We start from the raw sequence: 53,569 nt of genomic DNA, 5'->3' as shown, positions 1-53,569 counted from the left end.
AACAGCAAGATTCAAGCCAGAAAGGACGGACTGTTTTTAAAGGACTTGGAGGAAGGGTTCTGTGTCTGCTGACGCCGGTGTCGGTCACGCGTGTCATTCGCAGACACCGCTGTCAGTCGTCAGGGCAGCAGGGTCACGGGCAGGATCAAAGGCAGGTTGGATCTGGCGTCAATCTTGAGGAAGTAACGCCCCCCGGAAATCGCGGGCAAGACCAGAGGAATGCTGCTTGCTCCCACTGCCCCAGCATCGAAATGCCACTCTGCGCAGCGCTGCCCCAGCAGGTTGTAAAGGGAAACCGAGGAGACTTGTGCACTGCGGCTTGCCAGGTGCAGTATCAATCGTCCGCCTGTGTTCGCGTCCACCCAGGCATCCACGGCACTATGTGAGTCATTCGACCTGGCCTTGGGAAGAATCGCGGTGACCGGTTCCCAGTCGGCAAGCCGGAAGGCGACCGGGTAATGGTTGCCATTGTCCGAGCCCAGAAACAGCCCGAGCATCGCTCCCCCGATGTGGACGAATTTCGGGGGAATGCTGGTGGCCGAGTAATCGTAAGGCCCCAGATAAAACTCTGACAGTTGCAGTTCCCCCGCTTCCATGCGGTACCTGAGCAAAAGGGGCTGACTGGTGGAAAATCGGATCAAGTCTGGCCCGACCATTTTCGCGACCGTGAGCGTCGTATCAAGTGGTATAAAAGCCACCTCATGATTCAATCCAGCATCAAAGACGCTCAAGCTCCCGCTCTGATCCGAAAACTCGTCACCCGCAAACACACAGAACAACTGCTCATCAAGCCATTGCGCGGCCATTGTGCCATTGGACTCAACATCCGTCGCAACAAGCTGAGCATCCATTTCTACTCCGGACAGCCGGTCCTGGCGTACAACAAGAACAGAGTCTCCGCTGGTTCGGCCCGCAAAGACCAGATTCTGACCATCCGAGTGAAGTTGGCGTACTTCCATCCCGAATGTGTTGTCAACTGCCCAATCAAACTCGGCATCATCTCCGATGAATGCAGATTTGATACCACCCCGCAGGAAAAATCCTCCTTCCACACTCTGAAGCAGATAGCGTGATTGGTCATCTACCAGCAATGTATCGAGATACACATCCAGCGTCAGCGCATCCATCAACACCAGACGATTCCCCAGATACCGTGCGGAATCCACATGTGCGTCGCTCACTCCATGAACGACAAGCAATCGGGAATCCGAAGCGACCATCGTGCGGTATGGCCCCAGAGCCAGACTGTCTTCCAGGGTGAACAGCACCTGCTCGGCCACGGGCAATAGATCATTGTTCGTATAGTCCGCCAGGATCCGATACACACTGATGGCATTGATGAATGGTCCCATAATTCCAGCCAAGTCAACTTCCATTTGATAGAAACTGCTGTGGAACCCTGAGCAGCCGAAGTTCAACTTTGCCACATGATTCTGTATTACTTGGTCAGTAATGAGCACAAGACCTTCGGGAGACACAACTGATCCATACGCATCATCGAAGAACGGAGGAGTATTGTCATTGAACGTCGCCCACCACGCCAGCATGTTTCCGTCACCCAGCTCGAGCGGTTCGCAGAAGTAACCGGGGGGCGTGTTGGTGTGCAGAGGCACGAACCAGTCGAACCGTGAGCTGTCGATCGGGGCCTGGGCCAGAATGTGTTGGGGCCAAAGGAAACTCAGCAGGACAAGCACAAGCAGGCGCGCGAGCTTCCCGGCATGGGCCCCTGTTCGGGAATTGGTGTTGGGGTGGCCTGTCAGCATGGCGCAAAAGCTAGACCGTGGCAGTCTGGAGCGCAAGCGAGAAGTGTCCCGGCAAATCGGCGATCCTGCCGTTGTCTCGGTCATGCGAACGCTGCAAATCATGCGGGCTGGACTCAGGAGGACAGGTCTGGTTGTTTCAGGTATGGGCTTCCGAGGCAGCGCGACCCATGCCGGGCGACGGTCTGGCGCCGTGAGCAAGTGGGGCATGGGAACACGACGGCCCGCCAGCGGTGCTGGCGGGCCGAGTTGTGCATGAAAGGGTCCGGGGACCCGGGGATAGGCTATTTGTCACACTTGCTGTAACCACAGAGCACGCAAGAATCGCAGCCGTTCTCCTGCTTGAGGCCGCGGTCGTTGCACTCGGGGCAGATCCGGTAGCGGGTGCCGGGATCGTTGACCACCACGCTGGACTCGGTGGCCATGGCGACGGGGGCCTTCTCGGGCTGACCGCCCAGGATGCCCACTTCCAGAAAGAACTGCTCGATCACGTCGGCCACTTCGGCGTAGAAGGACTGCACGAACTTGCCATCCTTGAAGAACCCGCCGTTGGGGTCGTGGATGCCGCGCAGCTCCTCGAGGATGAAGGCCGGGTCGGCCGTCTTGCGAAAGATCACGCTGATCAGGCGGGTCAGCACGGCGTACTCGGGGCTGCGGGTCAGGTCCTTGCTGTTGAAGAAGATCTCCAGCGGGCGCTTGCGGCCGTTCTGGGTGACCCAGCCCAGGGTCACGTAGACATTGTGCTGCACGAAGGCGCTGCGCAGGCGATAGACCCGGGCATCCACCACGTCGGGACGCTCGAGAATGACTTCGGTATTCACGGGCGCCGGTGCCGGCACCGCGGGTGCAGCTGCAGCGGGCGCCGTGGTGGCGGCAGGCGCTTCCGGGGGCATCTCTTCCAGGGTGAAGGTGGAGTTGTCGAGACGGATCACGCGTTCACCTCCTCGAAGAGCCCGCCCTGGAGCACGTGCTCCACGCTCAGGCCATTGAATTTCAGGTAGTGGTAGGGAGTGCTCAGGGTGCCGTCCGGCAGGCGCAGGATCTCGTCGCCGGCCACCAGCTGCTCGCTGTCGCCGACCCGCAGGCGGAACTGACGCTGGCGGAAGCGCTGGAATTCGGTGGGCTTGCCATCCAGACTGAGAATGGGTACCCGGCTGCCGTCGCGATACACCGTGACTCCCTTCAGGCCCATGCGCCAGGCATCGAGATAGATGTCGCTGATCACTTCGGGCTGTACGTCCTCGGGCAGGTTGAGAGTGCTGCTGATGCTGTGGTCGATGTAACGCTGGATCACGCTCTGGATGCGCACCCGGCGGGTGGGGTCCACATGGTGGGCCGTGCGGAAGAAGAAGGCCGGCAGTACCTGCTCGAGTTTGTCGGCACGGGCCACTTCCTCGTTCTTGCCCATCATGTCAATCCAGGCACTGATCGTGGAATGGAAGACCTTGAACTTCTGGTTGTCCAGGCTTTCCGTGCGCCGTGTGTAATGTGTGGCGAAGACCGGTTCGACGCCGCCGCTCACACCGATGTAGTTCTTCTTGCCCGCGCGGAAACTGAGCACGATGTTCGAGATGGTTCCGGTGGGTGCGATGCTCATGATGGCGATGTTGCGCAGCCCGTTCTTCGCCAGCTCGGCCTGGGTCTGGGGCGTGAGCGCCTGCTGGGCGAAGGGACAGTCGAGGTAACGGCGTGCGTCAAACACGGGGCTGGCGCCCTTCTCGGCGGCCAGTCCACTGCTGGTGGAATAGGCCACGTTGGTGATGAAGGCACTCAGGCGGCCGATGAGCTCGATGGCTTCTTCGCTGTCGTAGGGCATGCCCAGCTGGTACAGCATGTCGGCGATGCCCATGATGCCCAGCCCCAGCCGACGTGTTTCACTGGCGGCGGCCCGTTGCTTGCCCAGCGCGTTGAGGCGCTCGTTCCAGCTGACCACGTTGTCCAGGAAGCGCACCAGGATGCCGGTGGTGGAAGCCAGCTGGTCCCAGTCCACGGCGGCCCGGTCGGTATACGGATCCTTGACGAAACGCGAGAGGTTCAGGCTGCCCAGATTGCAGGCTCCGCCGTCTTCCAGCGGCACCTCGGCGCAGGGATTGGTGCTGATGATCGGCCGCCCCACATAGTTGCTGGGGCTGAAGCGGCTCATGGTGGTCCAGAAGATCAGTCCGGGTTCGGCCGTGCGGTAGTTGCCTTCCACGAAGACGTCCCAGATCTCGCGGGCCTTCACCAGGCGCCGGGTTTCACCCGAGGCCTTGTTGGCGAAATAGAGCAGGAAGTCGCCGCTCTGGCGGATGGCATACTCGAAGTCGGCGTCCTCGGCGCGTGCACGCAGCAGGACGTCGCCGTAGACATCCCGGCGGGCCGGATCGCTCAGGCTGGCTTCGTCCAGACTGCCGCTGCAGTGCTGGGCTGTCCATTCGCGCAGGTCGCGCAGGCTGGTGAGGTGAGCCGCCAGCTCATAGTTCTCGAGGGGGCGCGAGGGAATGCCCACGCTGTAATGCACATCGCCGTCCTGGGGCGCACTGAGCTTGCGCTCGAGACCCTGCTTGCGGTAGACGAGCCAGTCGCTCTCGCCGTAACGCTTCTGCTCCTCCACGGCGGCCATGAACTCGTCACAGGCCTTGATGGAAATGTTGGCGAAGCGCACCTGGGTGTTCTCGGCGACCTGCTTCTCCACTTCCTTGAGCTGGGGCTCGCTGAAGCGGCCGCTCCAGCGGCACTGTTCGACGATCTGCCGCGTGACCCAGTTGGGGTCCTTCTTGACCCGGATGAAATCGAGGATGTCGGGATGCTTGACATCAATGGTGAGCATCAGGGCACCACGACGGCCACTCTGGCCGATGAGGCCGGTGGTCATCGAGAACAGTTCCATGAAGGACACCGCACCCGTGCTGCAATCGGCCGCATTGTGCACCACGGCGTTGCGCGGGCGCAGGGGAGTCACGTCCACTCCGATGCCGCCCCCATAACTGTAGGTGCGCGCGCACTGGAAGGCCGTCTGGTAGATGCTGTCGATGGAATCTTCATCGATGCGTGAGACGAAGCAGTTGGCCAGGGTCTTCAGGCGGAAGAGATCGCCCGCGCCGGCCAGCACGCGGCCGCCCGGAATGAAACGCCCTTCGTGCAGTTCGGTGTAGAAGCGCTCGCCCCATTCGTTCATCGCGGGGCGATTGCTCTCGATGGCGGCCACGAAGGAGGCGACCCGGCGGAAGACGTCTTCGGGTGAGTGCTCGAGGGGATTGCCTTCCAGATCCTTCACGTAGTACTTGCGTGAATACACGCTGATGGCCAGCTCGTTGCCACCGAGGTAGTCCTCGTGGACGGGCAGCCGCCCCGCGGCCTGCTCGTCGGCAATGTGACGGTAAACGGCCTCGTAGTCCCGGGACCGGTCTTCACCGATGGCGCTTCTCATCTTGCCCTGCAGCGAGAACATGCCCAGCATGTCTCCTCCCGCGGGCTCCTGTTCCCACAATTCCCTGGACGGGGCGGGTGTCTTCACCTGTACAACTCCCCTTGCTTGTCGGGAAGGCCCCGGTCCCGTCAGCGTGCGACGGGGGACTTCCGATCGATACGATTGAGTTTCCCACAAAGGAACAACCAGCCAGGGACATTACCTGACGGCGGTCCGGATTGGATTCGATAATTGTGCGAAGCGGCCCAGGACATGAACGGCAAGGAGTGCCGTCACGCGGTGATGGATTCCGTCAGTCAGCGAAGCGGGCCGAAGCTGGCCGGACGCTTGCCGGGGGTTCGTTCAGGCTGGCCTGGCAAGCCGTTCCGCGCAAGCCACAAGATATGCCACAAACCGGCTTCAATGATACTACATGTTGTGTCCGGTGGCAACACGCCGAGCCGCCGGAAACCTGAAAAAAGCCCTTGTTACCTAACCGGATCAGCTAGCCACCGATGGGAGCTTCGGCGGGCTGTCTGCAGAAGTATGCACCCCGGAATTCAAGACCAATTAGAAATTATTTAGCAGGGGATAATTATCCAGACCGGCGTGTCAGGGACCGCCAGAGCTGGCTGGATCGCGGGGGAAATCAACCAGAGTCAGGGAGTACTCAGCGGACCGGCCGATTCCAGCGCGCAGGAGGCGTCGTAGAGGGGGCGCAGACTGCCGGCTTCCGGTCGAAGTTCCAGCACCTGGCGGGTGCCATCCAGAGCGTAGAAGCGGCCGTCGACGGACGAGCCGCAGAAACTCTGCAGTGGAGACAGGCGCGCCAGATCCTGCACTTCCACCGATGTGCCCACGCGCGTCAGCAGGATCAGCCAGCTGTTGCCGGCTTCCTGGCGCAGGGCCAGCAGATCGCCTGCGGACACATTGACCCGGGTGGGGCTGGTGAATGACACCGGGCTGAAACACAGCGAGGCGTACAACCCGGTGGGCAACAGCCACTCCTGGATCCGGGTCGCGCTGTCGCGATTGAGCCGGATCAGGGTGCGGTTGTCATCCAGCAGATAGAGCGAACCGTCCGGCGACGCTGCCAGAGACTGGGGGAAGGCCAGCGAGACGATGTCCCCGATGCGTTCGGTACCTCCGCCCCAGGGGCGCAGGCGCACCAGCTCATGGCTGGACTGGTCCACCCCGTAGACCCTGTCTTCACTGGCCACCGCGATCGAGACGATCTGCCGATCCTGGTAGCCAAAATCATCGCAGCCCTGCGATTCGGGCGTGAGCGCCAACAGGCTCTGCGACGACGTGGCGATGGTCCAGAGCCGCAGGTCCTCGCGGTGCTGCTCGGCGCAGCCCGTCAGCAGCAACACGCCCAGCAGCAGAGCACCCAAGGTGCGAGCCTCAGTCCAGTGCGACACGGTGCGACCTTCCTTCGACCTCAAGCTTCAGCCCGCTCCATTCCGGGCGCACCAGACACAGCACACGACAGGACTCGTTTCCGGGCACGGCCAGACATCCCAGCAGTTTCGCGGGCGCGCCATCCTCCTCGGATTTCAGCCCCTCGTCTCCAGGCATGACGGGCAGAACAAGGCAGCGCAGTTGCCAGCCCACCTTGCCGCGGCTGTCCATCCGGGCAATCACTTCCTGCCCCGGATAACAGCCCTTGGTGAACGATATCAGGCCAGCCAGCGGCGTGTACAGGGGATTCACGGAGAACTCGCTGCGCCAGAGCGGCAGTTCGCCTCCGTCCAGGAGCGCGCTCGCCCAGACACGGGAATCCAGAGGGCTGGCGGATTCCGTGCGCGCGGGCAAAGGTCCACGCACCAGAGACAGGGATGGCCCCAGCCTGAAGCTGTCGGCATCGCCCGGCAGGTCCGCACCCGTACTCCAGACCAGCCAGGCGGGACCGGTGGTGTCCTCCTCCAGCTGCAGATCTTCCATGAAGATCATCGAGTCGATGCGGGCCCTCACCGCGGCCAGGCGTTCTGGCGTGCAGGCGATCAGCGCTCCCTGCGGGTCCAGCCTCAGGGAGAGCCGGTCCAGCACCTGGCCATCCCGCTCCAGCAAAAGCTGGGGTTCACCCGGCGCAGCCGCGTCCACGGGCAGTGGGCGCACGTCGCTGGCGCACAGTCGCTGCAGCAGGTCGCGAGCCTCTTCGGGGGCTCCGCGCAGGCGCAGGAGTGGCGCGTGTGCCAGGGGAAGAATCGCACTGGAACCCGTGGTCCAGGGCTGACAATTCGCGGGTAGCAAAGGGAGATTCAGATCGGGCAGGGACATCTCACTGGGTCCAGAGCGGATGAGGACGCAGGCCCAGGCCCACCCGGTCGCGCAGCTCGCGCCACTGCTCGGGGCTGAAGGGGGCGTCGATGCAGGCCAGCAATCGCTCGGCGTGATCGCTCGTGGGGGCGTCATCTTCAATCGTCCAGGCGGCCAGGGCGATCTTCGCCCGCTCTTCCAGGTCGACGTTGGCCGGGCCGACGTAGAGATCCGCCAGCGCCTCGCCCGCACGCACCCGGTCACCCGGCTTGCGGTGCAGCGTGATGCCCGCCAAGGCATCCACCGAGTCCTCGCGGCGCTGGCGTCCGGCTCCCAGTGCCACGGCGGTCTGGCCAATCAGGCGCGCATCCAGGCCCGTGATCCAGCCCGCACGCGGGGCGGTGAGTGTGATGCCCGATTGAGGGCGCGGCGCGTGGTGCAGGTGCTGCAGCCAGTCGGTCTCACCGCCCTGGGCGGCCACCGTATCCACGAAAACCTGAAAGGCTCGGCCGCTGTCCACGGCCTCGCGCAGCATCAGAAGCCCTTCTTCGGCGGTCTGGCAGCGGCCCAGAGTCATCAGGCCGGCCACGCCCAGGGCGTAGGTCACGTCCATCAGGTCGGCGGGACCGTGGCCCTGCAGGCACTCGACACACTCCACCAGCTCGTTCCAGTTGCCCACCTGGCGCCCGAGAGGCACATCCATGGCCGTGATCAGCGCGGTGGCAGGCTTGCCCCCCGCACGGCAGATGGCCACCAGAGCTTCCGCCAGCTCGCGGGCTTTGGGCATGCTCTGGAAGATCGCCCCGCTGCCGCACTTGACATCCAGCACGAGGCAGTTGAGTCCTTCGGCCAGTTTCTTGGAGAGAATGGACCCGCAGATCAGCGGCACGCTCTCGACCGTGGCGGTCACGTCGCGCAGGGCGTAGAAGATGCGGTCGGCGGGCACCAGATCTTCGGTCTGGCGCAGGATGCAGAGGCCCGTGCGGCGCAGGATTTCTTCCATCTGGGCCTGGGGTTGGCCCAGTTCGATGCCGGGCAGCGACTCCAGCTTGTCCACCGTGCCGCCCGTGTGTCCCAGGCCGCGGCCCGTGATGGTGGGCACGGTCAGCCCGCAGGCGGCCCAGAGTGGGCCCAGCACGAAGGTCACCTTGTCGCCCACGCCCCCCGTGCTGTGCTTGTCGATCACGGGCCGGTCACTGAAGCTCATGTCCAGCACTCGCCCGGAATTGAGCATGGCCTCGGTCAGGGTCCAGGTTTCTTCAGGGGTCATGCCCTTGAAGTAGATCGCCATGAACCAGGCGCTCAACTGCGCCGGTTCGACGCTGCCGTCGAGCGCGCCCGCGACCATGAAGCGAATCTCTTCGGCCGTGTTCTCGTGTCCGCCTTGCTTGCGCTGGATGACCTGATATGCGCTCACGGGCGTCCACCCACGATGGCCACGCTGGCACTGGCACCCAGCCGATCGGCACCCGACTCGATCATGCGCACGGCATCTTCGAAGGTGCGTACTCCGCCGGAGGCCTTGACCCCCATGCCGGCACCCACCACGCGCCGCATCAGGGCCACGTGTTCGGCCCGCGCACCCGCACTGCTGAAACCGGTGGAGGTCTTCACGAAGTCGGCTCCGGCCCGGCGGCAGGCCAGGCAGGCACGCACGATCTGTTCTTCGTCGAGCAGACAGGTTTCAAGGATCACCTTGGTCAGCACCTTGCGGCCGGCGGTTTCCACCACACCGCGGATGTCGTCCTCCACGGCGGTCCAGTCGCCGCTCTTGATCCAGCCGACGTTGATCACCATGTCCACCTCGGTGGCACCGTCGCGCACCGCCTGACGGGTTTCGGCCACCTTGACCCGCGGACTGGAGGCCCCCAGCGGGAAGCCGATCACGGTGCAGGTGCGCACGTCGCTGCCTTCGAGCAGGCGCGCGCAGAGCGGCACCCAGCAGGGGTTGACGCACACGCTGGCGAAGCGGTGGGTGCGGGCTTCCTTGCAGAGCTGCTCCACGGATGTGCGACAGGCATCGGCCTTGAGCAGAGTGTGGTCGATCAGGCGCGAGATTTCTGAACGCACCTGGCCGATCAGGCCGATGGTGCATGAGACACGGTCGGCCCCGCAGGCGATCGCGCCATCCGGGGAATAGCCACAGGCCGAGCCCGCCATCGCCGGCAGGTCGGGCTGGGCCCAGCTGGCCCGCTCGGGCATGGCCGGTGTGCCGGCGGCCGGGTCGACCGTGGACGGGGCCTTGGCACCCAGCATTTCCTGGATGATCCGCTCGAGCTGTTCGTCCTGTGCCATGCAGTTCCTCGCTGTTCCATGGGACCCGCGCGGGTCCGGACCACGCTATTCCGTGTGCCAGTCGTCCACCACGCCCACGATCACCGCCTGCACGGGGATCCGGGGATTGTCGAGCAGCAGCCGGGCGCCGCCGCCTTCCTTGTTGATCAGCACCTTGTCGCCCTGTCCGGCGTCCACCGTATCCAGGGCGATGTAGGGGTCGCCCAGCAGGCTGCCGTCGAGATCCGTGTCGGTCACCAGCAACAGCTTGTACCCCACGAACTCCGGGTTCTTGAGCGTGCTCACCACGGAGCCGGTGACGGTGGCGATCTTCACGCGCCGGTCGGCAGCGCCGCGCGCAGCTCGTTCACCAGCGCACTGGCCGCCTCCCGCGTGGGAGCTTCGGCGAAGATGCGCAGGATGGGTTCGGTATTGCTGCGCCTGACCTGAACCCAGCTGCGGCCATCGGGCTGGAGGAACTTGAGGCCATCGGTCTCGTCCATGGGGCGATCGGCGAAGCGTTCGCGCAGGGCGTTGACCGCGGCCTCACCGTCCAGAGTGCCCAGTTCGACCTTTTCCTTCACCATCTGATAGGTGGGCAGTTCCTCGCGCAGGGCCCGCAGGCCGATGCCGTTCTCGAGCATGTACTGCAGCACCAGCGCCAGACCCACGGGTGCATCACGCCCCAGGTGCAGGTCGGGCAGAATCACTCCGCCGTTGCCCTCGCCGCCGATCACGGCACCGCTCTTGCGCATTTCAATGCTGACATTGATCTCGCCCACGCGTGTACGATGCAGGGGCACGCCGGCTTCGGCGCAGACATCGTCCATGATCGCGCTGCTGGACACATTGACCGCCACGGGGCCCTTGCGATGGGCCAGCACGAAGCGGGCGCAGAGCGCCAGAGTCTGCTCTTCGCCCAGGGGCACGCCTTTGGCATCCACGAGGGCCAGGCGGTCGGCGTCGGGGTCCACGGCAAAGCCCAGATCGAAGCCGCCTTCGGCCACCACGCGGCTCAGTTCGGTGATGTTCTCGGGCGTGGGTTCCGCCTCGCGGAAGAAACGCCCGCTGCCGTCGCAGCCGATCTTGACCACATCGCAGCCCAGCTCCTGCAGCAAGTGTGGCAGCATGGCGCTGCCGGCGCCGTTGACGCAGTCCAGGGCGACCCGGAAGTTGCGCTTGCGCAGGGCGGGCACGTCCAGCAGATCCAGCGCCAGAATCCGGTTCACATGGATCTCGAGCGCGTCCTCGCGCAGGCTCAGGCTGCCCATGCGCGACCAGTCGGCGTAGCTCGGGCCTTTCTCGGCCAGTTCCAGATGGCGTGCGGCCTGGGCCGGATCCAGAAAGAGTCCGTCACGATGGAAGAACTTGAGCGCGTTCCACTGGATCGGGTTGTGGCTGGCCGTGATGCAGATGCCGCCGTCGGCGCCCAGTTCCTCGACCATGATCGCCACGGTGGGAGTGGGCACCACGCCCACGTCCACGATCGTGCAGCCGGTGGCCATCAGGCCGGCAATCACGGCCTGGCGCACCATCTCCCCCGTGGGCCGGGTATCACGCCCGAGCACCACGGTTCCGCCTTCGCAGTAGTTGCCGAATGCGGCCGCGAAGCGTGCGCACTGCTCGGGATCAAGTCCGTCGCCCACCACCCCGCGGATTCCGGAGATGGATTTCATCAATTGGCTCATGGTGCCTCCTTGGGCCGGCTTCGGAGGGAATGCCGGCTGAAAACATGCCGGGGCCGCGTCGCCATCCGCAGGGCGGGCGACGCGGCCCCGTTGGGGACCCAAGGGCCTTCAGCCCTGGGGTGTGTCACCGGATTCCGCGTCCGACTCGTCGGGAGAGCCGTTGGCGGCGGCACGCGCGCGCTGGGTCTCGTCCACGAAGTTCAGCCGCAGATCCTGCAGGGTCTGGGTGATGAAGCGATGCAGGGGGCCACTCAGGTTTCCCCGGGTTTTCTCTTCGATCATGGCCAGCAGGTCGATGTAGAGCGATGCTTCTTCGAGGTTGCTCTGGATGCCGCCCTCGGGACGGCTGATCTTGCCCAGGGCCATCATGGTCATTTGCTGATACTGGAAGACCAGCCCCTGGAACAGTTGGTCGTTGCGGTCGTTGTGTTCCATCAATCCAGTTCCTGTGTATACAAGGTGATGCTGTCGGCTCCGGTGGTGCAGCGCAGTTCGCGTCGGTGTTCGCGCAGCATTTCCTGAAGCCTTCCGTCGACGAAGCGGCTGAGGGCACGGTCGCGATCCCAGGCCTGCTCGCCCGCCAGCTCCAGCCGGGGCCAGCCCTGCTCGAGTCGGATCGTGAGCGTGTGGCTGCCGCGCCCCTCGATGCAGCCGATCATGGCTTCCAGCAGGCGGTCGAAGAGCCAGCTGGCATCGCCGAAGTCCAGTGGTGCCAGAGCTTCGGGCGGGACTTCCACCCGGGAATCGACCTGATGCTTGAGCACACCATCGGCCCAGTAGAACTCAAGTTCCTGGTTGATGATCCGCTCCCAGGCCAGCGAGCGCCCCTCGGTGCGCGAATGCAGCTTGCGGTAGCGTTCGCCGCAGCAGCGCACCAGCGCGGTCAGGTTGTCCAGCTGGCGTTCCATCTTTTCCAGGTCGCGGCTCTCGCCCGATTTCATCTGAAGCAACTGGATCAGCCCGCCCAGCGCATTCAGTGGGTTGTTCAGATTGTGCACGAAGCCCGCCGCCAGCCGTCCGAAACTTGCCTGCTGTTCCAGCATGCGCTGCTGCAGCGGGGCTTCACAGAGCAGCAGCAGCCCCTCGCCGGGCGCGATTTCCACCCGGCGGGCCGGCAGTTCGGGATTGCTGAGGATGGCTTCGCGGTCGAGGCCTTCCTGCTGGAACCAGGTGTCCAGGCGTCGGGCGGCGTCATTCTGCGCACAGTACCCCTGCCCGTTCCAGCTGAAGACGGGGTCGGTATACAATGGATGCTGATCGGGGGAAACCCGGGTGTCCGGCATCGGAACTCTCAGGCCTTGTCGGATCTGTCGCCACCCTGAAGGGTGCGAAACTGTTTGATCTGGTCGCGCAATTCGGCGGCGTGCTCGTAGTCCTCGGCTTCCACCGCCTTGCCCAGTTCCCGTTCCAGATGACTGATGCGCTCTTCAAGGGAGATCATCCGGGGATAGCCATCGTGCCCGGCCGCCTGCATCACGTCGTCGTTCATGTAGATCGGCAGACGCAACTTGAGTGCCAGCGGGATCGCATCGGAGGGGCGGGTATCCAGGGTGACCACTTCCCCATCGGGTTTGATCAGGTCGATCTCGGCGAAGAAGGTGTCGTCCTTGAGCTGGGAAATCAGCACGCGGCTCACCACTCCACCCAGCTTCTCGATCAGGGTCTGGATCAGGTCGAAGGTCATCGGTCGCGGATACTGCGAGTGCCGCATGTTGAAGGTGATGGTCTGCGCCTCGCCGGGACCGATGTAGATCGGCAACCACCGATCCGCGTCCTTCTGGCGCAGGATCACCATGTAGCTCTTGCTGCTGGGGTTGAACGTGACTTCGTTGATCTCGACTTCCAACACGGGGGACCTCGGCTCGGGTGGTGACAGGAGCCCGAAAATAGCGCATGCTGCCAAGCCATCCAAGGTGGGCGGTGCCGCCGACCATGCACGGCTCATTGCCTGTCGGGTCGAATCGCGGGAGATGAAAAAAGGCGACCACCGCGCGGTGGTCGCCCCTCCTTTCCCTCACCACGGAATCCCGCCAGGCGGGGTGGTGATTCGACTATCGGATTTGGTCCGCACGCGGACCCAGGCAGATTTATCGTACCGGCACGCCGGTTCATTGCTGACGAAATTGTCTGGCCCGAAGAATTAACAATCAAACATCAGAAGAGCAAGAAATTTCCACGAAACAGCAATCCGCGCCAAGGAATGAATCCAGGGCGCGGATCGTTGTGAAATGGCTTCAACAGTGACTTGAGGCTTTGCCCCCGCCTACTGGATTCCGTAGATATCGCTGAGGCGATCCGCGACGAAGCCCATCACCTCCGAATCCGAATAGAAGCCGGATCGCAGCTTGTCGCTCACTTCCTGCATCAGTTCGGGGCGGTAGCCGGTGGGGTCCGCGGGTGCCTGCTGGCCGACCTCGCGCGCGGCGACCCGTGCCATCGGGCTGGAGCTGAGACTGTCGCCCAGAGCATCCAGAACCTCGGGACGGGAATACCAGTCACTGGAGATCCTTGCCTGAGCTTCGGCAATCTTTTCCGGGCGCACATCGGGGAGCCGCGCGGCTTCTTCCCGCAGGCTGCCCATCAGACGCCCCAGGTCCCGGGCGGTGCTGCTGATTTCCACCTGCTCTCCCTGATGGCTATTTCCAATGGAATCAAGCTGTTTGCTGTTCTGATAGCGGGTTTCGATCTGGGCCCGCTGGATCCGTTGCTGGATCGTGTTCGAGGCGCCGTCCTGGATCTGCATCTGAGAACCTCCTGATGATGACCGGTTCATTGCAAGGGCAATGCCAGTTCAACGGTGCAAGCGAATCAACCGTAAACATCCAGTCGCAACCCTTTGCGGCTGTCCGCCGCTGGCTCGGGAGTCCGCTCGTCGGTCTCCTGGGGCGCCGTTCTGGACGTTGGATCCGGGGCATTGCCCGGTGAAGCGGGGCGAGCGGCCAGATCGGGGCGGTAGGCCCTGAGCTGCATGCTGGCACCCAGCTGCGACGAGGGCGCGATCATGCCAGGAACCCGGCACGGGGCGCGGCCACCGCGGTCTGCTCAGGGGACTCGCTGGCATGCTGCTGCACCACCTGGCCCCAGGTTTCCCGCAGGTCCTGCAGAATGTTGACCACCACATCCAGATGATCGGCCTGATTGTTGAAGTTGGCCTCGGTCATCCGATGCATCATGAATTCATAGAGGCGCTCGAGGCTGCGGGCGATTTCCTGCCCCTTCTCCATGTCCAGCGACTTGCGCAGCTCGGCAATGGCGCGCAGGGCGCGATCCATGTGCTGGCCTTTCTGCTGGAAATCCTTGTCATTCATGGATTTCTGCGCGTCCAGCAGGGAGCCGATCGCCACATCGTACACCATCAGCAGCAGCTTGCCACGGTCAGCCGTATGAACGCTGGTGTGATTGTACTGGCGGGCTCGGGTGTCCGTTGCCATCGGATGTCCTTTCAGGCAGGCTTCCGGCACTGCGCCGGAAGGCGGTGTCAGAGAGATGAAAGCTGACTGCTCAGATAGTTTCCCTGGGACTGGTAGCGGCTGATGGCCTCTTCCATGGCCAGGTACTGTCGTTCGTACTTGGCCCGGATCTGGGTCAATCGGCGCTGCTGGTCCCGAATGGTGTCGTCGTATCGTTCGATCGTCGTTTCCAGCCGGTCGGTCTGGTACTGGAGATTGCCGTAGTCTTCATTGGTGATGGTGTCCAGCACGCGAGTGAAGCTGGCGGAGATGCCCGGCGACATGCTGAGGGTGGAATTGATGGTGCCGCCCCCATCTCCGGGATCGTTGAACAGCAGTCGCAGACCGGAGAAGGGTCCATCCTCGGCCCCCACGATGAACTGACCTTCCAGAGTGGCAGCGACTCCGTTGAACGTCGCCGATGTGGGCTGCCCACTGGCATTGTAGACCACACTGATCGCCACATCACCGGTTTCCGTCCGTTCCTCGCGCGTGAAGAATGAGACCGCATTGCTCGTGGATGTGCTGGTGAAGGAGAACAACCGGCCCACATCGTCGAAATGCTCGTCGAGGGCCGCATCCAGCTTGTCGTTGTTGATCGACAGCCGTCCGGAGGTGCCACTGGTCAGCCCCAGCTGGCTCATGTTGGTGAAGGTATTGCTCGAGTCGCCCGTGATGCTGCGATTGGTCAGTGCCTGCAGACTGCGCTTCATCTGCTGCAGTGAGGCGTCTCCGAAGAGCAGACCACGGGTTTCGGTGGCGGCGTCGTAACTGCTCAGCTGGGTGATCTGATCCTGGATCGAGTTGTAGGCATTCACGAAGCCCACGATCTTGCCCTTCACCGTGGCCGTGTCCTCATTGACCGTCAGTGTCACGGGTTCGGTGGTCGTGGTGGTCTTGAGGGTGAATGTCACACCGTCGATCACATCGCTCACGGTATTGCTCTGGCTTTCGATCCAGCTGCCGGACGGGAAGCCGTTGACCCGGATCCGGGCATTCACTCCACTGGTCACATCACTGTAGGCCGCGGTGTCCCATTGTGAGCCATCACCGAGTGTCGTCGCGGCATCGTCCATGGCGAGCACGGACCCCGTGCCCGTGTTGGTGCTGCTCATGACCAGGTGATAAGCCGTGGCACTGCCCGAGCCATCGTTGATCAGAGTCGCCTTGACTCCAGGGTTGTTGCTGTCCCGGTTGATCAGGTCCTTCAGCGAGGCAAGAGTGGTTCCATCGGGCACACTCAGGGTGATGGTCTGCATGTCCCCACCGGTTCCGTAGGTGTACACGAAGTTCTGCGCGCCTCCGGAGGTGTTCACGGCCGTGCTGTTGATGTCGGCGAAGCCGCCATGGATCATGCGCGAGCTGGTGGCCAGCTGGTCCACTTCAATGGAATAGTTGCCCGTGACCGCTCCCGTGGTCGCGGTGGCGGTGAGGATATCCGAATTGGACGAGCTGACCGCCTTGCTGAGGAAGTCTTCCGTGTCCTTGTAGCCGTCCAGCAGGGACTGGAAGCTGGTGAACTTGTCATTCAGCCCGCGCCAGGCCGCCATCTGCTGGCGACTCTGCTCCTGGCTGTTCTGCAGCATCGTGACGCGCTGGCCCTCGATCTGCATCAGGGAGTCCACGGTGGCGCGCCAGTCGATGCCGGTTGCGACGCCGCTGATGGCTGATGTGGATGAGGTGGACATGGATTCTCCTCGGTCTTTCCGGACCGCTGTCAACGCGGGCCGACGTCACTGGAATGCAAGTACCGTGACAACTGCGGATTCAGGATCCTGTCAGTCCAGGCATACTTGGAACATGCTGTTTATTCTGGCGTTGACCAGACAGAAAGCTGTGCGCAGCGCCCCTTCCTGTGTGAAGGGCAGGCAATTCGGACCTACCTGCCCCATCGGACGATGCAAAGAATTCCCCTTCAGGCGACGGTATCCAGTTCCCCACCCCGCTCCCGGGTGCCCTGCGGTGCCTTGTGCGGTTTGTCGCCCTGGTCCTGCTGCCTGAAGGAATGCTGTTCCTGATTCCGCCGCTTCTGGCGCTCCTTGAAGCGTTTCCAGCGTTCCGGTGGAGCCGGTGTCGGGGGTGTGATCTGCATCGGGACCTCCTTGGTGGACCCCGTTGAGACACGGGTCCGCCAATCCATCGGCAGGTCCGTGGGAAACTGGAGCGATTCAGGAGGGTGAAAGGCCGGGGGGTGGCACGGCTGGAAGAATCTGCCGCCCTTGGTCAGAGTCAGGCGATGGTGGGAGGGGTACAAAAACACATGCCGCCCGAAGGCGGCATGTGTCAGGATTCGATCGGGTCTCTCAGACGCTGAAGCTCTCGCCGCAGCCGCAGGTACGCGTGGCGTTGGGATTGTTGAAGACGAACCCCTTGCCATTCAGTCCCCCGGACCAGTCCAGGGTGGTACCGTTCAGATAGAGGTAGGACTTGGGGTCGACGAACAGCCTGACGCCATCGTTCTCGAAGATCTTGTCGTTGTCGGAGGGTGCCGCCACAAAGTCCAGTACGTAGGACATGCCGCTGCAACCACCGCCTTTGACTCCCACCCGCAAGCCGGTCGCGCCAGCTTCTTCGGCCATCAGGCGTTTCACCTGGGCCACTGCGGATGTGCTGATCTCGATCATGGTCCCCTCCACTCTTCCAGAAGACGGGTGGAGAACCGGAACGGGACTAGTTGTCCTCGTCCTGGCCGTCCTCGTCTTCGCCATTCGCTGCAGCCTGGCGGGCAGCCTGACGGGCAACGCGCTCGGCTTCTTCGGCGGCTTCGATGGCGGCGATTTCCGCTTCGATGGCCGCCTTGACTTCGGCTTCCATGTCCATCACGATCAGCTTGATCACGGCATGCATGCTGCCGTAGAGCTTCACGTGGACATCGTGCGTACCCAGAGTCTTCACCGGACGTTCCAGAACGATGTTCCGGCGTTCGATATCGAAGCCCGCCTCGTGAACCAGGTCGGCGATCTGGTGGTTGGTCACGCTGCCGTAGAGACGGCCTTCGTTGCCCACCTTGACCTTGGCGACATAGCTTCCGGCTTCGAGGCGCGCCTTGAGGGCTTCGGCCTTGGCCATTTCACGTTCGGCCGCACTCAACAGCTGGCGCTTCTCGTCCTCGAAACGCTTCAGGCTGCCACGATCGGCCAGATAGGCCAGACCCTGGGGCATGAGGTAATTGCGTGCGTATCCGGGCTTCACGGAGACAATGTCTCCCACCTTGCCCAGGTGTTCGATTTCACTGCGAAGGATGATTTTCATCGGACCGCTCTTCCTTAGCTGGGGTTGTCCGCCACGTAGGGCAGCAGCGCCAGGTGGCGGGCCCGCTTGATTGCCCGGGCCAGCATGCGCTGGTACTTGGAACTGGTTCCGGAGACACGGCGCGGAATGATCTTGCCGCCCTCGGTCAGGAAGCGGATCAGACGCTTCTCATCCATGTAATCGATGTACTTGACGCCGGATTCCTTGAACCGGCAGATCCGCTTCTTGTACGAATAGCTTGCCATGTCCTATTCCTCCGAGCTTGCGTTTTCGTCCGAACGACGTCCGCCGGGGCCACCGGGGCGCGCGGGTCGCGTGGGACGCGTGCTGGCGTTGCGCTGCTCCATCTCCTTCTTGTAGATCTCCTGAGTGATCTGCTTGAACTTGATGTCCCGTTCGGTCATCACCACCACCAGGTGGCGGAAGATGTCCTCGGAGAGTGCGAACCAGCGATTCAGAGGGCTGACGGCGGCACCGGGCATCTTCACTTCCGTGTAGACGTAGTAGCCGTACTGGCGCTTGCCAATGGAATAGGCCAGGCGCTTCTTCCCCATCCGGTCGATGCGGCCGACATCGCCACCGTTGTTCTTGATGAACTCGGTGAACTTGCCGACCACCCCGTTGATCCGTTCTTCGTCGTAGTTGGGTTCGACGATGAACGTGATCTCGTAATTGCTCAACATGCGTGCTCCTCGTGGACTGTGCCCGCCGTCATGAATCCGCCAGGGGCCGATTCGGAGAATGCGGGAAAGAGCTGGTTCCGTCCGGACCCTCCGGCGGAAGCCTGTCAGTGTAGAAAATCAGTTCCGATCGCGCAACGCCCCACCCGAATCTCCCGGGAGACTACAGGAGGGGGGCGATCACCAGGCTGACGATCGACATCAGCTTGATCAGGATGTTGAGGCTGGGACCGGCGGTATCCTTGAAGGGATCGCCCACCGTGTCACCCGTGACGGCGGCCTTGTGGGCCTCGCTGCCCTTGCCTCCGAAATGCCCGCCCTCGATGTGCTTCTTGGCGTTGTCCCAGGCGCCGCCCGCGTTGGACATGAACATGGCCAGCAGCACGCCGGTCACGGTGACCCCCGCCAGCACGCCGCCCAGCATTTCCTTCTCGTGCAGCACCAGACCGAAGAAGAGCGGAGTCAGCACGGCCAGCAGGCCCGGCATCACCATTTCCTTGATCGCGGCCTTGGTGGAAATGTCCACGCAGGTGGCGTAGTCGGCCTTGCCCGTGCCTTCCAGCAGCCCGGGAATCTCGCGGAACTGGCGACGCACTTCCTCGATCATCGCGTTGGCCGCCCGGCCCACGGCGTTCATGGCCATGGAACTGAAGAGGAAGGGCAGCATGCCGCCGATCAGCAGTCCGGCCATGACCTTGGGCTGCAGGATGTCGATGCTGTCGATGTGCGCCGTCTGCTTGAAGGCTGCGAACAGGGCCAGAGCGGTCAGCGCGGCCGAACCGATGGCGAAACCTTTGCCGATGGCGGCGGTGGTGTTGCCCACCGCATCCAGCTTGTCGGTACGCTCGCGCACGTCTGCAGGCAGGTGAGCCATTTCGGCGATGCCGCCGGCGTTGTCGGCGATGGGACCGTAGGCGTCCACGGCCAGCTGGATGCCCGTGGTGGCCAGCATGCCCAGCGCCGCGATGGCGATGCCGTAGAGCCCGGCGAACTGATAGGACAGGACGATGGCACCGGCCAGCACGATGATCGGCAGAGCCGTGGACATCATGCCCAGCCCCAGACCCGCGATGATGTTGGTGGCAGAACCGGTCTGGCTGGCCTTGGCGATGCCCTGGGCGAAACTCTTGTTCTCGGCCGTGTACAGCTCGGTGAGCATGCCGATGGCGATGCCCGCGGCCAGGCCGGCGATGGTGGCCAGGAAGATGCCCATGGCCCCGATGTTCTCGATGCCGCCGGAGCTGAAGGTGAAGGTCACGCTGTTCTGCACGATGAACCAGGTGGCCACCAGCATCAGACCCGCAGCGCCGAAGGTGCCGAAGTTGAGCGCGGTCTGGGGATTGCCGCCTTCCTTGGTGCGCACGAAGAAGGTACCGGCGATCGAGAGCACGATGCCCACGGCGGCCAGCAGCAGAGGCAGCTGGACCAGGGTCATCACGTCCTGCGATCCAGCGGCTCCCATGGTGATGGCTTCGGAACCCAGAACCATGGTACCGACGATGGCACCCACGTAGGACTCGAAGAGGTCAGCGCCCATACCGGCCACGTCACCCACATTGTCGCCCACGTTGTCGGCGATCACGGCCGGGTTGCGGGGATCGTCTTCGGGAATGCCCGCTTCCACCTTGCCCACCAGATCCGCACCCACGTCGGCGGCCTTGGTGTAGATGCCGCCACCCACGCGCGCGAACAGCGCGATCGAGCTGGCACCCATCGCGAAGCCGGAGAGGATGCGCAGCACGTGGACCAGCACCTCACCTTCGGCCTGGGGTCCCCCATAGATGTAGAACAGGAAGGACAGGCCAAGGATGCCCAGTCCCACCACGTTCATGCCCATCACGGCTCCGCCGGAGAACGCCACCTGCAGCGCCTGGGCCAACCCGGTGCGAGCCGCATTGGTGGTACGCACGTTGGCCGCGGTGGCCACACGCATGCCGAAGTAGCCTGAGAGAGCACTGCAGAAAGCGCCCACGATGAAACTGACGGCCGTCAGCTGGGCCCCCTGGCCCATGTTCAGCAGATACAGTCCAATGCCCACGGCGATCACGAAGACCGCGAGCACACGGTATTCGCGACCCAGGAACGCCATGGCACCTTCGCGGATGGCCAGGGCGATTTCTTTCATGCGGTCGTTGCCCGCGTCCTGACGGTTGACCCATGCGGTCTTGGTGAAGGCAAAGAGCAGTGCCAGCAGGCCCGCCCCCATCGCCAGAAAAACAGTCGTCATGCTGTCCTCGGTTTTCGGGTGGTGTCCGTTGTGTGTCTCAGGAGTCCGCTGGTGGCCGGTTGTAGCGGTTCATCGCCGCCGTCAACCCTTCACCCAGATACAGGCTCACCGCATCGGCGGCCCGATCCAGCATTTCATCTACCGTCGACCCGGCAGCCGCCGGGATGGGCGAAAGCACCAGGCTCTTCCACTGGGAAGCTGACACCTCCACCGGGGGGCGAAACCCCAGCCGGAGTCGGGCGATGTCCTTGGTTCCCATCACCTGCAGGATGTGATTCATCCCGTTGTGATGCCCTCCGCTGCCATCGCTGCGGAAGCGGATCTGCCCCAGCGCCAGATCCATGTCATCGAAGATCACCAGCACGGAATCCAGGTCGCACCGGTAGTACTGGGTCACTTCCCGCACGGCCTGTCCCGACAGATTCATGAAGGTGGTGGGTTTCACCAGCAACACATCCTGTCCCAGCAGACTCAGGCGGCATTCAAGCCAGGCCCCGCGACCGCTGCGGAAACTGCTGCCGGACCGTCCAGCAAGACGGTCCAACAGCAGGAATCCCAGGTTGTGCCACGTGTTACGGTAGCGCTCCCCGGGATTCCCCAGTCCACAGAGGATCCGCATGGGTCAAAGGCCTCGCTGTCGCTCAGGCCTTGGCGCGCGGTTTGGTGATCTGGATCACGGCAAGGTGCTCGGGAATCATCAGGGTGTATCCGGGATTGACCGGCAGATCTCGCACAAGCATGGTCTGTCCGGCTTCCATCTTGCTGATGTCGACCTCGACCGCACTGGGAACCGCTTCAGGCATGCAGCTGATGCGCGCGAAGTGAAGCAGCTTGCGGATCTGGCCACCCTGGCGCAAGCCCGCGGGATTGCCCACGAAACTGATCGGCAGGCGCAGGCGCACCTTGCGTCCGGGGACCAGCCCCTGGAAATCGACGTGCAGCACCGCGGAACTCACCGGATGACGCTGGATGTCGCGGATCAGGCAGTTCTCGATGATCTCGCCCTCGATGTCGAGGGTGACCACCCGGGCGCGAGCCTTCTGGGAGTTGTTGAACTCGCGGGTGTTGATGGTGATGTGCTGAGGAACATCCTGACCCCTGTAGTACACGGCCGGGAAGCTCTCGTCCATGCGTACGCGCCGGGACGGGCCCTTGCCCAGACCGTCACGCCGAATGGCCTTGAGAATGATGCGCTCCATGGGAGGCTCTCCTGCTTGAAGAATGTGTGTCACTGACTGAACAAGGACGAGATCGATCTCTCGTCGTGAATCATCCGGATTGCTTCCGCGAAGATCGGCGCCACGCTCAGCACGGTCAGCCGATCCGGCAGGTATCTTTCCCGATTGGGGATGGTGTCGGTGACCACCAGTTCCCGAATCGGTGACGCGCTCAGCCGTTCGATGGAACTGCCGCTGAACAGCGCATGGGTACAGGCGCAGATCACGTTGCGCGCGCCCAGCTCCTTGGCGGCGGTGGCGCTCTGTGAGACGGTGCCCGCCGTATCGATCATGTCGTCCACGATGACCACGTTGCGATTGGCCACCTCACCGATCAGGTTCATCACCTCGGCCGCGTTGGGCCGTGGGCGACGCTTGTCGATGATCGCCAGATCGGCACCCAGACGCTTGGCATAGGACCGGGCCATCTTGACCGACCCGATATCCGGTGCCAGCACGGTGCAGTTCTCGATCTGCAGGTCCTTGAGGTACTGCAGCAGTACCGCGCTGCCATACAGGTGATCGAAGGGGATGTTGAAGAACCCCTGGATCTGGGCCGCATGCAGATCCATGGTCAGGATCCGGCTTGCACCCGCCGCGGTCAGCAGATCGGCCACCAGCTTGGCCCCGATCGCGACCCGGGGCTGGTCCTTGCGGTCCTGGCGCGCGTAGCCGAAGTACGGGATCACACAGGTGGTCCGACGGGCGGACGCGCGCTTGGCGGCATCGAGGATCAGCAGCAGCTGCATGAGATTGTCCGCGGGAGGAATCGTGGACAGTACCACGAAGATGTCCTTGCCGCGGATGTTCTCTTCGAACTTGGCGTACAGCTCCCCATCGGAGTAGCGCCCCAGGTCGAGGGCACCCACCTCCATGTCCAGCTCCTGCGCGATGCGCGCAGCCAGTTCACGCGACGATTCGCCGGCGAAGATGCGATAGTCGTCCATGGTTCCGTTCAGGCTGAGGATGTATGGGGTTGTCCCGCAGGCATGTGCGACGGCCTGGCCTGCGGCAACGTTCGGTTCGGTTCGGAAGGATGCGGTGGTGGGTCAGGATCCGGAATCGGCCATGATGTCGGCCGTCCGCGAGTTTCCGTTCTCGTGCAGGTGATACTCCCGCAGAACCCTGTCTTCGATGAGCTGCCGGAACTCGTTGGAAATGGGGTGGGCAATGTCCTTGTGACTGCCGTCATCCATTCGCCGGCTGGGCATGCACACGAACAGTCCCCGGGTGCCCTGAATGATCTTCAGCCCCCGGATCACGAACACATCGTCAAAGGTGATGTTGACGAAAGCCCGCAACTTGTCATCATCGCGAAGGGTGATGTTGACTTCCGTGATGTCCATTTGCTCACTCCTGGCGAATGCGGTTTCCGCTACCCGAGAATCCGGGTCAGAAACGTATATGGCCAGCGAGCACTCAGATCCGCTGCACAGGCAGCGGCCACAGCATCCGTGTCAAAGAATCCGTAGACGGCAGACCCGCTTCCCGAAAGGGATGCGTAACAGGCTCCGGATCGAATCAGCCCGCTTTTCAGCTCGGCCAGTTCCGGAAACTGCTGGAAAACCACCTGTTCGAACTGGTTTTCGGGCCAGCTGGATCGATCATCCCGGTCGGGAACGAATCGGCCCAAGCCGCTGAAAGTAGCGTAGCCACCACTCTTAGTCAAGGCTCGGGTCAACTGGGCATAGGCCTGCCCCGTCGAGATGAATCGTTCCGGCCAGACCAGGACAACTGGTCCGCTGAAAACAGGTGTGGTCGGCCGCAGGATTTCTCCCCTGCCGGATACATGCGCCCACTGGGGGGTCAAGAAAAAAGGCACATCGCTGCCCAGTTCGAGGGCCAGCGAAAATCGTTCGTCGGGATCAAGCAACCCGGGCCAGAGGCGATCCAGTGCCAGCAGGCAAGCGGCCGCATCACTGCTGCCACCACCGAGGCCGGCACCCGCCGGGATGCGTTTCTCCAGGTGCACCGAAAGGGGGTCCCGCTTGCCGGTCCGGGCGCGCCACCCCTCGAGGGCCCGCAGAACAAGATTGTCAGCGGTGACCAATGACGGTTCGCTGCAACTGAAATGGTCGCTGGCGGCAAGGTCAATGCTGAGGCTGTCATGAAGCTGAACCGGGAGGAAAATGGACTCGATGTCGGTGAATCCGTCATCGCGCGGTCCGATCAGCCTCAATCCCAGATTCAGCTTGGCGTGCGCGTGTTGCAGTATCAAAGTGTCACCATCGTGCGCTGATTTCCTGTTCCGGTGTCGATTGTAGCAATTGAACTCGGCATGCAATACATAAATCCACTATGCGCATTCATTTTGTCGAATTGCTGTACGCCAAATAACTCTGTTTCCGCAACAGAACAAAATGGGTGCGATCGCAATGAAAAGACCCCCCCGAGCGCAGGCCCGGGGGGGTCGACAGAACTGAGATGCTGAGTTACTTCAGCAGGACCATCTTCTGCTCCCGCTGCTGACCGTGGGCCTGCAGGCGGGCAAAGTAGATGCCGCTGGCCAGACCAAGGCCGGCATCGTTGCGTCCGTCGAAATGAATCCGGTAGCTGCCGCTGGCCTGTTCTTCGTTCACGAGGCTGCGCACGCGCTGACCGGCCAGGTTGAAGACATCCATGCGCACCTGCCCCGGCCGCACGAGCTGGTACTCCAGGGTCGTGCTGGGATTGAAGGGATTGGGATAGTTGGGGCGCAGGGTGAAGGCCACGGGCTGCTCGGGATTGTCCACGCCGCTCAGCGGATCGATGGTGACCCGGGTGGTATAGACGTCCTTGATGTCCTCCTTGCCCGAGGCGCGCATGTCAACCCACGACAGGTAGGCACCGCCCTGGAGGTCATGGCTCAGGAAGGGCTCGCGCTGGTTGTGGAAGAAGTTGAGGATCTCGCCTTCATACTCGGTGCCCTGGATCACGCCGCTCACCCGGTCCACATTGCTCTGATGGACCCAGAGGTCCTTGTAACCCGTGGTATCGCCGGTCTCCTCGGCAGCGACGGCCACCAGGAAAGCCGACCAGCCGTTGACGGGAATCGTGATGCCGGTGACATCTTCCTGGGACCCGTCGGCCACGTACAGGCTTCCGGAGCCATCATCCCAGAGCAGGGATCCATCGGCCAGCACATGGCGCTGGTAGATGTCGTCGTTGTCGTTGTTGCTGAAATCCGAATAGGCGATGTAGGCCCCGTCGTATCCGTCATTCACGATGCGGGCAGTCTTCTGCGAGCCGGCACGTGTGTCCACGGGAGTCTCCCAGAGACTGGTGCCGTTGGCATCCATGGCGCGGGCCACCAGGTCGGAGTTGGACGGGTCGGCCGTCAGATCTTCCCAGATGCCCAGCACTCCGCCACCGTTGCGCGCCGCGATCGATGCCTTGCGCTGGTTGCCCGCGACACCCCCACCGAAGACCAGGCCACCATCGGCCCAGGTGGCATTGCCCGTGGCATCAAGATGCTGGATCAGCACGTCCGTGTCCTGCCAGTCGCCACTCTCCCAGACCAGGTAAAGACCACCGTTGCCATCGGGCGCGATGTCGTTGAACGTTTCGTGAATGAAAGGCGTGCTGGTCACACGGGCACCCTGGGCACCCCAGAGGCTGGTGCCGTTGAAATCGAAGGCCTGGGCGGATACTTCAGCGTAGAACATGCTGTAGGTCGTATCCACGCCGGACCAGGCCACCACCACGTGATCGCCCGAACGACGGACCTTCATGTACTGCTGGTAATACAGGCCGCTCTGGTCCGGGTCGAAGGCGGGAGTCACCGGCTGTGACGAGTTCCAGAGCATCTGCCCATCGCTGTCGATGCGGGTCAGAAAGCCCTGCTGGGCGCCGTCGCTGCCGGCCTCGATGACCACGAAGGCACCGCCGGAGCCGTCGGACACCACGTCGTAGCGGTTCTGGCCGCCTTCAAGGGACATGTCCACGGCCACGCCGTTCTCGGGCAGGACCGGGTTGCCGGTGACTTCGTCGAGGAACTGCATGTACACGTGGGGGCCACCGGCGTTGCGCGGATCGACCCAGAAGACCATCGTGCCTTCTGGGGTGGCCACGTTCTTGACCTGGGCCACGCTGCCGCTGATGCCCCATGCCGAGTCGTCACCCTCGGGCGCGAAGGTGGGCTGTCCCTGGGCATTGAGGTGCTGGGTGAACACGCCCAGGCTGCCGCGGCTCATGTCGCCCCAGGCCACGAACAGTCCGCCATCCTGATCATTGCGCAGCGCGGGCTGCAGAGCATCGCGCTGAAGTTCGGCGTGATCCACGACCACGGTTCCGTTGTCGCCCCAGAGACGGGTGCCGGAGGCATTCATCTTCTGCGCATAGATGGTGGAATAGCTTTCGGTGCGCTGGTCCTGCCAGACAATGAAGGCGCCACCGGCTTCGTCGCTGCTCAGTCGGGCCTGCTCCTGCTGTCCCGAGGCCAGACAGGCGGGGGCGCCATAGGCTCCCCAGAGGTGCTGATCGGTGGTGTTCATCTTCTGCACGTAGATGTCGGCCTGGGTATTGCCCGGGTCGTTGATGTTGGACTCGAACATCAGCAGGGTGGCGCCGACACCATCGAAGGCCAGGCGGGGATTGGCTTCGTCCTTGCCCGGTTCGGCCGCGATGGCGATGCCATTGGCCGCGAATGTCGGTGTCAGCTGGCTGTCGTAGTGCTGCACGTAGATGTCGCCGGCGTTGTCGGTGCGCTTGTCCACCCAGGCGACCCAGCAGCCCGTGCCACCATCCCAGGTGACCTTGGGGGAATACTGGCGTCCGGGCACGGCCACCACGGCCTGGCCGCCGTCGCCGTTGACCAGAGTGCCGTTGGCCAGCACGTGCTCGATGTAGATGTTGTCGTCGCTGGCTTCACGCTGGTCCAGCCAGACGATGAAGGCGCCGCCGGCGCCGTCGTGTTCCATGGACATGGCCTGCTGGTCGCCCACGGCGTCCACGATCACCATTCCGTCGGTACCGAAATTCGGGTCCACGGTGCCGTTGGCCAGCACGCGGCTCACATAAAGATCCCAGTTGGTGCCACGGTTGTCGGCCCATACCGTATACGCTCCGCCGGCACCGTCGATGCACATCGACTTGCTCATGTTCTCGGTTCCGTTGGCGCAATCGTCGCACAGCAGGATGCCGCCATCGCCATAGACCAGGCTGCCGGTTCCGGAACCGCCGTCGTCCAGCAGATTCACGTAGATGTCGCCGCTGGCGTCATTGCGGAAGTCGATCCAGGAAACCCACGCGCCGCCCGCACCATTGGTGATGAGTACGGGGTCTTCCTGACGGATCACGTCATCGTTCACGATCAGGGCGTCCACGATGCCGTGATCGGGATCATCGGTGCTCCAGACGGCGGGTGCGCCGGGCTGGGAGGCGTCCACCTTCTGGGCGAAGAGATCACGCATGCCGAAACGCGTGTCCGACCAGGAAATGATCATCTCGCCATTGGCGCCGATCTCGGCGCTGCGCTGCCATTCGATGTGATAGCCCTGGCGCACGGCGGTGCCGTTCAGATCGTCCCCCCAGGGCAGGTAGGGATCGGTGGCCAGCGCGGAGGTGACTGTTCCGGCCAGCAGGATCAGTTGAAGTGTGGTTCGCATGGAAATCCGTTTCTCCTCTTCGTGGTGCGTCTTGCGGTCGGGTCAGTGCAGCGGATTGGCCAGGATCAGCAGGCCGTCGTCCCGATCGGCCACATAGATCCGCTCGGGCGTCACCCGCAGGCGACGGGCATAGTTGCTCGTGAATCGATAACGCTGGCGGGGCCTTGCCGGATCCCGCAGATCGTAGATCAGCACACCCTTGCTGGAATTGGCAAGGACGGCATGATTGGCATCCAGACTCACATCCAGGGTGGTTCCTCCGGGAATGGTCACGGATTTCAGGTAGGGACGGCTGGGATCGCTGGCATCGACCACCGCAAACCCGTTGCCTCCCAGGGCCACCACCACCAGCCCGTCCTGCACCGAGAGGCGCAGGGCATCTCCGGGCAGAGCCAGAGTGGACAGGATATCCAGATCCACCAGCACCGGATCGCCATTGAAGCGCATGATGCTCAGGCCATACCGTCCGTTGGCCAGGTACAGCAGATTGCCGTCGGTGGCCAGGTCGTTGCCGTCGTTGTTGAAGCCGTTCCAGGAGTAGCGATAACCGGGCGGAGGGCTGTCACCTGAATAGAACCAGCGGCCGGCCGGGTCCGGATGGCTGCTGTCGTCCCGATCGCTGAACTTCTGCACCAGGATGCCGTCGCTGCGGTCGCAGTACACCAGATACTGATAGCCGGCCGCATCGTGAAAGCCATCCTCGTTGTTCACGCCGGAGGCGAAGAAGGGACGGATGTAACTGCCGGCGTAGGGATTGGAGACGTTGAAGGCCAGCAGGTTGGTCTGCAGCTTCAGGAAGAGCAGGCTGTCGGCCAGCAGGAAACTGGAGATGAAACTGACATCCCCGGGGGCATAAAGGCTGTCCGCCGAGCGATAGGTGGCCACGGGACGGGGCGCTCCTTCTTCGGAGCGGTTGAAGACCAGAAAGCCCCGGTTCTCGTTGCTGGCCACGAAGAGCTGGTCACGACCGACGGAGATGTCGGCAATGTCATCGTTGACCTGGTTCCAGCTACCGATCAGGGTCAGATCCGCGTCCACCTGGTCCTGCCGCTCGGCGCAACCGGCCATCAGTAGACAGATTCCCAGAACAATTCCAGACAACTTTCGCACCGTCATGGGTCCTCTTCACGCTGGTTCATGCTTGAATCCGGGCCGGATATGGACCTGCCACAGGGCAGGAGCCTGACCGGGAGCCTCAACGGGCGCACAGTTTAGAATATGGAAGGCAGGGGCGAAAGCCGACCTGTTGCGGGGGCGCTTCCCCGGGATCCGGATTCAGGAGCGGGCCACTTGCAATTTCCGCACCAGTGCGAACACTCGCTGAACGCCCCATGACCGATTCGACGGAATCCACTGCCATGGCGGGTTTGGCTCGACACCGGGGCTTCTTGTCACGGGCGTCGCAAGCAGAAAATCCTGCGATCGCGTCTGTGAAGTCGAGGGGGAGTAAACTTTTCAAGCCAGGCACGCGGAACGATGCGACAGGGTGCGCCCTCTTGCGGGTTCCGGAATGGCGCCTTGCTCAGCAGCGGATTTGCGGCCACGGGACAGCCTTGGGATTGCTAGGTTCGAACCCGATTTCGTTCCCGTACCCGTATCCCAAACTGCCAGCCATTCCGGGACCGGCCCAGCCGGACCCCGCCAGTACTGCCGCTTCCCGGCGGCCCAAGCGGGATTGCCAATGCACCGTCTTCGTCATGCCTTCGCCCTGGGTATTCTGAGCGCCACCCTGCTGCCACTGAGCGCCTCCCATGCCGACTACATCCATCATCCGGTATACAAGAACGTGCCGCGGCAGACCGACATCCCCTGGCTGGACAACCGCACACATCGCATGGGCAATGTCTGGCTCACGGTGAACAACTGGGGCTGGCTGGGCAACTTCAACGACTACGACACGGACGCCTACCGCGACGCCGAAACCGACGACTGGGCACCCCAGTGCGAAGTACCCGGCGGCAGCGGCGTGCAGTATCTCTTTGCCGCAGGTCTCTGGATCGGTGGTCTGATCGTGGACGAGAACGGCAATGCCACACCCCGGGTCAGCACGGGCGCCGATGGCTATGTGGCCGGCGAAGCCCATGAGTTCTACCCGGGCGAGGGCAACAGCAATGTGATCGCCGAACGCAGCACGCGCGAGAATGCGGTGAACCGGCTGGGCGAGTATGTGAGCAATGATCTGGCGATCAGCGAGCAGGATTTCATCACCGCATACACGGATACCCTGGTCGACAACCAGTTCACCCCGCCCGTCGATGGCGTGCCGCACGAGCCCCTTGGCCTGCGTGTGACACAGAAATCCTACAGCTGGAGCTACAACTACGCACGCGATCTGGTGATCATCGACTACGAGATCGAAAACGTGGCCAGCAAGTTCCTGCGCAATCTCTTCGTCGGGCTCTATGTCGATGGCGACGTGGGCCGCCGTGGGTACGCCCAGAAGAATCTGGACGACATCACGGGCTTTCTGCGCACGGCCTACGACAGCACGCGCGACGAGCACACCCTGATCAATACGGCCTGGATCGCCGACAACGACGGCCGTGATGCGGACATCGATCAGGGCAACAGCTTCACCTGCCCGCATGCCACCGGATTCCGCGTCTTGCGCAGCCCCAACCCCAAGCTGGAAACCAGTTTCAACTGGTGGACTTCCTCAAGCAACATCAATGAGGATTTCGGCCCCAGCTGGCAGGACTGGGCCGCGCATCCCGACGGCAGCTGGACCCAGTACCGCGGCACACCGATCAACGACCGCGAGAAGTACTTCGTGCTGTCCAATGGAGAGTTCGACTACAACCAGTGGTTCGTGGACAATGCGAACTACGTGGAAAGCCATCCCCAGGAGTTCTACAACCAGGACAGCGTGCTGGTGGAATCCCGGGCCTGGCAGGTTCCATCGGGTGATACGGCCGGTGTGGCCAACGGCAACGATACCCGCTACCTGATCAGCTGGGGACCCATGGGCATCTTTGACCATGTGGACCGCACGGGGCGCTGGATCTACCGTCTGAATCCCGGTGAGAAATTCAGCTTCACCGTGGCGCTCGTGGTGGGCCGTGACTTCCACGACCGCAACCATCCCCAGGACGCCAGCGGCACGTTGAATCCCGAGCTGTACAACTTCACCTCGCTGGAGAACAACGCCCTCTGGGCGGCCAGGATCTACGACAACGAACTGTACGACACACCGATCTTCGACTTCGGCAGTGACGGCATTCCCGAAACCTTCGACGCGGACGGCACCGAAGGCGATGGCCGACTGGACACGGGCGATGGCTGGTACGGCGAAGACGCCGGCACCGATGGTCTGTACGCCGAAATCCCGCCCGGTCAGGACAGTGTCGAAGTCTGGTACTTCGGACACAACATGGGCTGGTACAGTGGCCCCGATGCGGACGGCAGCGAGAACAACGGCCAGCTGGACCCCGGTGAAGATGACCTGCTCTGGACCCTGAGCAATTTCATTGCCGACAGTGGTTTCGTCTACGCGGGCCCGAAGTTCAGTCGGGGTGGCAACAGCTGGATTCCCCAGTTCGGAGGGGGCCGCGTTCTGCAGTCCTTCGGCAGTGGAGGATTGAATGACTGGTTCATCGGTCACCTCAACCTCAATGGTGTGCTGGACCGCGGCGATGGCATTCCCGATTTCCAGGGTCCACCTCCTCCGCCGCCACCCGCCCTGAGCTACGAGACGACGGAAGACCAGGTGATCCTGCGCTGGCGCGACAACGCCGAGAGCTACATCGACCCCTTCAGCCAGGTGCGCGACTTCGAAGGCTATCGCATCTGGGTGGGCAACCGCAATCTGGAAGAAGGATTCAGTCTGCTGGCCGATCACGACCGGGTGGATTTCGCCTACTACGATCGGGATGGCCGGCTGCGTACTCCTCCCGATGGGCGCGACCTGACCGAAGCGCCCCTGGACTCCACCGTGAACGGTTGGTTGCGTCAGCCAGTGGGGCACAACAACGGACTGGATGCCATCATCAATCCTCATGGCTGGACCGAACCGTTCCAGGACACCAACGGCGACCGGGTGCGCAACGCGCCTGAGCCCTATACGGATCGGGACGGAAATGGCCAGTACTCCGAGGGCGACCCCTGGGCCGACCTGAACGCCAATGGCGTGTGGGATGCGGGTGAGACATACACGGACCTGAACGCCAATGGCCGCTTCGATGTGGCCGAGGATTACACCGTGTACGAATACGTGATTGACAACGTGCGCAGCCTGTTTCCGCGCTGGTACGCCGTGACCGCCTACGACTACGGCGATTTCCGCACGGGCACCGAGCCCCTGGAAAGCGCGCGCACGGCCAATGCGATCGCGATCGCGCCCTCGGGCCTCGCCAGCAGGGCACCTCGCGCCGTACCCAATCCCTATCGCTACGATCAGGACTACACCACCGTCTACATGCCCGACGCCAGCGGCAACAACGGGCTCTCCTGGGAGAACCAGGACGACGGCACCGCGGACTTCCGGCCTTCCGATGACCGCCGGCTGGAGTTCGTCAACCTGCCCCGCCAGGCCCTGATCCGCGTCTACACGCTGAGCGGCGACCTGGTGCAGCTCATCCCGCACAACATCGAGGGCGACAACGACCGCAACTGGACCAGCCCCTTCAGTGAGAGCTGGGACCTGAACAACCGCAACTACCAGCAGGTGGCCAGCGGCGTGTACTATTTCAGTGTCGAGAATCGCACTCCCGAAGGCTCGGGCGAGATCCAGACCGGCAAGTTCGTCGTGCTGAAGTAGGCGGGAGCCTGAGGAAGGATCGCGAACCGCGTATCACACACATGCAGGCGCCGGGAAATCCCCGGCGCGTCTGTTTTCTGGATGTCGGACTGACGAGCAATCCGCCAGTGCGCGTCAGACCTCTGACTCTCCGTCCAGTCCGACCCAGCTCACAGGTGGTCCGCCAGCGTGACGAACCCGCTCGGCCAATTGTCCGGTATGATGCTGAAGGTGGCGCAGGGTATAGATGAACAGTTCGCCCCGATTGAACGGGATCCACTCGAAGCCGGCCGGGGAGTCCGGGTCCAACGCGGAAAGCCGGGTCGTCAGACTGGATCTGAGGGCCGCGGTGTACTCCAGCAGACTGGCCAGTTCCGGGGCGCGCGCCGTGACAGCCGGATCACCCAGCCGAGGCCAGGATGGTTCGTGGCCCGGCCAGGGGCGAAACGCACGCTCATCGGCACAGAGATAGAGATCCGTGTAGAACAGGGCGTGATAGCCGATCTGCCAGAAGGGCGCCACGGGAGCGGGCGAGATCCAGAGTCCCAGATCCTGCCCCTTCCGCAGGGCATCGTCCAGCATCAGCAGACCCGCGCCATACTGTGAAACCAGAGCCTTGCTCATCCTGTGCCCCCCGGTTGGTGTCCGCTACTCGGACATGGTCTTGCCCAGCCAGACCGTCACGGCATAGAAACAGCGCGGCGGGGCATTCTGACTCTGCCAGGATGGCGTACTGACCGTGGCCACCAGATTCTCGGGGCGCACCAGGTCATAGGGTTCGGTGGAGCGGTAGACCCGATAACTGACCACCACGGGAATTCCGTTGAGCGTGTACTCCACCGGATCCCAGGACAGCAGGGGTTCGTCTCCGTTGATCATCGGGCCCGGGCGAACTTCGAACACGGGTGCCGTGGTTTCCGGCGGAAACCAGGCCTGATCGCTCTGCGGCAGGGCCTGCACATCTCCGGTGGTGGGCTGGAGCTCGTTCCAGTAACACCAACTGGCCAGCAGCTGTCCGCTGCCAAGATTGCGCACGGCCGTGGCGCCGCTTTCCACAAAATCGCTGTGCAGCACGCTGACCGCGTCAGCATCGCCCATCACGGTCAGGGAGATTCCGTTGCCCTGGAAGTGACAGGAATCGGCCAGCAGCGTGGATTGGCCGGAGACCTCGATGCCCTGCAGATTGTTCAGCAGATAACTGCTGGTCAGCTGCACGTCGGAATCGGCCACCTGCAGCGCCAGGGTGCTGGCGGAACTGAAGGTGCTGTTGTGAATCTGCGCTTGGCTGCCCGCCTTGAGCGACAGGGCCAGACTGTCGGCGTGAAGCACGCTGTGATCCATGACCAGGCTGGCGCCCTCGAGATGGATGCCCTTCCCGGCCATCAGCCAGACCCCGTTCAGGCTCAGCTCCTGCCCAGGCCCCAGCACCAATCGATTCGTGAGCCCGGCCAGAGTGCAATCCACCAGTTCCAGGCGGGCACCGCTCTCGGTGACGAGCTGGCTGTTGTTCAGGATCGAGGCCAGTGAACTGGGCTGCAGGGGCTGCGCTCCAAGGTTGTTCACCACTTCCCCGTGCAGGCTCAGGGTGCCGGCCACCTCGAGTGGCATGCCCGGCTGACTGACCTGGGAACCGGAGTCGAAGTGCAGCAGCGCCCCCGCGTTGACTCGAATGCCTTCGCTGAGGCTCAGGCATCCGCGCACGATCATCTGGCCGCTGAGCAGGGTCAGTGTGTGTCCGCTGAGAACCATGCCCTCATCCACGACCAGCGAGTCCTGCAGCAGCAGGCGTCCATCCAGCCAGGCACTGCCCTGGGGCGAGCCCGTGATGACCTTGAGGGTGCGCCCTCCACGCCCGATTTCGCCGAAGGGCAGACCGGGGCGAGAATCGCGCGAGGGCGTGTTCCAGGCATTCAGTCGATTGAAGGTGTCGGTCAGCAGCAGTTCGCTGGTGCCGTCGCCGTCCAGGTCCTGCAGGCGCAGGGCCGAGGTGGGCTTGCCTGCAAGTACCCAGTGATCCAGCAGCTCACCCTGACCATCCAGAACTCGCACCTGACCGTGCAACACGGTTGGATCCTTGAGTGACGTGGCCAGAATCAGGTCCTGGTCGCCATCGCCGTCCATGTCGGCGGCCAGAGGTTCAAAGCCGAGACGTTGGTCCAGTCCCAGGGTCTGTCCATCGAGAGGCCCGCACGGTTCGCCCTGGCCATTCAGCAGACGCAGGTGGGTCTGGCTGCCATCGGCGTGATCGGTGAAGCAGAATTCCTGCCGACCATCGCCGTCCAGGTCCACGAGTGAGCCACGCGAGAACGAACGCCCCAAGCTATGCCGCAGCCAGAGCAGGCCATTGGCGTCCCAGGCACTGACCGCGTCCTGACTGCCGCACATCACCAGATCGGTGGCCAGGTCGCCCGTCATTTCGCCGCTCAGCAACTGCGCGGGCATCAGGCCCGGCACGTTGCCGAAGAGAGATGCGCCACCGTCGGCCAGGTTGATGCGCCAGAGCTGGCCAAGATCCGACGACTGTTCGTAGAGTCCCAGCCAGCCTTCAGGATTCAGATCACCATCCAGATCGGCCAGCGCAAGCGGCAGGTTGCTGCCGGGGATCTGGGCGGGAAAATCGCTCACCCACAATGACACCAGATCTTCATCCAGCAGATGGAGCTGACTGTGAGTGCCGCCGATGCTGGCGAAAAGCAGCCTCGGCTCACCCGCGAGCGTATGGAAGTGGATCAGCTCGGAGGCCGCGACCCCGTCGAAGGAGTGGCTGGCCAGCAAGGTGCCGTTGGTGGAATAGCGTACCAGCTGGGTGACGCCCAGCAGGGCCAGCGAGGGCTCGGCGCCCGTGCTCAGCCAGACCGGGCTGCTGTAGCGGCAGGACTCGACCCCATCGCGGGAGAGATCACGGGGAAAGCCGGGCAGAGGCAGCCCACTGGCATCGTCCAGGTGCAACAGTTGTGGCACACCCCGGATTCCATCCAGCGCGATGCCTTCGACCCAGGCCAGTCCGGGAGCTCCGGGCTCGGCCAGCGGCTGCACCGTGAAACCGGTCTCCTGCACGGCGGCACCCTTGGGAAACCCGGGGATCTGGGCTCGTCCCACCACGACATTCCTGGTCGTGACACGCAGCCCCGTGGATCCGACGATTTCGATGCGCAGGGTCCAGGGGCCGTTCTCGAGGGGCCCCACCTGCCAGCTGCACGTGCCGGGCAGCGTGCCAACGCCCTGGGCCAGGGTATCCGGCGTCTGTGATCCATCGGCCAGGCCCAGCAGCTGCCAGCTCTCCCCCTCCTGGCTGGGCACCACGGCCTGCACCAGGAAGGAAGCGGCCACCAGGGCGGACTGGGCGGGAGCCTGAATGCTGGCCAGCATCCGGGAACTGCCGGAGGCGACACAGGACAGTGCAAGCAGTGCCGCGATGGAAGCCGTAATCGTATGGCGAGTGCTCATCCCTCGATCCCCTGTGATTCATCGTCATCGGCGCTGTCTCCGCGCCTGCGCTTCTTGCGGGACTGGATCCCATACTTGGAGATCTTGTACTTCAAGGCCCGGAAACTGAGCCCCAGGTCACGGGCGGCCTGTTCGCGGTCGCCATCCCGTACCGACAGCGCGCGCTGGATCATGCGTGTTTCCAGCTCGCGCACCGTGTCTTCCAGGCTGGTGCCCGGAGCCAGCGGGAGCACATCGGGCCAATGGTCCTCGCCGCCCGCAACATCGCCCTTCTTTGGTCCCGCCTGAACCAGACCCATGTCGTCGGGACCGACTTCGCGCTGGGCCACCTGGGCCCCCCGTGCGACAGCATTCTTCAGCTCACGCACGTTGCCCGGGAAATCGTACTCGTTCAGCACCTGCAGGGCCCGGGCCGAGAACACCAGTTTGCGACCATTGCGCCTGTTCAGCCGGTCCAGCTCGCTGGCGGCGATGAAGTAGACATCCTCGCGGCGTTCACTCAGGGGCGGCAGATCGATCCGGAACGCGCTGATGCGCATCAGCAGGTCCTTGCGGAACTGGCCACTCTCCACCAGCTGCCCTGGATCACGGTTGGTGGCCGAGATGATGCGTGCACTGCTGTATCGCGTTTCGGTGGACCCCATCGGCTGGAACTCACCCGTTTCCAGGAAGCGCAGCAACTTGGGCTGGATGGACAGCGGCAGATCGCCGATTTCATCCAGGAAGATCGATCCGTCCATGGCCAGCTCCACCATGCCCTTGCGGGACTCGGTGGCTCCGGTGAACGCGCCCTTGACGTGGCCGAAGAGCGTGCTCTCGAACAGGCCTTCTGGAATCGCGGGACAGTTCACGGGCACGAAGGGCGCCACCGACCGCGGCCCCGCCGTGTGCAGGGCCCGGGCCACCAGTTCCTTGCCGGTGCCCGTTTCGCCAATGATCATCACCGGCAACCCGGAGGAGGCCAACGCTTCGATTTCGCGGATGATCCGTCGCATGGGCTCGGACACCGCCACCATGCCGTGGGTGCGGATCAGGGTCTCGGCCAGCGAGAAACTGTCGTCACTGCCCGGGTCGGCCTCCTGCAGGATTTCCTGGCAGGTGTCCCGAACCCAGCTGTTGTCCTGTTCAAGGGTCTCGGCCGCTTCAAGTGCCCGGCTCGCCAGCAGGCCGGCTTCACTCCCGGCCCCTTCCTGGTGTCTGATCAGTGCCAGGCTGCAGAGAATCTGGGGCAGGTGGGCCTGCAGATCGTGGCGCCGGGCCAGATCCTGGGCCTTGTCGAAGAATACCCAGGCCTGAGTGCGGTTGCCCTGCTCGAGCAGCAGGGTCCCCATGTTGAATTCCACCTTCAGGCGCCGCTCCGGGTCGTCGCCGCAGAGCGCGCGTGCCTGTTCCAGGTGTTCGGTGACCTCGGCCGGATCCTTGACCGCATTGGCCAGAATGGCCAGGTTGATGTGCACATCCGCGCGGTCGCCGGCTTCGCCCGTGGGCCCCAGCAACTGCAGCGCCTTCTGGAAGCAGACCCGGGCATCGCTGTGTTCACCAAGACTCAGGTGCAGGGAGCCCAGCAGATTGCGCATGCGGGCTTCTTCGGCATCGGAATGGAAGCCGGCCCGGGTCAGCACTTCTCGATAGAACTGGAGGGCCGTCCGCGCTTCGCCAAGCCGGCGCGTGGCCAGACCCGCGTTCATCAGGGCCTTGTGGCCCAGGGCCTTGTACTCCCCGTCGAATCGAGCCATCCGGCAGGTGCTGTAGACCTGGAAGTACACCTCGCGAGCTTCGCGGTTGCGACCGGTTCCCAACAACGCATTGCCCTTCACCAGGCGCAGGTGAACGGCAAGTTGGGGGTCGGCAATGCGGGGCAATGCATCAGCAACAAGCTCAAGGCATTCGCCATAGCGACGCCCGAGGAGAGCCTGCACCGCAGGGTGACTCGTTATGTCCAGGATGTCTGACAAATCGAACGTTTCGCTTGGTTGGGTCGCGTTCAAGTGGATTGGTGCGTGAATATCCGCAATGCACCAACAGGGCGCAAGCAAAAGCTGGGTTCAAAAAATTGGGCTGGGCAAACTGGTTGTGGGGAGTCGAAGGGTTGACGGGTTCAGGCGAGCTGCTTCAGACCCTTCAGCTGAGCGTCGCAGAGCGCCGAGCAGGATGCCACTTCATCGGCGAGCGGGTGTCCGGGAAAACGACTGGCCGTCTGGCGGGCAAGCTCCAGCAGACGCTGGCAGCGGCTCTCGAGGAATTCGCGGTGCCTCCGGACCTGACGCGAAGGGCCCAGCAACCCGGGACGCGAACTGGGAACCTGCTGCAGATCCAGGCAGCCACTGCTTTCCAGCAGGGCCTGTCCGGCCGCACCCTCGTGCAGGGAGCCGGCATCCAGTGAATCCAGGATCCGCCGAAACCGGAAGAGGACCTCGCTGGATTCCGCGTGCATGAGGTCCAGCGACCGGGCCACTTCATCCCGTTCCAGTCGCAGCAGCGCCTGCTGCCCGCTCACCAGCTGGCGCAGGTGCAGGGCCATGAGCAGCAGCGCTTCCAGGAAGGATGCGCGGGGTGGCAGCACGATGGGGGTCTCAGTCATGGCGCAGTTCGTCATTGGATTCGGGCAAGGGCTCATGCCGGAGCCAGCGGGCAATCAGTTCGAGGGCCCGGGAATCGGTGAGGATCTCGCCGTGCTTGACCGGGTTGGTCTGGCTGCCCAGCACCACACGGGGCAGCGGGCAGTCCGAGGGGCGCGTGGAACAGACCAGCAGGCGTCCATCCCCTTCACGCGAGACGTCACTGGCCAGTTCGGGATTGACCTGGGTCGGGACACCGGTGCCCGCCAGCAGCAGGATGTCGTCGCGAAGGCGTCGACACAGGTCGCGGAACTGCTCCTGCCAGGCCAGCCGGTCTTCCCGGGCCAAGGACAGTTGCAGGAAGAAGGACCTCGCGGTGGCCGGATCACCCGCCAGCAGTGCATGCCAGCTGGAAGCGTCCAGCCAGTTCTTGCTGCAGCCGGCACAGTCCACGCCGGGCAGCAGTCGGTAGAGGCTGGGAAAGGAGCGCGCAAGACAATGATCATAGCGCCGTTCGCCCAGTTCGCCGTCGGCCGAGCTGTCGATGCCTCTGGCCAGCAGCGACACGATATCGGCACTGCCGCAGAAGGGGGGAGTCACCAGGACCAGCCTTGCCAGCCGCGAGGGGTCAAGCAGTTTCTGACGCAGGGCCTCCAGCAGCACGAACAGCCCCATGCTGTGGGTCACCAGGTTCAGCGATCCACTGCCCGCGAATGTGGGCGCCAGGGACTCAAGAGCCTGCGCGGGGGCCAGCCGCCAATCGAAGGGCGGGGCCAGTACCGACTCGGTGGATTGAAAGGTGTTGAGAAATGGCCCGTAGATCTCGTCTTCAAGGGTTTCGGCAAAGATCCGGGCTTCGGGCATCATGGGAACGACCCGTCCACCTTCGTCGGACTGCAGGGCCAACAACAATGAGCGCGGATGGAACTCCTGGGCCAGTGACCAGATTCGGGTGAAGCTGTCCTCGTCGCGTTGTGCCAGGGTGGCACCGCGAATTCCGTGCAGCAGAATCAGGGCAGGCTCGGGCATGGATGTCCAGGTCAAGGGTTGGGTCCGGTTCGGGTGCCGGCAAGGGCGGCAGTTTACCAAAGCACCGCCCCGGAGACCACTCTCCCTTGGCGGGGCGCAAGATTGCCGGGAAGTACGCGGATGCCACCGGAGGTGGCGCCTTGCTCACCAGTCGGAGTCGCTGTCGTCCCGGGTCAGCTTCTCGAGTTGTTCATCGATCAACTCCTGACGCCGGTCCTTGCGACGCTCAAGTCCCGTTTCCAGTTCCTGAAGGCGTTCACGCAGTTCTTCGACTTCGCCGCGCTTGATCTGCTGACGCAGGTCGAAGGCCCGTTCCAGCGAGGCCCGCAATTCAGCCTCCTTCTGGGCACGATCGGCATCGTCGGTGGCATCGCGACAGGCCTTGGCCTGCTTGCGCAGGATCGGGCGCAGGTGGATTTCCTCGATGTGCACGTCGAACAGCGGCGGATTGTTTTCCTTCAGGTCCATCAGTCGCCGCACTTCCATGTGCAGGGCGCGGGCCTTTTCGCGGAAGCTTTCCGGATCGCTCGAGCGCAGACTCTCCAGCGCAGCGGCCCGTTCAGGGAAGTATTCCCGAATGAAGCTGACCATGGCGGGATCCAGCCCGGGACCCATTCCCGGCCCACCGGGCATGCCCTGCCCGCCCCCACGCTCGCCACGAAAACGAGGTTGCGCGTCCAGAGTGCCTGCCAGCAGGACCAGCAGGATCAGGATCCACGACGCGTGATGCGTGATTCTCATGCGCTCTCCTCCGCCCGGGCCGATCAGAAGAATTCCAGTTCGGCGGCCAGTGCGTCCATTTTCTCACCCAGGCTTTCAACCTCGGGATCGGTGTCCAGCAGGTCATCCAGTTGCACGGCAAGACCCAATTCACTCAGGGCACTCCACTCGGCCACCTGCAGGCCGTCGTCCAGTTCGCTGCGCAGGTCTTCGGTGGCGGCCATGGACCACAGATCCCCGCTGCCGCTCAGGGTCGGATCGCTTGTACTGGGCATGCGCACCAGCGTGAACAGGATCACGGCGGCCGCCGCCAGGGCTCCCAGAAAACCGCCTCGCCCGGGATTGAACAGGATGGTCTTCCCGCCTTCGCCGTGGAGTCCGCTCACGCGACGCTCCAACTGGCGAGTCAGATGCTCCGGCACGGGAGTCGAGGGCCAATGCTGCTGGAGCGCCTCCATGGTCCGCTCGCCCTCGATGCGCGCCAGCAGGCTTTTGTGCAGAGCCTCGTCCGGAGCACTGGAGGCGGGCCAGATGCTCTCGAGACCCAGCAGCTGGTTTTCAAGCGTCAGGGCCTCCCGCAGTTGGGACAGACTGCGTGAATCGGGTGCCGGGCTGGCCGGCCAGACCGCCTGGATCCGCATCATTTCCTGTTCCAGAGCGCAGGCCCGCATCGTCTGCTCGACCAGCTCCGGGGAGGGTGCCACAGGCGTCACCCTGGCCCAGAGAGCCTGCAGCCGGTCGGGGCTCGCGCCGCGTCCTTGCTGTGGGTTCTGCTCAGGCTGCGGTGTCATGGCCATGCTCCTGAAAGTATACACGGATCTTCGCCACGGCGCGGTGCATGCGAGCCAGCACGGTGCCCAGCGGTTCCTGCTTCAGATCGGCGATCTCCTGGAAGGTCATCCCCGTTTCCAGCCTCAGCAGCACCAGTTCGCGCTGGGGCTCCGGGAGACTGTCAACGGCCTTCACCAGGGTCTCGGCCACTTCCTTCTGTTCCAGCATCCGGTCGGGGATCCAGTCCCCGGAAGGGTCACCAAGAGTGTCGATTCCTTGATCGGGATCCTCTTCCACCAGGTGACTCTGGCGGGTCTGGCGCTTGCGCGCATGGTCCACGCAGAGGTTGGCGGCAATCGTGAACAACAGGCTCTTGAAGCGACTGCGTTCGTCATAGCTGGGCAGCTGGCGCAGCACCCGGATGAAGGTTTCCTGGAACAGGTCGTCCGCATCCGTCCGATTGCGGGTCATGCGCACCAGATAGCCGTAGAGCATCTGCTGATAGCGCTTGATCAGCTCGGGAAAGGCGTCACGCTCACCCCGCAGGTGGCGCTGGATCAGTTCTGCATCCTCGATCATGAACCTGTAACGCCCACCTTGTTCAATTATTGCGGGCACCGGCCATCGTGGCTCGATACTCCTGCGCCGTGCGGCCCAGTGCGTCCTGCCAGTTGACCGGTGGCCGCCAGCCCAGCGCACTGATCCGGTCGATGCTGGACCAGTAACCATCCCCTGAAAAACCGGCCACGATCTCGCGGCTCAGCGGGGCATGCCAGCCCGTGCGGGCGCGCAGCAAGTCGCCCAGACTGCCCAGCGGTTCCAGCAACCAGCGCGGTGCGGGCAGCAGCAGCGGGCGCCGGCCATAGACCTGGAGAATCCGGTCCTGGAAGGCGGCCATGCTCGGGCAGGGATCGTCGCGCAGCATCCAGGCACACCCGGCAAGTCCCGCTCCCCGCGGGGCGTGTTCCAGCAGGTGGAACAGCCCATGCACCAGATTCTCCACCGCGATCACGTTGAACAGCGCGCGTCCGCCTCCGCTGCGCAGGAACACACGCCCTCCCAGCAGGCGCAACAGGCGCACGGTCGAGGAAACCGGGTTCGCTCCCGTTCCGTAGATCACGGGAGGGCGCAGCACCAGCAACCGGGTGGTTCCGAAATCCAGAGCCGCCAGATCCTCCTCGGCGCGGGCCTTGCTCTCACCATAGGCGGACACCGGGGCAAACCGACTGTCTTCGCGCAAGGGATCGTGCTGCGAGCCATGGGGGCCATGAGCGGACACACTGGAGAGGAAGACGAAGTCCGCGGCCCCGGCATCGATGGCCTCGCGGGCCAGCAGAATCGTGGCCTCACGGTTGGCGCGCAGCATGAGCGCGCGGTCGCTGACTCCGGCTCCCAGCAGGGCCGCCATGTGGATCACCGTGTCACCGGCGCGCAGCGCAGCGGTGGGCCCGGGGTTGCCCAGATCGAAGCGGGCCACTGCCACACCCGTGCCCAGCCGCCTGCTCAATTCTTCGGGAGCGCGCCCCAGGGCCAGCACGGGAATCTTCCGCCGCAGCAGCTCGACAAGCAGGTGCCCGCCCAGAAATCCGCTGGCACCGGTCAGAACCAAGCGCACCTCAGATCACCGGCTTCTTGAGCCAGCTGGACCGCACGGCGCAGGCCTTCTCCACCGCCGCGACGCTCTTGGGAATCGCCGAGGTCAGCACGCGCGTGCCGGTTTCGGTGATCAGGATGTCATCCTCGATGCGCACGCCAATGCCACGCAGTTCGGTGGGCAGGCGCTTGTCGTCGGGGGGGAAGTACAATCCGGGCTCGACGGTCATCACCATGCCCGGTTCGAGCCGTGTCACGGACTCGCGATTGGCATAGTCGCCCACATCGTGCACGTCGCGGCCCAGCCAGTGCCCCGTGCCATGGGGATAATAACGCTTCCAGTTGCCCGAGCGGCGCACGCTGGCTTCGCTGCCTTTCAGGGCACCCAGCTTGAGCATGCTGTGGATCAGGGAGGTGACGGCCGCCTCGTGCACCTGATCCACGGGCACGCCGGGGCCCGCCGCCAGGATGGCCGCATGCTGGGCCGCCAGCACGGCGTTGTAGACGCGTTTCTGCACCGGGCTGAAGTGGCCGTTGACCGGGAAGGTGCGTGTCACGTCCGCGCAATAGCCATTGAGCTCGGCACCGGCATCCACGACCACCAGCTCGCCATCGCACAGTGTGTCACGACAGCCCACATAATGCAGGACGCAGGCGTTGGCACCCCCGGCGACGATGGTATCAAAGGCCCAGTCGCCCCCGCGCATGCCATAGACCAGCTGCATGACCGCCTTCACCTGGTACTCGCGCACTCCGGGCTTCGCGCAGGACATCGCCTCGGCGAAGGCCTCGGCAGTGACCGCGCAGGCCCCTTCCAGCAGTTCCAGCTCGGCGGCGCTCTTGCGCAGGCGGATGCGGGCCAGCAGGGCGCGCACGTCGCGCAGGGTGTCGGGCACGACCAGTGGAGTCTTGCGCTTGTAGGACAGGGCGTTGATCGCACGCATCACGTCATTCTGGCGCGGCCAGGCCGGGCCGAAACTGTCGGGCCCCAGCGGCATGTATACGCAGGGACTGCCGCTCAGCAGATCCGGAAGCCGGGTGCCGAATTCGGCAAGCTCCCAGGCCTCGTCCGCGCCATGGTTCTTGCGCGCGCCCTTGGTGCCTGCGCGGCGGCCGGTCCAGATTTCCAGCGCTGGGTCACGCGGGTTCACGAACAGCACGTAGCGAGTCTTCTTGCCCTGCTTCACGAAGGCCGCGATGGCATCGGGCTCCTCGAAACCGCAGAGGTGCATGAAATCGCTGTTCTGGCGAAAGATGTGGTCCGTGTCCTGATTGCGCAGCTGGCCATGGGAGGCGGGCACCAGAGCCAGTCCGTCTTCCATTTCCGCGAAGAACTGCCGACGATGTTCAGCGTACATGAAGGCTCCTCAGTTGTTGGCCGGAGGTCGCACCCATCCGGGGAGCGGCCATTCGGCAAAGGCCGTGCCCTTCAGGGCCAGCGTGTGTCATGTGGCAGATGGATCTCCCGGCGCACCCGGGCGAAATGGATGCGCTGCCCCTTGGACAGGAACAGGCGCTCGAACTCCGTTTCCACATTGTCATGGAACAGGGGCGAGCGCGACAGGTCTTCGCCGCTGTCCAGCAGGACCAGCGCCTGCGGACGACGCGCCATGAACTCGCGCCAGGCTCCCGGGTCATCGGTCTTGAACCAGAGTTCCCCTCCCGGAGCCAGCAGGTGCTGGTAGATCGGCAGAAAGCGGGGGCCGAACAGCCGCTTCGATCTGTCGGGCGAGCAGGGCCAGGGATCGGGGAAATTCAGGTGAATCCGCTCCAGCTCCCCGCAGCCGAAGATCAGGGGCAGCAGTTCGGCGAAGGTGTGAAGCACCCGGAAGCGCCCGGCTCCATTGGCCTGCAGCAGCTTGTTGCGGGCGGTCACGCAGCGGTCGGGGCGGATCTCAAGCCCCAGCAGCGCGGCGCGCGGGTCCTTGTCCAGCAGGCCCGCCAGAAAGGCTCCCCGGCCACACCCCACCTCCAGCCAGAGGCGATCCGCAGCTGGAAAGAGCGTCTGCCAGCGCCCGCGCAAGTCACGCATCTCTTCCGCGGCCACCAGGATTTCTCCCGGATACCCGGCCACATTGCGCATGTGTTTCTTGTGTACTCGTGGACGGGGCATGGTTGCCGCTGACTCCCTGGATTCCGCTTGATTGTCCGCAGCTGTCATGTCGGGGATGTTTCTGCCCGGGAGCGCACGGCCCCACAAACTACCGACGGCGGCCAGCAGTCGCAATGACCTCACGAGGCAAGGCCCGCCAGACACGTGCCGGGCAGCGGAAGGAGTCCAACGGGTCCTGCCTCGCGCTGGCATCATTGCCTGTCGAATGTTGCCTTGGCCGGCTGTACCAAGTGGCTGGAACGTTCCGAAGGACCAAGCCCTCACCCATGAGATTCCGATTTCCTTTTTCCTGGCGGTTCCGGCGCTGGCTGCGCACGCGGGAGCAGAGCGAATATGCCCTGACCATCTTCTATGCCCTGCTGATCGGTGGCGGGGTGGGCGTGGTGGGCGCGCTGTTCTATCGGGTGCTGCTGCTGGTGCAGAAATTCTTCTTCCGTGCCAGCGAGGAGGATTTTGCCAGCCTCCCCGGCCTGACCCTGCTGCTGGTACCGATCTTCGGCGGTGTGATCCAGGCGGCACTCACGCGCATGTACCCCGACGTGGCCTCCCGCAAGGGCGTGGTCGAGGTGATGAAGAGCCTGAAGCTCAAGCAGGGCGTGATCAGCGCTGGTACCACCCTGTTCCACATGGTGGCCCCCGTGATCGCCATCGGCACGGGCGGCAGCGTGGGGCCCGAGGGGCCGGCCTGCCAGCTGGGCGCGGGCATCGCCTCGCGCATCGGCCAGATGTTCCGCGTGAGCCCGGGGCGCTTGAAGGTGATGGTGGCCGCGGGCAGTGGCGCAGCCATTTCGGCCATCTTCAACGCTCCGTTGGGCGGAGTGTTCTTCGCGCTGGAAATCATTCTGCTGAACGACCTCAAGGACGTCACCTTCGGTGTGCTGATTCTGGCCAGCGTGGTGGCGAATGTGGTGTCACACGCCCTGCTGGGTGGGCACAGTCTGTTCCAGTTTCCCCCGCTCGAGCTTCCCGCGGTGCGCCTGCTGCCGATCTTCCTGCTGCTGGGCATGCTGGGAGGGCTGCTCTCGGTGGGCTTCATGAAATGGTCGGGCACGCTGGCCAAACTGGTCTGGGGACGCTGGCGCAATGTGCCGCGCTGGGTCTTTCCGCCGCTGGCCGGACTGCTGCTGGGCATCACGGCCCAGTGGTTCCCGGACGTGCTGGGTGTGGGGTATCACGGCATCCAGACGGCCCTCAGCGGTGAGTATGTGCTGCTGGTGGGGCTGGCATTGCTGGTGCTGAAAGTGCTGTTGACCGGCACCACCATCGAGCTGGGAGGCTTTGGCGGCACCTTCGCGCCCAGCCTCTTCATCGGGGCCATGCTGGGTGGAGTGGTGGCCCAGCTGGCCGCCATGCTGCATCTGCCGATCAGTGCGCCCCTGCTGGTGCTCACGGGCATGGGCACGGTGCTGGCGGGCATGAACGGCATCCCGCTGACCGCCTTCCTGCTGCTGGTGGAACTGACGGGCAACTACGACATGGTGCTGCCGATGATGATCGCGGTCAGTGGCACCACCATGGTGATCCAGTTCATCGTGCACGAGCGCTCGCTGTACATCTTCAAGCTCAAGAAGGCGCGGCTCTATTCCGAGAAGGACGGCGCCACCATGCTGGCCGAAACCTCGATCCGCGAATTGATGAAACCCATGAAGCCCGTGGTGAAGTCGTCCAGTCCGCTGCAGACCGTCGTGCCGCTCTTCGCCGAACTGGACCTGAAGGACCTGGTCGTGGTGGACGAAGCCAACCGTGTCACGGGCATGCTGGATTTTGCCGACCTGCGCCACATCATCGCCGAGTTCGAAGCGCTCAAGATCATAAGGGTGGCGGAACTGGCCGAGACGGTACCCATCGTGCACGCCGAGACCTCGCTGGCCGAATTCCAGTTTCTGGCCCGTGACTGCCACAGTGAGTACCTGCCGGTCTGCGACCGGGACGGCCAGCTGCTGGGCATCGTGTTCCAGAGCGCGGTCAACGGCATGGCCCAGACCATTCTGCGCAGCCAGCAGGAAGAGCAGGAGAACAATCGCTGGGCCTTCAAGTAGCCCCGCCCCTGCGCCCCCGGATCACCTTGTCAGGATCAGACGAGTCCGCCGGGGCGGGCCCACCTCGGGCACCCATTCCAGCAGATAGATCCCATTCGGCAGCTCGGGCAGACTGAGAGTGCCCGGCCCCGGAGCGCCCACCGCGGGCAACTGCAGCCGACGTCCCGCAATGGTGTACAGCGCCAGCCCTCCACGCCCCGGGCTGTCGAGGGTGAACACACCCCGTCCGGGATTGGGCCAGATTGTCAGCTCACGTGGCCGTGTACGTGGAGCGCGCACGGGAGTCTGGCCTTCGTTGCGCAGGCCGCCCACGGCGTCCAGATCAAAAGTGCGCCCATCGCCGGGCAGGTCGCGCAGCCGCACGAACCCCACCTCCAGCAAGCCCAGAGCCGCCAGATCCACCAGATCCCCGCCCATGTCCGCCGGGTCATCCGGATCGCCGCTGCCGTTCACGGGCACGCGCCCGGCCAGCCCCTCTCCGCTGAGACTGTCCCAGGGCACCGTGATCCAGACCAGCCCGTCCTCGCTCAGTTCGATGATCGCCGGTTCGGACCAGACCTGGTCCGGGTTGCCGCCCACCAGAAAGGGGTTCTCGCAGATACGCAGATCGGGCCCCGGGCGGTCAAGCACCCGGTTGTCCAGAAAAGCCAGCACCACGTATCCGCCATCCCCGGGGGTGAAGAGCTGCTCGGGGCTGGAGCTGGGACTGGTGGGTGTGGCCGTCGAGTCCGGGGGGCCCAGCAGATTGTCGGGCAGTTGCTGGCTGCCGAACCCACCTCCGGGCCCCAGCTCCCACTCCACCACGGCATCCGCCCAGCGGTCGGACCCCTGGCAGACAGCACAGGCAAAGCCCAGGGTCAGCCAGGTCAGCATGTGCATCATCTGGACCTCCCGTCACTCTCCCGCACTCCCGCCGGAGCGGAGTCCCACTGGAATCCGCTGACAGTGAAACGCGCGCCCGTGTCACCGGCACCCAGCGGCATGAAGTGTGCGGTTGTGTCACACTCGGCCAGCAGCATGGGTGCAGAATTGCCGACGTCCTGACGCCAGAGCTTCCAGCGACTCCAGCCCTCGCCGGTCCAGCTGAAGTGCAACCCGGCCCCCCGGAACTGCACGCTCAGCCGCGGAACACCCGGTGAACGCCAGAGGCAGAAGTGTGCCACATCTGCGCCGATCGCCAGGCTGTCCAGCACCTCACCTGCGGGCGAAAGGCGGTAGATTTCGGTGGGGCCGCAGGTGAACAATCCCTGTTCGCCGAACACCGGATAGCCGCCACCGGGGCCCAGCACGTTGCTGTCATCGTGTGTCACCTGACGGCCGATGGAGTCGTAACGGTAGACGCCCGGCTGGGGAAAGTTCCAGACATCACCACTGTAGACGCTGTGATTGCCATCCCAGGCCAGGTTGGCCGCATGGCCGCCCAGACGCAGGGTATCCAGAGGGGCCAGGCTCAGCGGATCCAGCCCCAGAACGAAGGCCTCGCCCCCGAACCAGTTGCCCGAGCAGAGCACGTCCAGACGGTCGGGCAGCGCCAGCAGATCCTGAGGGTTTTCCAGAGTTGGGACATCGCTGAGGGCCAGACTGGCCAGATCCAGCACCATCAGGCGGGTGCCGCTGCCGAATCCGCTGTCGCTGATCAGCAGCCGGCCCGGCTGCTCCAGCAATGCCTGGGGGGAGGCGAAAGGCAGCACGATCTCCTGCTGCAGCTGCTCGTTCTCCAGCAGGGATACGCTGCCCGCGTTGAGATTGCTGACCGCCAGGCGCCCATCGGCCAGCTGGATCACATCCCAGGGATTCGCACCCGGTTGCTGCGAAGTGGGGACGTGGATCACGGCCGGTTCCGGGTCGCCCGGTTGCCAGGCCAGAGCGTCGGCCAGGCTCAGGCCCAGCAGTTCGGCGGCTCCCGAGTCCACGACCCAGAGCCGATCGCCCAGCACGCGCACCCGGTTGGCCAGGTCCAGTTGCAGAGGCAGTGCCACCGCGGCGCTGCCGTCGGTGTTCATTCTCAGCACTTCCTGATCGGAGTAGCCGCGCAGCACGAAGAGCTGGTCCGCGGCCTGGGTGGCACCCGCGCAGAGCAGACCGGTCAGCAGCGCCCCGGCAGTCAGCTGTGATCTGGATTCGAACATCATCGCGACCTCCTTGAGAGGAGGTGCCGGAGGGGTCTTCAGGCACAGGACAGATCCCCCGCCCCGCACCCCGTGGGACTGGTTGGACTGTCAGGGCAGGTCTACTGGCTTCCGGGTCGCTCTCCGGGAATCCCTTCCCGGATGTGGGGTCGCAGCGGCGACCCCACATCTCGCATTCCGGCTGACGCCGGAATGCTGGTTCGCGGGGTGCGAACGCGTGCGTGTGTCGCAGCGGCGACCCCACAGCTCGCATTCCGGCTGGCGCCGGAATGCTGGTTCGCGGGGTGCAAACCTTGCGCGAGTCGCTGCACAGGCCCACAGCTCGCCGTCCGGCTGGGGCCGGAATGCGGATCCGTGAGGTGCGAGCGCCTGCGCGAACCGCTGCGCCGACTCCACATCCAGTGGTGTGTGATCCCTTCGTAACCGGGTACAGTGGCGGGGGCCGCTCCTGTCTTGAACAGGATTCCCTCTTAGTGGACGCGTATCAGCCTGCTGACACGCGCATCACACCTCTGACAGTTAGATTCGGCACCGACCATCGGGCCGGAGCGCGGCCAAGAAAGGAATGGTCCGGCAGTTCTCAAAACGGAGCCCCCCATGCACGCCCCCGACTGTCCCCCCGGACCGCACGCATGAGTGGACTGGCTCTGTTGCTTTGCCTGGCCAGTGCCCTGGCATGGGGTCTCTTCGACACCCAGCGCAAGCTGCTTGCGCGCTCGCTGGATTCCGAAGCGCTGGTGATCCGGCTCTGTCTGGGCATGGTGCCGCTCGCGGCGGCGGCCGTGCTGCTGGAAGGCGCCGCACTGCCTTCAATGGACTATCTCCTGCCCGGGCTGATCACTCTGGCTCTGGGTATCGTGGCCAACCTGCTGTTCATGCACTCCCTGCGTGTGTCACCCCTGAGCCTGACCATTCCCTTTCTCAGTCTGGTGCCGGCCTTCAGTGTGCTTGGAGCGTTTCTGCTGCTGGGCGAAAAACCCTCGCTGCCCGCGCTGTTCGGCATTGGACTGGTGGCCATCTCGGCGCTGCTGATCAACGGCGGACAGGGAGTCAGCCTCTGGCGGGCGCTGCTGAACGAACGTGGCAGCGTGATGATGTGCGGAGTGGCCCTGCTCTGGGCCATGACCTCCGTGCTGGACAAGAAATGCCTGACGCACTCCAGTATTGCCCAGCATGTGACACTGCAGAATCTGGGCATCGGTGGCACACTCCTGCTGCGGCGCAGGCTGTCCGGCAAGCCGATGGCACGACTTGATGCGGGCCGCTTTCGCGGGCTGCTGCTGGCCATCGTCTGTGGGCTGGGCGCACTCAGCCTGCAACTGGCGGCGATCCAGCTGACCCAGGTCAGTCTGATGGAAACCCTCAAGCGAGTGGTGGGCCTGCTGATGGCCCTGATGCTGGGGCGCATCCTGTTTGGTGAGACATTGCGCACCCACACCCTGTGGGCGGCCGCTGGCATGGTACTGGGAGTGATTCTGGTGGTGGGCGGCTGACCCTTGCCCGGAGGCCTCAGACCGTTTCTTCCTCTTCCCCGGAGGCGGGCTGCATGATCGATCGGTAAACATCCACCACGCTGTGTTCGGCATTGGCGAGGACTTCGGTCATCAGATCGGGCAATTGCAGTTCTTCCCAGAAGCGCGACTGGAAAGGTGGAATCCGGGTTTCGCCGCTGTTGCCGATTTCCAGTCCGTGAGCCATCGCATCGGCCAGATGCACCATGCTGGTCACCGTGCGCTGACGAGTCACCAATTCCGGAAAGTGATGGAACTCGGCTGCATGCTCCAGACTGCGCGGCAACCCCCAGGAGCGGAACAGTGCTCCGCCGACCTGAGCGTGGGTGAAACCGAGCTGGTCGTGTTCCACCTGGTTCAGCCAGCGTCCCGAGGCCCGGGCGAAGAGCAGCACCTTGCGATACTCGACCGGCATCGCCAATACCAGCAGCACACGCCCCACATCGTGCAGCAACCCGGCCACGAACGCTTCTTCCGTGTCGGGCAACTTCAGCATCAGGGCCATTTCCTTGGCGATCACACCCACGAGTACCGAGTGCTGCCAGAAGGCATCCATGTCCAGCAGATCCTGGGGCAGCCGCTTGAACATGCGCACCACCGACGTGGACACGGACAGCTCGCGCAGCTGACTGACGCCCACCACCGTGATCGCGCGGGTCACGGTCGCCACCGTGCTGCCCATTCCGTAATACGCGCTGTTGCTGCGTTTGAGCAGCCTGGCGGTCAGTCCGGGATCACGGCTGATGACCCTGGCCATATCCAGCGCGCTGCTGCGGGGATTGTTCATCACTTCCAGCAGGCGCAGGTGCATCTCGGGAAGGGTGGCCACCTGGCTGACCGAGCGCACCACCTCCTCGGGGGTCGTGAACTCACTCATGCCGCGCCCCCGTTGAGCACACTCAGGCGGTTGCGTCGGTCCAGCAGGTAATAGAAGAGTTTCGAGGTCATCCCATCCGTTCGGTCGCACAGGGAAAACAGCTCACCCAGCTCCTTCTCGTTGAGAATGTGGGTCGCCGGGTCAAGGTCCTTGAGGCTCACCTTGTGCCAGTCCTCGGCTTCTTCTTCCGGGCTGTCCACATAGACCACCGGAATCCGCCACTGGCGCAGCAAGCGCAGATGCTGTTCCTGCAGCACGGTCCCGGAGGGCAACAGAAAGCGCCCCCGCTGGTCGTGCAGGTCCTTGTTCAGGGTCATGCCCAGCTCAAGATCTTCGACAAGTTTTCGTGACATGACCCTGTGGAATCCTGCAGGAAGTTGCTGTCGGCCAATCAGTCCGACCCGCGAATCTTATCGGGTCCGAATTCCGCCTGATTGACCGTGGGGTACGGTCTGGGTCAACTCTTGAGGCCGTCGGGGCGGTTGCACGGCAGGATGGAGGGCTTCAGCGATCGCCGTCGTCTTCCACGGTGAAGGGTTGGTCCCCACGGCGAGCGCGCCAGGCTTCATAGTCCTTGCGGGCCAACCAGCGGGTCGTGGCCAGACCCACGAACGAAGACAGTGAACTGCCCACGAACATCAGCAGCACGGCCAGCAGGCCATGGTTGAAGACGAAGAGCACGGCCCCGCCGAACATGCAGAGCGCGAAGCTGAGCAGAAAGGCAATGAAGCCCAGAACCCGATGAGGAGTGCGCGCCCGGAATTCCATCAGGCCATCAGCGGAAGAAGCGGGAACAGGACGGCTGGGCACAGGCATGGAGTGGCGCTGGCCAAAGGAAGACGAAAGAAGGTGGGCATGGGCCTCCAGGGTTGATATTGGCCCGAATATGGAAAAACCCCTGTCCGAAGACAGGGGTCAGTCAGATTCCCGGTTTCCCGGTCTCTGTCACGATACCTTTCGGCCCCCCCACGAGATCTCAGGTATCAGTTTTCAGAAGTACCCTGCTGGCAAGGCACGCAAGATGCTGTGGTTTGCATGTACCCCAGAATTCGGAGCCTGTCAAGCAAGGCCCGTGCCAGTAGCCTTAACGCCTTTGTTTTCATGTTTTTGCAGGGCCCGAACAAAGAGCGATACAGGCATCAGTTACTTGGGCTGGCCAAATTCGGTCAGTGTAACACCGTTATAGCCTGCAGGCCCAGACCGATATTGAACACCGCCCCTCAGTCCCGTGGCGGCACCCCTCGCAGCGCCTTCAGCTGACCTCGTCTGCGCTTGGCCACCAGCAACTTTTCCTTCAACCAGCGTGGCCGGTCCTTGTTCAGCCGGCGTTTCACGGGCACCTTGCGCGACTCTTCCAGGCGCTCCGCCAGAATCTCCAGCGCGCGGCGCAGGTTGCGGTGCTGGCTGCGTGTGTCATCACAGACGACCCGCAGGCCCGTCTCACGGTGCACCAGCACGATGCGGCTCTCGGTGCGGTTGCGGTGCTGACCGCCGGGTCCCCCACCCACACTGCGCTGGACGTCACATTCCTTGAGCAGGGCGTCCAGAGGATCGCGCTCGTCACTCATCAGTCGTCACCCTCATCGGGAAAGACGGCACGCACGCGCCAGGCACCGTTGCCGGCCAGCAGGGCATCCACGAGCAGCAGCTCGGTCTCGCTGGTCTCCTGAAGGAAGGTCTCGCTCCAGCCACTGCCGGGATTCACAGTGTAGACGCGGTAACTGGTCGCGCCGGGAATCGTGTGCCACCCCAGCAGCAGGTCGTTGCCACTGCGTGAAATCGTCAGCTCGGGAGTGTCCCCGATCAGCTGCGGAACATGGAAAATCCAGAGACTGTCCAACGCCGACTGTGCGGACGCATCGCGGGCTTCCAGCACCAGCAGGGCGGGGTTGGGGCTCGCGGGAAGTGGGCTCCAGGCCAGGCTGTCGCCCTGCCAGATCCAGTCACCGTCGCCGGAAAGGGTGATGTCCAGTGTGCTGCCCATCCGGAAGTGGCTGGCAGGATGCAGCATCAGCGCGCCGCTCGCCGGGGCCAGGGCCCAGCCCAGACCGGGAGAAACCAGCGGCACCAGCAGGGAATCCTCACGCAGCGGCAGGAAACTCACTTCGCCATAGGCCCCATCGTTGTTGTCATTGATGTGTTGCTCGACAGTGGCCGGGTCAACCGTGCCCCACCAGTTGCCCACGGCCTGGACAGCGCTGCTGGTGTTGTTGAAGAAATCCCAGACAGTGCCCCCGTTGCCGTTGCCGTGCAGCGCATTGGCTCCCG

At 63.7% G+C, this 53,569-nt stretch carries 50 protein-coding genes and 1 riboswitch; of the genes, 3 read left to right on the top strand and 47 right to left on the bottom strand.

What is annotated here, in order from left to right; genetic code table 11:
• Positions 1-119: 119 nt before the first annotated feature.
• The 29 genes from H6678_14995 to H6678_14855 all read right to left on the bottom strand — a co-directional run bounded on the left by H6678_14995 (position 120) and on the right by H6678_14855 (position 28,847).
• The gene (locus H6678_14995; GenBank protein ID MCB9475106.1) at positions 120-1,763 is read right to left on the bottom strand and encodes a hypothetical protein; all 1,644 of its coding nucleotides are present in this window, start codon (positions 1,761-1,763) and stop codon (positions 120-122) included.
• Positions 1,764-2,044: 281 nt separating this feature from the next.
• Positions 2,045-2,692, bottom strand: coding sequence for a hypothetical protein (locus tag H6678_14990; GenBank protein MCB9475105.1), 648 nt, complete (start codon positions 2,690-2,692; stop codon positions 2,045-2,047).
• On the bottom strand, positions 2,689-5,199 hold the full coding sequence (locus H6678_14985) for an adenosylcobalamin-dependent ribonucleoside-diphosphate reductase (GenBank protein MCB9475104.1): 2,511 nt from the start codon (positions 5,197-5,199) through the stop codon (positions 2,689-2,691). The genes H6678_14990 and H6678_14985 overlap by 4 nt, the downstream gene beginning before the upstream one ends.
• Positions 5,200-5,807: 608 nt before the next feature.
• Entirely contained in the window at positions 5,808-6,569 is a 762-nt protein-coding gene (locus H6678_14980) for a hypothetical protein (GenBank protein ID MCB9475103.1), read from the bottom strand.
• On the bottom strand, positions 6,553-7,428 hold the full coding sequence (locus tag H6678_14975) for a hypothetical protein (GenBank protein ID MCB9475102.1): 876 nt from the start codon (positions 7,426-7,428) through the stop codon (positions 6,553-6,555). The genes H6678_14980 and H6678_14975 overlap by 17 nt, the downstream gene beginning before the upstream one ends.
• Position 7,429: 1 nt before the next feature.
• Positions 7,430-8,824, bottom strand: a complete 1,395-nt coding sequence (locus H6678_14970) for a thymidine phosphorylase (GenBank protein MCB9475101.1) — start codon at positions 8,822-8,824, stop codon at positions 7,430-7,432.
• Positions 8,821-9,567 (bottom strand): deoxyribose-phosphate aldolase, encoded by a 747-nt coding sequence (deoC, locus tag H6678_14965; GenBank protein ID MCB9475100.1) that lies wholly within the window; start codon positions 9,565-9,567, stop codon positions 8,821-8,823. The genes H6678_14970 and deoC overlap by 4 nt, the downstream gene beginning before the upstream one ends.
• Before the next feature lie 180 nt (positions 9,568-9,747).
• Positions 9,748-10,017 (bottom strand): EutN/CcmL family microcompartment protein, encoded by a 270-nt coding sequence (locus tag H6678_14960; GenBank protein ID MCB9475099.1) that lies wholly within the window; start codon positions 10,015-10,017, stop codon positions 9,748-9,750.
• Positions 10,014-11,369 (bottom strand): phosphoglucosamine mutase, encoded by a 1,356-nt coding sequence (gene glmM / locus H6678_14955; protein MCB9475098.1) that lies wholly within the window; start codon positions 11,367-11,369, stop codon positions 10,014-10,016. The genes H6678_14960 and glmM overlap by 4 nt, the downstream gene beginning before the upstream one ends.
• Positions 11,370-11,477: 108 nt before the next feature.
• A complete protein-coding gene (locus H6678_14950) occupies positions 11,478-11,804 on the bottom strand; it encodes a DUF1844 domain-containing protein (GenBank protein MCB9475097.1) in 327 nt (108 codons plus the stop codon).
• Complete coding sequence (locus H6678_14945; protein ID MCB9475096.1) at positions 11,804-12,652, bottom strand: HAMP domain-containing histidine kinase; 849 nt, start codon at positions 12,650-12,652, stop codon at positions 11,804-11,806. Before H6678_14945 ends, H6678_14950 begins: the two co-directional genes overlap by 1 nt.
• 8 nt (positions 12,653-12,660) lie before the next feature.
• Complete coding sequence (locus H6678_14940; GenBank protein MCB9475095.1) at positions 12,661-13,218, bottom strand: bifunctional nuclease family protein; 558 nt, start codon at positions 13,216-13,218, stop codon at positions 12,661-12,663.
• A gap of 414 nt (positions 13,219-13,632) precedes the next feature.
• On the bottom strand, positions 13,633-14,112 hold the full coding sequence (locus H6678_14935; GenBank protein MCB9475094.1) for a flagellar biosynthesis anti-sigma factor FlgM: 480 nt from the start codon (positions 14,110-14,112) through the stop codon (positions 13,633-13,635).
• Between the two features lie 65 nt (positions 14,113-14,177).
• Positions 14,178-14,372, bottom strand: a complete 195-nt coding sequence (locus H6678_14930) for a hypothetical protein (GenBank protein ID MCB9475093.1) — start codon at positions 14,370-14,372, stop codon at positions 14,178-14,180.
• Positions 14,369-14,800, bottom strand: a complete 432-nt coding sequence (gene fliS, locus H6678_14925) for a flagellar export chaperone FliS (protein ID MCB9475092.1) — start codon at positions 14,798-14,800, stop codon at positions 14,369-14,371. Before fliS ends, H6678_14930 begins: the two co-directional genes overlap by 4 nt.
• 47 nt (positions 14,801-14,847) lie before the next feature.
• Complete coding sequence (fliD, locus tag H6678_14920; protein MCB9475091.1) at positions 14,848-16,506, bottom strand: flagellar filament capping protein FliD; 1,659 nt, start codon at positions 16,504-16,506, stop codon at positions 14,848-14,850.
• A 227-nt stretch (positions 16,507-16,733) separates the two neighbouring features.
• Positions 16,734-16,910, bottom strand: coding sequence for a hypothetical protein (locus H6678_14915; GenBank protein ID MCB9475090.1), 177 nt, complete (start codon positions 16,908-16,910; stop codon positions 16,734-16,736).
• Positions 16,911-17,121: 211 nt separating this feature from the next.
• Positions 17,122-17,442 carry an iron-sulfur cluster assembly accessory protein gene (locus H6678_14910; protein ID MCB9475089.1) on the bottom strand — a complete coding sequence of 107 codons (321 nt, stop codon included), beginning with the start codon at positions 17,440-17,442 and terminating at the stop codon, positions 17,122-17,124.
• A 46-nt stretch (positions 17,443-17,488) separates the two neighbouring features.
• On the bottom strand, positions 17,489-18,070 hold the full coding sequence (locus tag H6678_14905) for a 50S ribosomal protein L9 (GenBank protein MCB9475088.1): 582 nt from the start codon (positions 18,068-18,070) through the stop codon (positions 17,489-17,491).
• Between the two features lie 14 nt (positions 18,071-18,084).
• Positions 18,085-18,315 carry a 30S ribosomal protein S18 gene (locus tag H6678_14900; GenBank protein MCB9475087.1) on the bottom strand — a complete coding sequence of 77 codons (231 nt, stop codon included), beginning with the start codon at positions 18,313-18,315 and terminating at the stop codon, positions 18,085-18,087.
• A 3-nt stretch (positions 18,316-18,318) separates the two neighbouring features.
• Positions 18,319-18,753 carry a 30S ribosomal protein S6 gene (rpsF, locus tag H6678_14895; GenBank protein ID MCB9475086.1) on the bottom strand — a complete coding sequence of 145 codons (435 nt, stop codon included), beginning with the start codon at positions 18,751-18,753 and terminating at the stop codon, positions 18,319-18,321.
• Between the two features lie 160 nt (positions 18,754-18,913).
• Positions 18,914-20,977, bottom strand: a complete 2,064-nt coding sequence (locus H6678_14890) for a sodium-translocating pyrophosphatase (GenBank protein ID MCB9475085.1) — start codon at positions 20,975-20,977, stop codon at positions 18,914-18,916.
• Between the two features lie 37 nt (positions 20,978-21,014).
• Entirely contained in the window at positions 21,015-21,596 is a 582-nt protein-coding gene (locus tag H6678_14885; protein MCB9475084.1) for an aminoacyl-tRNA hydrolase, read from the bottom strand.
• A 22-nt stretch (positions 21,597-21,618) separates the two neighbouring features.
• Entirely contained in the window at positions 21,619-22,176 is a 558-nt protein-coding gene (locus H6678_14880) for a 50S ribosomal protein L25 (GenBank protein ID MCB9475083.1), read from the bottom strand.
• A 29-nt stretch (positions 22,177-22,205) separates the two neighbouring features.
• Entirely contained in the window at positions 22,206-23,141 is a 936-nt protein-coding gene (locus H6678_14875) for a ribose-phosphate pyrophosphokinase (protein MCB9475082.1), read from the bottom strand.
• 102 nt (positions 23,142-23,243) lie between these two features.
• The gene (locus H6678_14870) at positions 23,244-23,540 is read right to left on the bottom strand and encodes a septation protein SpoVG family protein (protein ID MCB9475081.1); all 297 of its coding nucleotides are present in this window, start codon (positions 23,538-23,540) and stop codon (positions 23,244-23,246) included.
• 29 nt (positions 23,541-23,569) lie between these two features.
• Entirely contained in the window at positions 23,570-24,412 is an 843-nt protein-coding gene (gene ispE, locus H6678_14865) for a 4-(cytidine 5'-diphospho)-2-C-methyl-D-erythritol kinase (protein MCB9475080.1), read from the bottom strand.
• A 214-nt stretch (positions 24,413-24,626) separates the two neighbouring features.
• Positions 24,627-27,779, bottom strand: coding sequence for a T9SS type A sorting domain-containing protein (locus H6678_14860; protein MCB9475079.1), 3,153 nt, complete (start codon positions 27,777-27,779; stop codon positions 24,627-24,629).
• Between the two features lie 42 nt (positions 27,780-27,821).
• Positions 27,822-28,847 (bottom strand): hypothetical protein, encoded by a 1,026-nt coding sequence (locus tag H6678_14855; protein MCB9475078.1) that lies wholly within the window; start codon positions 28,845-28,847, stop codon positions 27,822-27,824.
• Between the two features lie 613 nt (positions 28,848-29,460).
• Between H6678_14855 and H6678_14850 the strand changes: the two genes are divergently transcribed.
• Entirely contained in the window at positions 29,461-32,535 is a 3,075-nt protein-coding gene (locus H6678_14850) for a hypothetical protein (GenBank protein MCB9475077.1), read from the top strand.
• Positions 32,536-32,649: 114 nt separating this feature from the next.
• On the opposite strand, the gene H6678_14845 is transcribed toward H6678_14850, so the two are convergent.
• From H6678_14845 to H6678_14795, 11 genes are all read right to left on the bottom strand, one after another.
• The gene (locus H6678_14845) at positions 32,650-33,138 is read right to left on the bottom strand and encodes a DinB family protein (protein MCB9475076.1); all 489 of its coding nucleotides are present in this window, start codon (positions 33,136-33,138) and stop codon (positions 32,650-32,652) included.
• A 24-nt stretch (positions 33,139-33,162) separates the two neighbouring features.
• Positions 33,163-35,961: a VCBS repeat-containing protein gene (locus H6678_14840; protein ID MCB9475075.1), complete on the bottom strand. Its 2,799-nt coding sequence runs from the start codon at positions 35,959-35,961 to the stop codon at positions 33,163-33,165.
• On the bottom strand, positions 35,958-37,880 hold the full coding sequence (locus H6678_14835; protein ID MCB9475074.1) for a sigma 54-interacting transcriptional regulator: 1,923 nt from the start codon (positions 37,878-37,880) through the stop codon (positions 35,958-35,960). Before H6678_14835 ends, H6678_14840 begins: the two co-directional genes overlap by 4 nt.
• Positions 37,881-38,059: 179 nt before the next feature.
• Complete coding sequence (locus H6678_14830) at positions 38,060-38,542, bottom strand: hypothetical protein (protein ID MCB9475073.1); 483 nt, start codon at positions 38,540-38,542, stop codon at positions 38,060-38,062.
• Positions 38,535-39,548, bottom strand: a complete 1,014-nt coding sequence (locus H6678_14825; protein MCB9475072.1) for a hypothetical protein — start codon at positions 39,546-39,548, stop codon at positions 38,535-38,537. The genes H6678_14830 and H6678_14825 overlap by 8 nt, the downstream gene beginning before the upstream one ends.
• 144 nt (positions 39,549-39,692) lie before the next feature.
• Complete coding sequence (locus H6678_14820; GenBank protein MCB9475071.1) at positions 39,693-40,289, bottom strand: hypothetical protein; 597 nt, start codon at positions 40,287-40,289, stop codon at positions 39,693-39,695.
• A 23-nt stretch (positions 40,290-40,312) separates the two neighbouring features.
• Complete coding sequence (locus H6678_14815; GenBank protein ID MCB9475070.1) at positions 40,313-41,059, bottom strand: hypothetical protein; 747 nt, start codon at positions 41,057-41,059, stop codon at positions 40,313-40,315.
• A complete protein-coding gene (locus tag H6678_14810; protein ID MCB9475069.1) occupies positions 41,043-41,618 on the bottom strand; it encodes a sigma-70 family RNA polymerase sigma factor in 576 nt (191 codons plus the stop codon). Before H6678_14810 ends, H6678_14815 begins: the two co-directional genes overlap by 17 nt.
• 22 nt (positions 41,619-41,640) lie before the next feature.
• The gene (locus H6678_14805) at positions 41,641-42,654 is read right to left on the bottom strand and encodes an NAD-dependent epimerase/dehydratase family protein (protein ID MCB9475068.1); all 1,014 of its coding nucleotides are present in this window, start codon (positions 42,652-42,654) and stop codon (positions 41,641-41,643) included.
• Position 42,655: 1 nt separating this feature from the next.
• Positions 42,656-43,990: an aminopeptidase P N-terminal domain-containing protein gene (locus H6678_14800; GenBank protein MCB9475067.1), complete on the bottom strand. Its 1,335-nt coding sequence runs from the start codon at positions 43,988-43,990 to the stop codon at positions 42,656-42,658.
• A gap of 71 nt (positions 43,991-44,061) precedes the next feature.
• Positions 44,062-44,745: a hypothetical protein gene (locus H6678_14795; protein ID MCB9475066.1), complete on the bottom strand. Its 684-nt coding sequence runs from the start codon at positions 44,743-44,745 to the stop codon at positions 44,062-44,064.
• A gap of 266 nt (positions 44,746-45,011) precedes the next feature.
• On the opposite strand from H6678_14795, the gene H6678_14790 reads away from it, so the two are divergent.
• Complete coding sequence (locus H6678_14790; GenBank protein MCB9475065.1) at positions 45,012-46,784, top strand: chloride channel protein; 1,773 nt, start codon at positions 45,012-45,014, stop codon at positions 46,782-46,784.
• Between the two features lie 21 nt (positions 46,785-46,805).
• Here H6678_14790 and H6678_14785 read toward each other — a convergent pair whose 3' ends face one another.
• On the bottom strand, positions 46,806-47,666 hold the full coding sequence (locus H6678_14785; GenBank protein ID MCB9475064.1) for a hypothetical protein: 861 nt from the start codon (positions 47,664-47,666) through the stop codon (positions 46,806-46,808).
• Positions 47,663-48,916 carry a hypothetical protein gene (locus H6678_14780; GenBank protein ID MCB9475063.1) on the bottom strand — a complete coding sequence of 418 codons (1,254 nt, stop codon included), beginning with the start codon at positions 48,914-48,916 and terminating at the stop codon, positions 47,663-47,665. The genes H6678_14785 and H6678_14780 overlap by 4 nt, the downstream gene beginning before the upstream one ends.
• Positions 48,917-48,989: 73 nt before the next feature.
• A riboswitch (cobalamin riboswitch) is annotated at positions 48,990-49,442 on the bottom strand.
• Positions 49,443-49,545: 103 nt separating this feature from the next.
• Here H6678_14780 and H6678_14775 point away from each other — a divergent pair.
• Positions 49,546-50,406, top strand: coding sequence for a DMT family transporter (locus tag H6678_14775; GenBank protein ID MCB9475062.1), 861 nt, complete (start codon positions 49,546-49,548; stop codon positions 50,404-50,406).
• A 16-nt stretch (positions 50,407-50,422) separates the two neighbouring features.
• Here H6678_14775 and H6678_14770 read toward each other — a convergent pair whose 3' ends face one another.
• The 5 genes from H6678_14770 to H6678_14750 form a co-directional block, all read right to left on the bottom strand.
• Positions 50,423-51,301, bottom strand: a complete 879-nt coding sequence (locus H6678_14770) for an HDOD domain-containing protein (protein MCB9475061.1) — start codon at positions 51,299-51,301, stop codon at positions 50,423-50,425.
• On the bottom strand, positions 51,298-51,654 hold the full coding sequence (locus tag H6678_14765; protein ID MCB9475060.1) for a hypothetical protein: 357 nt from the start codon (positions 51,652-51,654) through the stop codon (positions 51,298-51,300). Before H6678_14765 ends, H6678_14770 begins: the two co-directional genes overlap by 4 nt.
• A 151-nt stretch (positions 51,655-51,805) precedes the next feature.
• On the bottom strand, positions 51,806-52,069 hold the full coding sequence (locus tag H6678_14760) for a hypothetical protein (protein ID MCB9475059.1): 264 nt from the start codon (positions 52,067-52,069) through the stop codon (positions 51,806-51,808).
• A 452-nt stretch (positions 52,070-52,521) separates the two neighbouring features.
• Positions 52,522-52,869, bottom strand: coding sequence for a peptide chain release factor-like protein (locus H6678_14755; protein ID MCB9475058.1), 348 nt, complete (start codon positions 52,867-52,869; stop codon positions 52,522-52,524).
• On the bottom strand, positions 52,869-53,569 hold a 701-nt coding region (locus H6678_14750; GenBank protein MCB9475057.1), incomplete at its 5' end, for a hypothetical protein. The genes H6678_14750 and H6678_14755, both read right to left, overlap by 1 nt.

The organism is Candidatus Delongbacteria bacterium, assembly GCA_020634015.1.
In the GTDB taxonomy this organism is placed as follows: domain Bacteria; phylum CAIWAD01; class CAIWAD01; order CAIWAD01; family CAIWAD01; genus JACKCN01.
This window is presented reverse-complemented; position numbering and strand designations above follow the sequence as displayed.

Bases quoted from the DNA above. Each gene is read 5' to 3' on its own strand.
- rpsF (MCB9475086.1), bottom strand. From the start codon at position 18,753: ATGTTGAGCAATTACGAGATCACGTTCATCGTCGAACCCAACTACGAC.
- H6678_14775 (MCB9475062.1), top strand. From the start codon at position 49,546: ATGAGTGGACTGGCTCTGTTGCTTTGCCTGGCCAGTGCCCTGGCATGG.
- H6678_14845 (MCB9475076.1), bottom strand. From the start codon at position 33,138: ATGAGCAAGGCTCTGGTTTCACAGTATGGCGCGGGTCTGCTGATGCTG.
- H6678_14880 (MCB9475083.1), bottom strand. From the start codon at position 22,176: ATGGAGCGCATCATTCTCAAGGCCATTCGGCGTGACGGTCTGGGCAAG.
- H6678_14765 (MCB9475060.1), bottom strand. From the start codon at position 51,654: ATGTCACGAAAACTTGTCGAAGATCTTGAGCTGGGCATGACCCTGAAC.
- H6678_14890 (MCB9475085.1), bottom strand. From the start codon at position 20,977: ATGACGACTGTTTTTCTGGCGATGGGGGCGGGCCTGCTGGCACTGCTC.
- H6678_14815 (MCB9475070.1), bottom strand. From the start codon at position 41,059: ATGACACCGCAGCCTGAGCAGAACCCACAGCAAGGACGCGGCGCGAGC.
- H6678_14930 (MCB9475093.1), bottom strand. From the start codon at position 14,372: ATGATCGCGCCCTCGTCGCAGCTGGGTGCCAGCATGCAGCTCAGGGCC.
- H6678_14770 (MCB9475061.1), bottom strand. From the start codon at position 51,301: ATGAGTGAGTTCACGACCCCCGAGGAGGTGGTGCGCTCGGTCAGCCAG.
- deoC (MCB9475100.1), bottom strand. From the start codon at position 9,567: ATGGCGGGCTCGGCCTGTGGCTATTCCCCGGATGGCGCGATCGCCTGC.
- H6678_14945 (MCB9475096.1), bottom strand. From the start codon at position 12,652: ATGCCGGACACCCGGGTTTCCCCCGATCAGCATCCATTGTATACCGAC.
- H6678_14810 (MCB9475069.1), bottom strand. From the start codon at position 41,618: ATGATCGAGGATGCAGAACTGATCCAGCGCCACCTGCGGGGTGAGCGT.
- H6678_14900 (MCB9475087.1), bottom strand. From the start codon at position 18,315: ATGGCAAGCTATTCGTACAAGAAGCGGATCTGCCGGTTCAAGGAATCC.
- H6678_14825 (MCB9475072.1), bottom strand. From the start codon at position 39,548: ATGCCCGAGCCTGCCCTGATTCTGCTGCACGGAATTCGCGGTGCCACC.
- H6678_14800 (MCB9475067.1), bottom strand. From the start codon at position 43,990: ATGTACGCTGAACATCGTCGGCAGTTCTTCGCGGAAATGGAAGACGGA.
- H6678_14995 (MCB9475106.1), bottom strand. From the start codon at position 1,763: ATGCTGACAGGCCACCCCAACACCAATTCCCGAACAGGGGCCCATGCC.
- H6678_14885 (MCB9475084.1), bottom strand. From the start codon at position 21,596: ATGCGGATCCTCTGTGGACTGGGGAATCCCGGGGAGCGCTACCGTAAC.
- H6678_14855 (MCB9475078.1), bottom strand. From the start codon at position 28,847: ATGGCCGGTTGCGCCGAGCGGCAGGACCAGGTGGACGCGGATCTGACC.
- H6678_14975 (MCB9475102.1), bottom strand. From the start codon at position 7,428: ATGTCCCTGCCCGATCTGAATCTCCCTTTGCTACCCGCGAATTGTCAG.
- H6678_14755 (MCB9475058.1), bottom strand. From the start codon at position 52,869: ATGAGTGACGAGCGCGATCCTCTGGACGCCCTGCTCAAGGAATGTGAC.
- H6678_14785 (MCB9475064.1), bottom strand. From the start codon at position 47,666: ATGATGCACATGCTGACCTGGCTGACCCTGGGCTTTGCCTGTGCTGTC.
- H6678_14820 (MCB9475071.1), bottom strand. From the start codon at position 40,289: ATGAGAATCACGCATCACGCGTCGTGGATCCTGATCCTGCTGGTCCTG.
- H6678_14795 (MCB9475066.1), bottom strand. From the start codon at position 44,745: ATGCCCCGTCCACGAGTACACAAGAAACACATGCGCAATGTGGCCGGG.
- H6678_14910 (MCB9475089.1), bottom strand. From the start codon at position 17,442: ATGATCGAGATCAGCACATCCGCAGTGGCCCAGGTGAAACGCCTGATG.
- fliD (MCB9475091.1), bottom strand. From the start codon at position 16,506: ATGTCCACCTCATCCACATCAGCCATCAGCGGCGTCGCAACCGGCATC.
- H6678_14850 (MCB9475077.1), top strand. From the start codon at position 29,461: ATGCACCGTCTTCGTCATGCCTTCGCCCTGGGTATTCTGAGCGCCACC.
- H6678_14790 (MCB9475065.1), top strand. From the start codon at position 45,012: ATGAGATTCCGATTTCCTTTTTCCTGGCGGTTCCGGCGCTGGCTGCGC.
- H6678_14760 (MCB9475059.1), bottom strand. From the start codon at position 52,069: ATGGAATTCCGGGCGCGCACTCCTCATCGGGTTCTGGGCTTCATTGCC.
- fliS (MCB9475092.1), bottom strand. From the start codon at position 14,800: ATGGCAACGGACACCCGAGCCCGCCAGTACAATCACACCAGCGTTCAT.
- H6678_14915 (MCB9475090.1), bottom strand. From the start codon at position 16,910: ATGCAGATCACACCCCCGACACCGGCTCCACCGGAACGCTGGAAACGC.
- glmM (MCB9475098.1), bottom strand. From the start codon at position 11,369: ATGAGCCAATTGATGAAATCCATCTCCGGAATCCGCGGGGTGGTGGGC.
- H6678_14870 (MCB9475081.1), bottom strand. From the start codon at position 23,540: ATGGACATCACGGAAGTCAACATCACCCTTCGCGATGATGACAAGTTG.
- H6678_14950 (MCB9475097.1), bottom strand. From the start codon at position 11,804: ATGGAACACAACGACCGCAACGACCAACTGTTCCAGGGGCTGGTCTTC.
- H6678_14875 (MCB9475082.1), bottom strand. From the start codon at position 23,141: ATGGACGACTATCGCATCTTCGCCGGCGAATCGTCGCGTGAACTGGCT.
- H6678_14780 (MCB9475063.1), bottom strand. From the start codon at position 48,916: ATGATGTTCGAATCCAGATCACAGCTGACTGCCGGGGCGCTGCTGACC.
- H6678_14985 (MCB9475104.1), bottom strand. From the start codon at position 5,199: ATGCTGGGCATGTTCTCGCTGCAGGGCAAGATGAGAAGCGCCATCGGT.
- H6678_14830 (MCB9475073.1), bottom strand. From the start codon at position 38,542: ATGACTGAGACCCCCATCGTGCTGCCACCCCGCGCATCCTTCCTGGAA.
- H6678_14935 (MCB9475094.1), bottom strand. From the start codon at position 14,112: ATGCAGATCCAGGACGGCGCCTCGAACACGATCCAGCAACGGATCCAG.
- H6678_14905 (MCB9475088.1), bottom strand. From the start codon at position 18,070: ATGAAAATCATCCTTCGCAGTGAAATCGAACACCTGGGCAAGGTGGGA.
- H6678_14840 (MCB9475075.1), bottom strand. From the start codon at position 35,961: ATGAGCACTCGCCATACGATTACGGCTTCCATCGCGGCACTGCTTGCA.
- H6678_14860 (MCB9475079.1), bottom strand. From the start codon at position 27,779: ATGCGAACCACACTTCAACTGATCCTGCTGGCCGGAACAGTCACCTCC.